General features: G+C 33.3%; 47 protein-coding genes and 1 rRNA gene (1 of these 48 running past the window's edge). 21 read left to right on the forward strand and 27 right to left on the reverse strand.

Features of this window, described 5'->3' with window-relative positions:
* Positions 1 to 980: the 3' portion of an aldehyde dehydrogenase gene (locus E2558_RS08990; RefSeq protein WP_371869281.1), read on the forward strand. Its footprint begins 406 nt before the window's first position; the window shows 980 of its 1,386 coding nt (coding positions 407-1,386); the start codon falls outside the window, past its left edge; it ends in the stop codon at positions 978 to 980.
* A 236-nt stretch (positions 981 to 1,216) separates the two neighbouring features.
* Here E2558_RS08990 and pglS read toward each other — a convergent pair whose 3' ends face one another.
* Together pglS and E2558_RS09000 are read right to left on the reverse strand one after the other, a co-directional pair.
* Positions 1,217 to 2,254, reverse strand: a complete 1,038-nt coding sequence (gene pglS, locus E2558_RS08995; RefSeq protein ID WP_126565887.1) for a 6-phosphogluconolactonase — start codon at positions 2,252 to 2,254, stop codon at positions 1,217 to 1,219.
* A gap of 169 nt (positions 2,255 to 2,423) precedes the next feature.
* Positions 2,424 to 2,597 (reverse strand): hypothetical protein, encoded by a 174-nt coding sequence (locus E2558_RS09000; protein ID WP_126565888.1) that lies wholly within the window; start codon positions 2,595 to 2,597, stop codon positions 2,424 to 2,426.
* A gap of 337 nt (positions 2,598 to 2,934) precedes the next feature.
* Here E2558_RS09000 and E2558_RS09005 point away from each other — a divergent pair, with 337 nt between their 5' ends.
* Entirely contained in the window at positions 2,935 to 3,975 is a 1,041-nt protein-coding gene (locus E2558_RS09005; protein WP_126565889.1) for a C45 family autoproteolytic acyltransferase/hydrolase, read from the forward strand.
* A 50-nt stretch (positions 3,976 to 4,025) separates the two neighbouring features.
* Here E2558_RS09005 and E2558_RS09010 read toward each other — a convergent pair whose 3' ends face one another.
* The 3 genes from E2558_RS09010 to E2558_RS09020 are packed head-to-tail and all read right to left on the reverse strand — an operon-like array spanning position 4,026 to position 5,964.
* On the reverse strand, positions 4,026 to 4,868 hold the full coding sequence (locus E2558_RS09010; protein ID WP_126565890.1) for a DUF4097 family beta strand repeat-containing protein: 843 nt from the start codon (positions 4,866 to 4,868) through the stop codon (positions 4,026 to 4,028).
* Entirely contained in the window at positions 4,865 to 5,422 is a 558-nt protein-coding gene (locus tag E2558_RS09015) for an HAAS signaling domain-containing protein (protein ID WP_126565891.1), read from the reverse strand. The genes E2558_RS09010 and E2558_RS09015 overlap by 4 nt, the downstream gene beginning before the upstream one ends.
* 56 nt (positions 5,423 to 5,478) lie before the next feature.
* A complete protein-coding gene (locus E2558_RS09020) occupies positions 5,479 to 5,964 on the reverse strand; it encodes a hypothetical protein (protein ID WP_126565892.1) in 486 nt (161 codons plus the stop codon).
* Positions 5,965 to 6,157: 193 nt separating this feature from the next.
* Between E2558_RS09020 and E2558_RS09025 the strand changes: the two genes are divergently transcribed.
* Positions 6,158 to 6,718 (forward strand): thioredoxin family protein, encoded by a 561-nt coding sequence (locus E2558_RS09025; RefSeq protein WP_126565893.1) that lies wholly within the window; start codon positions 6,158 to 6,160, stop codon positions 6,716 to 6,718.
* A 44-nt stretch (positions 6,719 to 6,762) separates the two neighbouring features.
* Here E2558_RS09025 and pmtD read toward each other — a convergent pair whose 3' ends face one another.
* The 7 genes from pmtD to E2558_RS09060 form a co-directional block, all read right to left on the reverse strand.
* On the reverse strand, positions 6,763 to 7,491 hold the full coding sequence (gene pmtD, locus E2558_RS09030) for a phenol-soluble modulin export ABC transporter permease subunit PmtD (protein ID WP_126565894.1): 729 nt from the start codon (positions 7,489 to 7,491) through the stop codon (positions 6,763 to 6,765).
* A complete protein-coding gene (gene pmtC / locus E2558_RS09035; protein WP_126565895.1) occupies positions 7,492 to 8,364 on the reverse strand; it encodes a phenol-soluble modulin export ABC transporter ATP-binding protein PmtC in 873 nt (290 codons plus the stop codon). It lies immediately after the preceding gene.
* Positions 8,342 to 9,043 (reverse strand): phenol-soluble modulin export ABC transporter permease subunit PmtB, encoded by a 702-nt coding sequence (pmtB, locus tag E2558_RS09040; protein ID WP_126565896.1) that lies wholly within the window; start codon positions 9,041 to 9,043, stop codon positions 8,342 to 8,344. Before pmtB ends, pmtC begins: the two co-directional genes overlap by 23 nt.
* A complete protein-coding gene (gene pmtA / locus E2558_RS09045) occupies positions 9,040 to 9,939 on the reverse strand; it encodes a phenol-soluble modulin export ABC transporter ATP-binding protein PmtA (RefSeq protein ID WP_126565897.1) in 900 nt (299 codons plus the stop codon). The genes pmtB and pmtA overlap by 4 nt, the downstream gene beginning before the upstream one ends.
* A complete protein-coding gene (pmtR, locus tag E2558_RS09050) occupies positions 9,936 to 10,316 on the reverse strand; it encodes a PSM export ABC transporter transcriptional regulator PmtR (RefSeq protein ID WP_103328231.1) in 381 nt (126 codons plus the stop codon). The genes pmtA and pmtR overlap by 4 nt, the downstream gene beginning before the upstream one ends.
* Before the next feature lie 244 nt (positions 10,317 to 10,560).
* Positions 10,561 to 10,737 carry an SE1626 family protein gene (locus E2558_RS09055; RefSeq protein ID WP_126565898.1) on the reverse strand — a complete coding sequence of 59 codons (177 nt, stop codon included), beginning with the start codon at positions 10,735 to 10,737 and terminating at the stop codon, positions 10,561 to 10,563.
* A gap of 178 nt (positions 10,738 to 10,915) precedes the next feature.
* The gene (locus E2558_RS09060) at positions 10,916 to 11,011 is read right to left on the reverse strand and encodes a Trp-rich small protein (RefSeq protein WP_103299085.1); all 96 of its coding nucleotides are present in this window, start codon (positions 11,009 to 11,011) and stop codon (positions 10,916 to 10,918) included.
* Between the two features lie 195 nt (positions 11,012 to 11,206).
* Here E2558_RS09060 and E2558_RS09065 point away from each other — a divergent pair, with 195 nt between their 5' ends.
* Complete coding sequence (locus E2558_RS09065; protein ID WP_126565899.1) at positions 11,207 to 12,493, forward strand: aminotransferase class I/II-fold pyridoxal phosphate-dependent enzyme; 1,287 nt, start codon at positions 11,207 to 11,209, stop codon at positions 12,491 to 12,493.
* A 604-nt stretch (positions 12,494 to 13,097) separates the two neighbouring features.
* Here E2558_RS09065 and groL read toward each other — a convergent pair.
* Positions 13,098 to 14,714 carry a chaperonin GroEL gene (gene groL, locus E2558_RS09070; RefSeq protein ID WP_126565900.1) on the reverse strand — a complete coding sequence of 539 codons (1,617 nt, stop codon included), beginning with the start codon at positions 14,712 to 14,714 and terminating at the stop codon, positions 13,098 to 13,100.
* Between the two features lie 49 nt (positions 14,715 to 14,763).
* Positions 14,764 to 15,051, reverse strand: a complete 288-nt coding sequence (groES, locus tag E2558_RS09075) for a co-chaperone GroES (RefSeq protein ID WP_126565901.1) — start codon at positions 15,049 to 15,051, stop codon at positions 14,764 to 14,766.
* 176 nt (positions 15,052 to 15,227) lie between these two features.
* Between groES and mroQ the strand changes: the two genes are divergently transcribed.
* Positions 15,228 to 15,968: an intramembrane glutamic endopeptidase MroQ gene (mroQ, locus tag E2558_RS09080; RefSeq protein ID WP_126565902.1), complete on the forward strand. Its 741-nt coding sequence runs from the start codon at positions 15,228 to 15,230 to the stop codon at positions 15,966 to 15,968.
* Between the two features lie 78 nt (positions 15,969 to 16,046).
* On the opposite strand, the gene E2558_RS09085 is transcribed toward mroQ, so the two are convergent.
* Positions 16,047 to 17,900 (reverse strand): SdrH family protein, encoded by a 1,854-nt coding sequence (locus E2558_RS09085; RefSeq protein WP_126565903.1) that lies wholly within the window; start codon positions 17,898 to 17,900, stop codon positions 16,047 to 16,049.
* 186 nt (positions 17,901 to 18,086) lie between these two features.
* Here E2558_RS09085 and E2558_RS09090 point away from each other — a divergent pair, with 186 nt between their 5' ends.
* The 6 genes from E2558_RS09090 to agrA all read left to right on the forward strand — a co-directional run bounded on the left by E2558_RS09090 (position 18,087) and on the right by agrA (position 23,126).
* Positions 18,087 to 18,710, forward strand: coding sequence for a nitroreductase family protein (locus E2558_RS09090; RefSeq protein ID WP_126565904.1), 624 nt, complete (start codon positions 18,087 to 18,089; stop codon positions 18,708 to 18,710).
* A 109-nt stretch (positions 18,711 to 18,819) separates the two neighbouring features.
* The gene (locus E2558_RS09095) at positions 18,820 to 19,605 is read left to right on the forward strand and encodes a carbon-nitrogen family hydrolase (protein WP_126565905.1); all 786 of its coding nucleotides are present in this window, start codon (positions 18,820 to 18,822) and stop codon (positions 19,603 to 19,605) included.
* A gap of 739 nt (positions 19,606 to 20,344) precedes the next feature.
* The gene (locus E2558_RS09100; protein ID WP_126565906.1) at positions 20,345 to 20,917 is read left to right on the forward strand and encodes an accessory gene regulator AgrB; all 573 of its coding nucleotides are present in this window, start codon (positions 20,345 to 20,347) and stop codon (positions 20,915 to 20,917) included.
* On the forward strand, positions 20,914 to 21,054 hold the full coding sequence (gene agrD / locus E2558_RS09105; RefSeq protein ID WP_126565907.1) for a cyclic lactone autoinducer peptide AgrD: 141 nt from the start codon (positions 20,914 to 20,916) through the stop codon (positions 21,052 to 21,054). The genes E2558_RS09100 and agrD overlap by 4 nt, the downstream gene beginning before the upstream one ends.
* 53 nt (positions 21,055 to 21,107) lie before the next feature.
* Positions 21,108 to 22,397 carry a quorum-sensing sensor histidine kinase AgrC gene (gene agrC / locus E2558_RS09110; RefSeq protein WP_126565908.1) on the forward strand — a complete coding sequence of 430 codons (1,290 nt, stop codon included), beginning with the start codon at positions 21,108 to 21,110 and terminating at the stop codon, positions 22,395 to 22,397.
* A 12-nt stretch (positions 22,398 to 22,409) separates the two neighbouring features.
* Entirely contained in the window at positions 22,410 to 23,126 is a 717-nt protein-coding gene (gene agrA / locus E2558_RS09115; protein WP_126565909.1) for a quorum-sensing response regulator AgrA, read from the forward strand.
* A gap of 54 nt (positions 23,127 to 23,180) precedes the next feature.
* On the opposite strand, the gene E2558_RS09120 is transcribed toward agrA, so the two are convergent.
* From E2558_RS09120 to E2558_RS09150, 7 genes are all read right to left on the reverse strand, one after another.
* Complete coding sequence (locus E2558_RS09120; protein ID WP_126565910.1) at positions 23,181 to 24,143, reverse strand: carbohydrate kinase family protein; 963 nt, start codon at positions 24,141 to 24,143, stop codon at positions 23,181 to 23,183.
* Positions 24,144 to 25,631: a sucrose-6-phosphate hydrolase gene (locus E2558_RS09125; RefSeq protein ID WP_126565911.1), complete on the reverse strand. Its 1,488-nt coding sequence runs from the start codon at positions 25,629 to 25,631 to the stop codon at positions 24,144 to 24,146. It abuts the gene before it with no gap.
* 82 nt (positions 25,632 to 25,713) lie between these two features.
* Entirely contained in the window at positions 25,714 to 26,664 is a 951-nt protein-coding gene (locus tag E2558_RS09130) for a LacI family DNA-binding transcriptional regulator (protein WP_126565913.1), read from the reverse strand.
* 107 nt (positions 26,665 to 26,771) lie between these two features.
* On the reverse strand, positions 26,772 to 28,016 hold the full coding sequence (locus E2558_RS09135) for an ammonium transporter (RefSeq protein WP_126565916.1): 1,245 nt from the start codon (positions 28,014 to 28,016) through the stop codon (positions 26,772 to 26,774).
* A 143-nt stretch (positions 28,017 to 28,159) separates the two neighbouring features.
* Positions 28,160 to 28,384 (reverse strand): sulfurtransferase TusA family protein, encoded by a 225-nt coding sequence (locus E2558_RS09140; RefSeq protein WP_103296997.1) that lies wholly within the window; start codon positions 28,382 to 28,384, stop codon positions 28,160 to 28,162.
* A 24-nt stretch (positions 28,385 to 28,408) separates the two neighbouring features.
* Positions 28,409 to 29,503 (reverse strand): YeeE/YedE family protein, encoded by a 1,095-nt coding sequence (locus E2558_RS09145; RefSeq protein WP_168210235.1) that lies wholly within the window; start codon positions 29,501 to 29,503, stop codon positions 28,409 to 28,411.
* A 153-nt stretch (positions 29,504 to 29,656) separates the two neighbouring features.
* On the reverse strand, positions 29,657 to 30,298 hold the full coding sequence (locus E2558_RS09150) for a redox-sensing transcriptional repressor Rex (RefSeq protein WP_126565919.1): 642 nt from the start codon (positions 30,296 to 30,298) through the stop codon (positions 29,657 to 29,659).
* Positions 30,299 to 30,543: 245 nt separating this feature from the next.
* Here E2558_RS09150 and E2558_RS09155 point away from each other — a divergent pair, with 245 nt between their 5' ends.
* On the forward strand, positions 30,544 to 32,481 hold the full coding sequence (locus tag E2558_RS09155; RefSeq protein WP_126565921.1) for an ABC-F family ATP-binding cassette domain-containing protein: 1,938 nt from the start codon (positions 30,544 to 30,546) through the stop codon (positions 32,479 to 32,481).
* A gap of 357 nt (positions 32,482 to 32,838) precedes the next feature.
* On the opposite strand, the gene tsaD is transcribed toward E2558_RS09155, so the two are convergent.
* Genes tsaD through tsaE form a run of 4 tightly spaced genes read right to left on the reverse strand, consistent with a single transcriptional unit; the run spans position 32,839 to position 35,407 of the window.
* On the reverse strand, positions 32,839 to 33,864 hold the full coding sequence (gene tsaD, locus E2558_RS09160) for a tRNA (adenosine(37)-N6)-threonylcarbamoyltransferase complex transferase subunit TsaD (protein ID WP_126565924.1): 1,026 nt from the start codon (positions 33,862 to 33,864) through the stop codon (positions 32,839 to 32,841).
* Positions 33,857 to 34,321, reverse strand: a complete 465-nt coding sequence (gene rimI / locus E2558_RS09165) for a ribosomal protein S18-alanine N-acetyltransferase (protein WP_126565926.1) — start codon at positions 34,319 to 34,321, stop codon at positions 33,857 to 33,859. The genes tsaD and rimI overlap by 8 nt, the downstream gene beginning before the upstream one ends.
* Positions 34,294 to 34,965: a tRNA (adenosine(37)-N6)-threonylcarbamoyltransferase complex dimerization subunit type 1 TsaB gene (tsaB, locus tag E2558_RS09170; protein WP_126565929.1), complete on the reverse strand. Its 672-nt coding sequence runs from the start codon at positions 34,963 to 34,965 to the stop codon at positions 34,294 to 34,296. Before tsaB ends, rimI begins: the two co-directional genes overlap by 28 nt.
* Positions 34,946 to 35,407 (reverse strand): tRNA (adenosine(37)-N6)-threonylcarbamoyltransferase complex ATPase subunit type 1 TsaE, encoded by a 462-nt coding sequence (gene tsaE, locus E2558_RS09175; protein ID WP_126565931.1) that lies wholly within the window; start codon positions 35,405 to 35,407, stop codon positions 34,946 to 34,948. The genes tsaB and tsaE overlap by 20 nt, the downstream gene beginning before the upstream one ends.
* Before the next feature lie 488 nt (positions 35,408 to 35,895).
* Here tsaE and ilvD point away from each other — a divergent pair, with 488 nt between their 5' ends.
* The 9 genes from ilvD (at position 35,896) to ilvA (ending at position 46,548) form a co-directional block, all read left to right on the forward strand.
* A complete protein-coding gene (gene ilvD, locus E2558_RS09180; RefSeq protein WP_126565934.1) occupies positions 35,896 to 37,584 on the forward strand; it encodes a dihydroxy-acid dehydratase in 1,689 nt (562 codons plus the stop codon).
* Positions 37,585 to 37,602: 18 nt separating this feature from the next.
* Positions 37,603 to 39,324 carry a biosynthetic-type acetolactate synthase large subunit gene (ilvB, locus tag E2558_RS09185; protein ID WP_126565937.1) on the forward strand — a complete coding sequence of 574 codons (1,722 nt, stop codon included), beginning with the start codon at positions 37,603 to 37,605 and terminating at the stop codon, positions 39,322 to 39,324.
* On the forward strand, positions 39,321 to 39,560 hold the full coding sequence (locus tag E2558_RS09190; RefSeq protein WP_126565939.1) for an ACT domain-containing protein: 240 nt from the start codon (positions 39,321 to 39,323) through the stop codon (positions 39,558 to 39,560). The genes ilvB and E2558_RS09190 overlap by 4 nt, the downstream gene beginning before the upstream one ends.
* Before the next feature lie 145 nt (positions 39,561 to 39,705).
* Positions 39,706 to 40,710 carry a ketol-acid reductoisomerase gene (gene ilvC / locus E2558_RS09195; protein WP_126565941.1) on the forward strand — a complete coding sequence of 335 codons (1,005 nt, stop codon included), beginning with the start codon at positions 39,706 to 39,708 and terminating at the stop codon, positions 40,708 to 40,710.
* 20 nt (positions 40,711 to 40,730) lie between these two features.
* Entirely contained in the window at positions 40,731 to 42,266 is a 1,536-nt protein-coding gene (locus E2558_RS09200) for a 2-isopropylmalate synthase (protein ID WP_126565943.1), read from the forward strand.
* The gene (gene leuB, locus E2558_RS09205) at positions 42,263 to 43,306 is read left to right on the forward strand and encodes a 3-isopropylmalate dehydrogenase (protein WP_126565946.1); all 1,044 of its coding nucleotides are present in this window, start codon (positions 42,263 to 42,265) and stop codon (positions 43,304 to 43,306) included. Before E2558_RS09200 ends, leuB begins: the two co-directional genes overlap by 4 nt.
* A gap of 18 nt (positions 43,307 to 43,324) precedes the next feature.
* Positions 43,325 to 44,695 (forward strand): 3-isopropylmalate dehydratase large subunit, encoded by a 1,371-nt coding sequence (leuC, locus tag E2558_RS09210; RefSeq protein WP_126565948.1) that lies wholly within the window; start codon positions 43,325 to 43,327, stop codon positions 44,693 to 44,695.
* A gap of 2 nt (positions 44,696 to 44,697) precedes the next feature.
* Positions 44,698 to 45,273, forward strand: coding sequence for a 3-isopropylmalate dehydratase small subunit (leuD, locus tag E2558_RS09215; protein WP_371869280.1), 576 nt, complete (start codon positions 44,698 to 44,700; stop codon positions 45,271 to 45,273).
* A 6-nt stretch (positions 45,274 to 45,279) separates the two neighbouring features.
* Positions 45,280 to 46,548, forward strand: a complete 1,269-nt coding sequence (gene ilvA / locus E2558_RS09220) for a threonine ammonia-lyase IlvA (protein ID WP_126565960.1) — start codon at positions 45,280 to 45,282, stop codon at positions 46,546 to 46,548.
* 439 nt (positions 46,549 to 46,987) lie between these two features.
* Here ilvA and rrf read toward each other — a convergent pair.
* Positions 46,988 to 47,102, reverse strand: a 5S ribosomal RNA gene (gene rrf, locus E2558_RS09225).
* Between the last annotated feature and the right edge of the window lie 17 nt (positions 47,103 to 47,119).

Here is a 47,119-nt window from a genome sequence, read left to right on the forward strand (position 1 = left end):
CTGCAATCGTTAAACCGTCTGAATTAACACCTCACGTTGCAAGTGTGATCAGTAAAATCATTGAATCAACTTTTGCACCAGAATATATCTCTACTGTTGAGGGCGGTATCGAAGAAACACAAGCCTTAATCAATCTACCATTCGACTATATGTTCTTTACAGGTAGTGAAAAAGTTGGCCAAGTTGTCTATGAAGCTGCTAGCAAGAATTTAGTACCCGTTACACTTGAACTAGGTGGTAAATCTCCTGTCATTGTAGATGAAACTGCGAATATAAAAGTAGCAAGTGATCGTATTAGTTTTGGTAAATTTACGAATGCTGGTCAAACTTGCGTCGCACCTGACTATATTCTTGTTAACCGAAAAGTAAAAAACGAACTTATTCAAGCTTTAAAACAAAGCATACGCGAATTTTATGGTAAAGACATTCAACAAAGTCCTGATTTCGGAAGAATTGTTAATGACAAACATTTCAATAGATTAAGCGAACTATTAGCCGTTCATCAAAACGAAATAACATTCGGCGGGAACACAGATGCAGCTGAACGTTATATTGAACCTACCATCTTAGAAGGTATTAATCCAATTTCAAAAATTATGCAGGAAGAGATTTTTGGCCCACTCTTGCCAATTATTACTTACGATGATTTCGACGAAGCATTGGATATTATCCAAAGTAAATCAAAACCTTTAAGTTTATATTTATTTAGTGAAGATGAAAATACGACACATCGTGTATTAAATGAATTATCATTTGGTGGCGGTGCGATTAATGACACACTTATGCATTTAGCAAATCCTAACTTACCATTTGGCGGTGTAGGTGCTTCAGGTATTGGCCAATATCATGGTAAATATTCATTCGACACATTTAGTCATAAAAAATCATATATCTTTAAATCTACACGCTTAGATTCTAGTATCATTTATCCTCCATATAAAGGTAAATTTAAATATATTAAAGCCTTTTTCAAAAATTAAAAAAGCACTTAAAAAAGGAGTGGGACAGAAATTAAATCAATTTCGTCGTCCAACTCCAGCTTGCTTTATTAGTGGAATTTCTTAATGAAATTCTCTGTGCTGGGGCCCCGCTCCCCGGCAAGGATGACTTGGCTTGAAAAAAGCTTAAAATAAGCACATTTTTAAGCCAGTCAGCTACTGCCAATATATTAGCAAAGGCTGAGACATTTTAATTTGTCTCAGCCTCTTTAATATTATTATTCTAAAAATCCTACATATACGCCTTCAGGAGCTGTATGTTGATTATCTTTAGGTGTAAGCTTACCAGTATTAGTGTCGCGACTAAATACAGTAACGGCATAGTTACCTTCTTGATGAGCACACACAAGATATTCATCTGATTCTGTAATATTGAAATCTCTTGGGAACTCTCCTCCAGTTTTTACAATTTCTACCGGATTTAGCGCTGCGCCATCTTCAGTAATAGTAAATACTGCAATGCTATCATGACCTCTATTGCTTACATATAAACTTTGTTGGTCGTGAGATAATCTGACTGCTGCTAATTTAGTATCTTCTTCAAGGTCCTCAGGAACAGTTAAATGACGTTCTATTTCTTCAAATTTCCCTTCATTATAACGCACCACACTTACATAATTGGATAATTCATGTACAACATAAGCGTATTCTCCATTTTTATGAAAAGCAATATGTCTCGGACCATCTTGATCTTTAAATTGAGAAACAGCATGCTCTTTAAAACCATTTTCACCAAATTCATAAGTAACTAATCTATCTGTGCCTAAATCTGCCGTTACTACAAATTTATTGTCAGGCGTTTCGTTTATAAAATGAACATGTGGCTGTTCTTGACGTTCATGGCTACCTGTTGGATAGTCATGAGCTAATTCTTCAATTAATTTAACTACTTCGCCAGTTTCTTTATTTAATTGATAAATGCGTGCTAGTCCAGCGCCATAAACCGCTTCAAATAAGTAATTGCCATTAGTTGAAACCGAAATATAACATCCTGTACCTTGAGTAGACTCTAAACATTTATTAATTAATGTTAAATTACCTTCGTCATCTTTTTTAAAAGCTGCTACGCCACATTGTTCGCCTTCTTTTGTAATTGCATATAAGAAGTTTTCAGTTTGTGCTAAATATGTGGACGCTTTAATTTCGTATCCAGTTTCGACTGAATCAATTTGGCCATTATCTTCATTTAATTCGAAGCGATAAATACCCTTACCTTCTTTTTTAGTATAAGATCCAATATAACCTCTCGTTGCCATAAACAAACCTCCAATCATTTATTAATTTCATTTTATTAAAAGTAAGATATACATGCCAATTATTCCTACTCTAAGTTGTTATTTATACATCATATTTCAAAAAATCGGTTATTTAAATAAAAAATCCAGCAACTTCATAAGAAATTACTGGATTAGTTAAATCGATTAATTAAGCATTACTGCTTTCGATATCTGAAACGATTTCTTTTGTTTTTCTTTCGATATCTTCAAAGTCTTTTTTGAAGATGTAAGCAAATGCAGCTACACCTACACCAATTACTAATGTAGTGATGACTACAAAGCTTAATAAGAATTTGAATAAACCTTTAATTAAATCCCACATTAAGTTTCACCTCTGAAATAAAAATAAGTGCGTTTACAATATTATATTTTATCACACTTACTGTGATGGTTAAATAGATACCTTTTTTCGTCTTATAATAATCACTAAAAAATGAATTTCAAAAATTTGAAAACTTCATAATATTTAACTTTCATTTTAATCTAAGATAACCACCAAGATTTTACTGAATCAGCCACTCGTCTATATGCTTCTGAAAACATACTACCCCTCCTTGTATTTTTAATTTTTCTTGCTATCATGTTCAGTATAGTAATAATTATATTAGTTTTCAATTAATGCTATTTTACAATATTTTTAATTTTCAGGAGGCCTTCTCATGCAACAAGTGAAATCAGATATCATGACGTTTCGAGGGTCACATTTTGATTTAGGCGTTAAAACAGCTCAATGGCTTAAACAAACGCCTTTACTAGAAAATCGTGAACGCGAATGGAAAAAACGTATGCCTCGTTTTGATATAGATGTAAATGAAACTTACTCAGTTTTTCAAACGTATGCACCGCAAATTTGGGAAGAATTAATGGGGATGCAAGAAGTACTTAATCTGCCAACGAAACAAATGATTTTAAACTTTGCTCATTACCGTTTCACTGATTTAAAAGAAAGTGGCTGTACTGTATTCCAAGGTCCAGATTACATGGTCCGCAATTATGATTACCATCCTGCTACCTACGATGGCAGATATTTATTATATCAACCTAATGATGGAGGATTAGCGCAAATTGGACCTACGTCTCGTGTTACAGGTCGTATGGATGGCATGAATGAAGCTGGTCTTTGTATGGGGTATAACTTTATGCATCGTAAAAAACCTGCTAATGGATTTGTCTGTTATATGATTGGTCGCTTAGTCTTAGAACATTGTAAAGATGTTGAAGAAGCGATTCAGTTTTTAAAAGAGTTGCCTCATAGAAGTTCTTTCAGCTACATTTTAATGGATAAATCTTTAAATCACGCTATTGTAGAAGTCACACCTCGTTCATTCGATGTTAGATACAATAAAGTGTGTACCAACCATTTTGAATTGTTAACACATGAGAATCGTAATTATACGACAGAATCACGCGAACGTTTAGAACGCACTGTTAATCAAGTATCACAGGACTTGGATAAATTTACTACTTTTAAACTTTTCAATGATCCTCAATATGAAATTTATAGTAAATTATTTAGAAGTTGGTCAGGTACGATACATACTTCTATGTACGAACCGCAAAGTTTAACGGCTTGGATGACGTTAGGTGAAAATCAAGCACCAGCCTCAATTGATTTTCAATCATGGCTTGATGGTAATGAATTAGAGATTCAACAATTTACTGGCCAAATTGATACAGACTTAACATTCGCTAATTATTAAAAAATGTCGACGAACTTTTGAATAGTTCGTCGACACTTTTATGTACACTATTATTTTATAATAATATCTTTTTTTACAGTATAAATTTCAACAATGTTCTTACTTTTTCCAACTTTTCCATCTTGGAAAGCTTTATTTTTCACTTTAATTTCTCCTGTTCCAGGATGTAATTTTAAAAGTGTATTTTTAGGTTTATCTTTATAACTCATAGTGATAGATCTATGTCTACTTGATGCTTTCAAATCTGATTCACTATCCATATCTGTAAATTTAGGCGCCCCACGATCACAGATAAATACAGAATCTTTAACTTTCGAATTACTTACTATAACGTTACCAAGATGCGTTTTTGATTTGATATTACTAGTCAGACTATTTTCAATAAATATATCACTAGAGTCGCCCTCTATATTAAAGTTTTTTAGTTCTGACTGATTAATATAAACATTTTCACCACCTTTATGTATGGAACCCTCATTTATTTTTAGGTCATCAAGTCTTACGTTACCCATTTCGGCATCAATCTCGAGTTTATTCAACCCTTTTTCAGGAATAGTAATATAAATGATAGATTTACTTGAATTAAAAGGATTAACATTAAAACTATAGCCTCTATTTTTTGCACGACGTTCTTTAATGTTGATTCCATTTTTTTCAGGGAAAACTTTAATATCATTATCGCCATAATATTTCACTCTAAATTGTTTACCTTTTTTGATAACTATGTCAGAAGAATTGCTATCAATATTAAGCGAATTTAGATTCTTACTAGTCAATTCTTTATTATATTTTAACTTCTTATACACGCCCTTATCATGGACGAACCATACTAGTGTTCCAGCTATGAAAAAACCTATAAAAATAACTAGACCTGTAATTATCGTCTTCTTCATTGTTTAACTCTTCCTTTAATCGTTTGAATATACCATGATAAATACTTTAATACGAGTTTATATAGATTTCGTGTGATAATCATTGTTATCGCGAAAAGTAAGATTCCTATGCCACAATAAGAAACACTAAAAAGGAAGTTACTAAAAGAATCTTGAATACCTTTTAAAATACTTGAAATAATTAATATTAATGGAAGAAATATTAGAAAGATTGAAAATAGGAATACTAAAAATAAAATTCCTAGAAAGATAATGATTGGGATTACAACAAAAACAAATGAAATGACGCCCAAACTTAAGGACGCCATGATTGCTCTAATAATGTTACGTAAATTTGGCGTAACTTTCGCATGTGTGATTGCTTCTTTAGCTTTTAATTCTTTGCCAATTGCATGTGGTTCTCTTAAATGAGATATGATTTCCTTTTCTGATTTACCTTGCGTTTCTTGCTTAAAAAAATGGTTTTCATAGTCATCCATCAATTTATCTTTTTCTTTTGTTGGTAATTCTTTCAGTTCCATTTCTAATTCAGTTAAAAAAGTAATTTTATCCATTTCTCTTTCACATACTTTCTTAATTTGTTTATCTTTTTATTAATATTATGCAAAAGTTAGCGACTAAAGAATTCAATACGTTTCACAATATCATCTTTATAAAGTATAGATAATTTCATATGATTTTCCTTATCTACATAAATAATCGCGTCATACCCTTTACCAACTTTATCTTTACGATAATTATCGCCTAAATAGTTAATGGCCTCGTCTACATGATCGCCTATATGAACACCAAAGTTTGTATCAACTTTTGTATCATTCACTACGACAATACCTTTAACTTTATTATGTTTCTTTTTAACTTTAACTGTCACATTTTTATGATTTTTATCATTATAAAATTCATATCTGTCTAATTTAATATGATGATTCACAGTATAATTAGATTTATCGAATTGTTGATTGAGTTGTATATTATTTATCTTCACATCTGTTAAATCCACTGTCTTCTCATTTTTATAAATGGTAAGACCAACGACTACCGCAAACGCTAAAATAGCAAAGATAACTGATACAACCCATCTATTCTGAATGCGCAAAATAATCACCACTCTAATAGTATTAAATTAAATATATCATAATAATTCATTTTCCTACAAAGATATCCCAAGAATTATAAGGATAAATTTTTTTAATTTTAAAATTATTATATTTTTATCAAAAGTATTAAAAATATCAATTTTTCAAAAAACTTGATATAATAATGTAAATTTATTTTAGGAGGTTTTACTTATGTCTAATTTAGAAACGTATTACAAAAAAAGCCAACCACTTGAAGATTATATTGCAGACATGACAACAAATAAAAATAATGTCTTAGCAATATACGATGCATTTAGTATTCCTTCCAATGACAGTAAAATCGAGAGCTTAAAAAATGCTTCATTCTCAAAGGTCTTAGTGATTACAGAAGACTGGTGCGGTGATGCAATGATGAATCTTCCTATATTAACGCGTATTAGTGAATATTTAAATCTTGAAGTGCGCGTATTTCACAGAGATGAAGACACTGATTTGATTGATCGTTATTTAACTAATGGTACAGCTCGTTCAATTCCTATCTTTATCTTCTTAAATGATAACTTTGAACAAGTTAACGTTTGGGGACCAAGAGCGCGTGAAGCTCAAGAGTTCGTCACTAATTTAAGAGCAGAGAAATTACCTGCGAAAGACGATCCAACTTACGAAGAGAAAGAAAAAGAAGTACATCAAGAGATTGTGTCAAAATATATCAATGACACTGAATTGTGGAATCAAGTGTATGATTCAATTGTTACTAAGCTGTCATTATAGATATTAAAAAAAGTCTGGGTGATTGCCCAGACTTTTTCACTAGCTTAAATATCTCGCTTTGCAGCGTAAACCACATTAGCAATGAATAAAACAACAATTGATGCAATTGAAATGAACCATTGCCAATTTGAAAACTTAATTTTATCAGAATTTGATTTCTCTGTTAAATAGCTGAATGGGATATATTTAAGTGATTTCTGGATGTTATCGCCCCACTCTGGAATTAAACCAATGAATGGTTGAACGAAAGGTACAATAAATACCAAGAAGATACCTAAAGTAAAGATGACTGCTGGTTTTTGTACGATTAATGTTACTAAGAATAGTAATAAACCAAAGAATAGTAAGAAGATAAGATAGAACCAAATATTTGTTAAGAATTTATCTCCATCTAAATTTTTACCATCTGTAGCTGCTTCGATAATTAACATTGTTAAATACGTAATTAAAGTGAAAATGAATGAAATAATAATGATAGAAATTGTTTTCGCAACGACATAACCAATTCTATTTTTTACTTTATTCATGTAAAGCTGTATTGTGCCTTGAGAATAGTCACGTGTAATTGTTTTGATGACTACTAATAAACCAAAGAATAAGAACATCCAATTGGCCATTGGTAAAATCATTGTGTAATCTACTTTATCGTTATTACGAGCCATTAATATTGTAATTAACCCTAATACTACCCAAATAAGTAATAAAGCAATATATGTTAAATAGCTTTTAAAGATACTAATAATATCATATTTTACTAATTGTAAACTTCTCATTTATTTGTCACCTCTCTGATTAATATTAAAGTACGTATCTCGAAGCGAACTTTTGCGTGTTTCAATAAACTTAGGATAAATATTCTTCTCAGCAAGTGCTTTAATTAATGCTTGATAATCTTGTTGCGCTTTAATATTAATTTCGCCACTCTCTTTATGAGATTGTAAAACATTGAAGTGCGTAGTTAAGTATTCAAGCGCCGTATTGAAATCATCGGGACTCACTTTAACTGATGTATGATCTTGTGGACCGCCATCTTTCATATTTACGTCTTGTACGAAATGGCCATCTCTTAAGAAGACTGCTCTATCACAAATCAATTCAATATCTTCCAATTTGTGACTTGAAATTAAAATCTTCATACCTAAATCATTCACTAATGCTTGAATAGTTTCTAAAACATCGATTGAACCATCAGGGTCCATACCATTTGTAGGTTCATCAAGAATTAAGTATTTAGGTTTATTCATTAGTGATACTGCAATGGCTAGCTTTTGTTTCATACCCATTGAATATTTTTTAACTTTTTTCTTAATGTAAGGTCTCATACCGAACGCATCGATAATCTTATCTGAATACTCCTTATCGAAACCTTTACCTAAAACTTGTGCGAATAACTTTAGATTATATAATCCACTTTTATTATCATAAAGTTTAGGATGTTCGATTAAGTAGCCAACGTTTTCGTCGTCTTTTAGACCTACTTTTCCTTTAAAATTAATTATATTACCGTTCATTACTTTCATTAATGTTGTTTTACCAACACCATTTTTACCTATTAAACCAACAATTTGGCTATCTCCAAAATCAAAGTCAATATTATCTAAAACGTTGTTAGAACCATACGTTTTAGTGATATTCTCTAGCTTCATAAAAGCCCTCCTTTTTAATACGACGATTAATATGTCTCCATTGGATAATGTAATTAATTATCATCCATATCACACTTAATAGTAGTAAGCCATAATTAATAAATTTCGCATATAGCTGTATATTTAATGCATTATTTAATAAAAATGTATTTGATGCTGTAAACACCAATGCAATCGTAAACGGTATCACTAACATCATTGAAATAATGTAAACTGCATATGATATATGTTCACGTTTTCGTTCAGTATTTTTCTGAAAAGCAATTGGAATACTGAAGAAATTGACATATATAAATGAAATAGCGGTTGAATAGCGTAAATCATTAATATCAATATTCGTAGCTTGAAAATTATATAATCCTATAATAAGTGCCCCAAATAATGTTAAGACAATACATGTAATATAGTTTGCATTTAACATATCTTTTTTAGAAACTGGTAAGCTTTCATAAAATAGATAAGATGATTTCCCACCTAATCTTCTATGAATTCTAAATAAATGTCCTGAATCTAAGATACTGACTAACATTAGGACTATAGCAACAGGAATGTATATCATAAAGCTCCATGTTGTATTAGCCATTATGATGGCATAAATAGGATTAATCACAAGCAATAGAATGTATAAAGCAATTGTCCAACTACGTAATTTGAGATTTCTAATTAATAGCTGTTTCATTGTATCAACTCACTTTGATGTTGTTCTTGATGTAAATGCATGCGATCAGATTTTTCTAAGTAAATCATCAACTCTTCTATGGAAGGCTGTTTAATATCTACTTTGTTACCAAACAATTCTTTAAATACATGTGCTTGTTGGGTAAACCCTAGATAACCCGTAGACTTTTCTTCCTTATATAGAAATAATTGATTCAATTCCTCATCTAAATCTTCAGTATCGCCTCTTACAATGAAATAATGCTCTTGCAACTCATTACGATAGCCTTGAATTTTTACTTGACCATCTTTTAAATAAACAAGATAATCTGCAATTTTTTCTAAATCTGAAATGATGTGCGTTGAGATAAACACCGTTTTATTCTCATCAATTAATTCTTGCTGTAAAATTTCAAGCACTTCATTGCGAACGATAGGATCTAAACCCGCTGTTGGCTCATCGAATATGAATAACTCGGCGTGATGACTTAATGCGATAGCAAGTGAGAGTTTCATCTTCATCCCAGTTGAAAAGTGTTTAATCTTACCTTTATATGGCAAGTTAAATCTTGCTAAATAATCGTGAAACACTTCTGTATCCCAGTCTGTATAAAATGGAGAAATAAAACTTTCTAACTTTTTGACTGACCACTGTTGATTAAAATAAATTTCAGAATAAACAAAACCTATTTTATTTTTAATCCATTGTGGTTCATGCATCATCTTTTTATCGAGAACTTTGATCTCACCACTATTTGCTTCTAATAAATCCATAATTAATCGAATGACTGTTGTTTTCCCTGCGCCGTTACCGCCAATGAAACCTGTAACAAAGCCTTGAGGAACATCGAATGAAATATCTCTAAGCGCAAAAGACTTATTACTATAATTTACATTTCTAAGTTCGATTGCATTCATTCTTCTTCCTCCTCATAAATTAAAGTTAATATTTCCTTTAACTCTTTTAGAGGCATTCCAATGGTTTTGGCTTCTTTAATCATTGAACGGGCTAGATTCTCAATCACAAAGAATTGTTTCTCCTTTAAGATTGAACTATCTTGTTCTTTTACAAATGTTCCTTTACCTCTAATCGTCGTGACAAAGCCTTCTTTTTCTAAATCTTCGTAAGCACGTTTAGTAGTAATTAAACTCACTTGTAAATCTTTAGCTAATTCTCTCATAGAAGGTAAATGACTACCCGCTTCAACATAACCTTTTAAAATATTCTCTTTAATTTGTTGCTTAATTTGTTCATAAATGGGTTGTTCACTGGTGTTTTTTAAAATTATCTTCATCGCTGTCCCCCCTTTAATAACTGTATATACATAATATATACAGTATATACAGATTTGTAAAGTGTTTTTACTGATTTCCTTGAAAACTAAGGAATATTTAAGGTTTAAGTGTATATATTGTATAGATACACTTAATACATTAAAAAAGAAGCAAGACAGAAATCCTTTTCGATTGAACGGATCTCATCATCTTACTTCTACTTAGAATTAACTAGATTGATTATTATAAATTTGAAAAATCAATTCATTTACGATCTTTACGTCTATCATTACTTCGATTAATAAAAGCACATATCATAAACATAATAGCTGCTAATAATAGTTTAACACCTTGACTTTCATGTCCTGTAGCTTGTAAATAATAGCCAACAACAAATAAGACGATGGCTAAACCAACAAATATTTTGGTTAAGTGTTTCATCATTTTGTGTCACCTCATTAACATAATTATAACAAATTCAATGTTTTATATGTAAACCTTCATAGAGATTGTAAATTGAAATTTATTTATCATATGTTAAAATTATATTGTATCCACGTATTACATTACACAACCCCTAACTTGTACCGGCAAGTTAGGGGTTTCTGTGTAAGGTCATCTATTTATTCTTCCACTTTGATTCCAACCAAACTCGAAAAATAACTAGTATGCCTCCTGTAATTAGAGTCATCATACCTTCTAATAACCACGACATTACACTACACCTCCACAATGAAAAGTGTCATATCTTATGATGACCTGTCATCATTTTAACATAAAAAGCGAACAAATGTTCCCTTTCGAAGAAATAACTAAAAATTCCAGTCCTCTTCCTATAACTAGGCTTTATCTTTATTTAAAATCAAGTTAATATAAGAATGAATGATAAAATTAAAGCGAGGTTATAACTATGAACCCTTTAGCACAAAATTTAAATGATCAACTCGTAGATGAACGTCCTGAAATTTTAAGTATGCTTTCAAATTTAGGCCAAGCAATGTACTATCCTAAAGGTATTCTGTCTCAATCAGCAGAAGCGAAATCAACAAAGTATAATGCAACTATTGGTATGGCTACAAATAAAGATGGCAAAATGTATGCCCAAGCTTTATATGACGTCTATAACCATTTATCTCCAGACGAAGTCTTTCCATATGCTCCACCACAAGGTATCGAAAGCTTAAGAGACTTATGGCAACAAAAAATGTTAAAAGAAAATCCTGATTTAACTGAAGAATCTATTAGTCGTCCTATCGTAACTAATGCGTTAACTCATGGATTGTCATTAGTAGCTGATCTATTTGTAGATAGTGGTGACACTTTATTATTACCGACACACAACTGGGGTAACTATAAATTAATTTTTGATACAAAACATGGCGCTAATATTGAGACTTATTCAATCTTTGATCAAGACGGTCACTATACAACAAACTCATTAGTTTCTACATTAGAAAATTGTAATCAAGATAAAGTGTTATTAATTTTAAACTATCCGAACAACCCTACTGGTTATACGCCTACTAAAGAAGAAGTAAAAACTATTGTTTCAGCTATTGAACAATTAGCTAATAAAGGTACAAAAGTCATTGCCGTTGTTGATGATGCTTACTATGGATTATTCTATGAAGATGTTTATACACAATCTGTTTTCACAGCAATTACGCAATTAGATTCTAAAAACATTTTACCTATCCGTTTAGATGGTGCTACTAAAGAATTCTTTGCATGGGGCTTACGTGTAGGATTTATTACATTCGGTTTAAATAATGACACTGCTAAAGAAGTGATTGAGGCTAAAGTGAAAGGTTTAATTAGAAGTAATATTTCAAGTGGGCCAATGCCTTCTCAAAGCGCGATTCAATATGTACTTGAACATCATGAGCAATTTGATAAAGAGATTCAAGAAAATATTGATACTTTACAAGCACGTTATGAAGTGACTAAAGAAGTCGTTTATGATGATAAATATAAAGATCACTGGACACCATATGACTTCAATTCTGGATATTTCATGGCAGTTAAAGTGAAAGACGTCAACCCAGAAGAATTACGTAAACATTTAATCGATAAATATTCAATCGGTATTATTGCACTAAATGATACAGATATTCGTATTGCTTTTAGTTGCGTTGAAAAAGAAGATATTCCACATGTCTTCGATTCAATTGCACAAGCAATTGACGATTTAAAATAATATATTAAGAGGAACTAAGCTAGTTTAGTTCCTCTTTTTTACTGTTCTACTCATACAAATATATAGGAGTGATAGTATGATTTTTATTTTCTCACTTTTACTAGTAATATCATTTATATCTGCAATTTATCATCTATATTTATATGCGTTTACTACCCCAGGCCATGTGACTAAAAATTTGTACTGGTTTATTGGTTCTCTGGTGGTATTCATTTTAATGGGGGTCTGGTTGATAGAATTGCTTTAAAATGTAGTATTAGTAAATACATAAAAACGCTTTTCTAAAGAATTATCTCTAGAAAAGCGTTTTTTAATTATTTTACAATTTGTTATTTTTACTTTTACTATTTTTTATATCTCTGAATAAATCACTACTACCTAACCAATTAGAAATTGTTTCCATAATGAAACTTATCATTTTCCCTATTAACTCCATAATAAAGACCTCCATTGGCTTTACTTTATATTTACCCCTAATTGAATCTCATTAACTTATTATTGCTTCAACTTTTAATATGAAAATAAAAAAGGTCTGTTTCCTATTTTTAAATAGAAAACAAACCTTCGATTTAATCAATAAATATACAAGTTGATAATGATGATTTTACATCATGCCTGGCATGCCGCCCATACCTGGATCATTTTTCTCAGGTTCTGGGATTGTCGCAACAACCGCTTCAGTTGTTAAGAACATAGCAGCTACACTTGCCGCATGTTGTAATGCTGAACGTGTTACTTTAGTAGGGTCTACGATACCTTCTTCAAGCATATTTACCCATTCGTTTGTAGCAGCGTTGAAACCAACACCAGCATCAGCATTTTTAAGTCTTTCCACAATTACTGAACCTTCAAGTCCAGCATTTTCAGCGATTTGACGAACTGGCGCTGATAAAGCTTTAAGCACAATGTTGACACCTGTAGCAACATCGCCTTCAGCTTCAATTTCTTCTACTTTATTATAAATGTTTACTAAAGCAGTACCACCACCTGCTACGATACCTTCTTCTACAGCGGCACGTGTAGAGTTTAATGCATCTTCAATGCGTAATTTACGCTCTTTTAATTCAGTTTCAGAAGCTGCGCCTACTTTAATGACAGCAACACCACCAGCTAATTTAGCTAAGCGTTCTTGTAATTTCTCTCTATCAAAGTCTGAATCAGTTTCTTCAATTTGTGCTTTAATTTGGCTGACACGTGCATCGATGCTGTTATCATCACCGTCACCATCAACAACAGTTGTGTTATCTTTAGTCACTTCAACTTTATTTGCACTACCTAACATATCGATAGAAGCATCTTTTAATTCTAAACCTAAGTCGTCAGTAATAACTGTAGCACCAGTTAAAATGGCTAAGTCTTCTAACATTGCTTTACGACGATCACCGAAACCAGGTGCTTTAACTGCCACTGCAGTAAATGTACCACGCATACGGTTTAATACGATATTAGTTAACGCATCGCCTTCTACTTCATCAGCAACGATTAAAATTGGGCGACTTGATTGAACTACTTGTTCTAATAAAGGTAAAATGTCTTGGAATGATGAGATCTTTTTATCAGTCACTAAGATATATGGTCTTTCTAATTCAGCAATCATTTTATCTGAATCAGTTACCATGTATGGAGATTGATAACCTCTATCAAATTGCATACCTTCTACTACTTCTAATTCAGTGTCTAAACCATTTGATTCTTCAATAGTGATAACACCATCGTTACCTACTTTATCCATTGCTTCAGAAATGTATTTACCAATTTCTTCATCAGCTGCTGAAATAGCACCTACTTGCGCAATTTCATTTTTATTTTCAACTTTTTGAGAAATATCATGTAACGCTTCAACAGCTACTCTAACTGCTTTATCAATACCTTCACGTAAACCTACAGGGTTAGCGCCGCTTGTCACGTTTTTAAGTCCTTCTTGAATCATCGCTTGTGCTAGAACAGTTGCTGTAGTCGTACCGTCACCAGCAATTTCATTTGTTTTATTCGCTACTTCTTGTACTAATTTAGCACCCATATTTTCATAAGGATCTTCTAATTCAATTTCTTTAGCGATTGTCACACCATCATTTGTAATTAAAGGTGCTACATATTCTTTATCTAATACAACGTTACGGCCTTTTGGACCAATAGTTACTTTAACTGCGTTTGCTAATTTATCTACACCACGTAACATTGCTTGACGTGCGTCTTCTGAGAATTTAAGATCTTTAGCCATTATTTGACCTCCGTAAAATTTTAATTTTTATCATTAATATTATTGATTTTTATTTTTCAATGATTGCTAGTAAATCTTCTTCATTTAAAATTAAATATGTTTCGTCTCCACGTTTAACTTCTGTGCCAGTGTATTCTTGGAATACAACTGTGTCGCCTTCTTTAACCTCTGGAGCAATCTTTTCACCATTGTCAAGGACACGGCCTGAGCCTACAGCGATTACTACGCCTTCATTTGACTTTTCTTTTGCGCTATCTGTTAACACAATTCCACTTTTAGTTGTTTGTTCTTGTTCTTTTCTTTCGATAATCACACGACTTCCTAATGGTTTAAGCATGATTGTTCCTCCCTTAATAGGTCTCTTTTTAGCACTTAAATAAGCTGAGTGCTAATCTAATTTTTATAATAATCAAAGTTGGTCAATTTTTCAAGTAATATGATTTTTCTAATTTTTGTACATCCCTTATATTTACGATAGAATAGTAATTACTGATAATTATATGGAGGTTTAACATGGCAAGAATTTGGGTGGCATTTTTAACACTACTGATTTATGCATTGGCACAGTTTTTACCATTTTTCTTGGAAAAGACGCCAATGTTTAGTCATCTATCTGGAATGGCTTTAGCCAGAGCAGGCGTATATACACAAGTCATTCTATTTATCATAGCAGCCGTGCTAATTATATGGTTAAATTCAATCATTAAAAATCCTAACACGATAGAACAAGGTCATAAAGAATATAAACGCTATATTATTCCTTGGGCGCTATTAGGATTCTGTATCGTAATGATTTATCAAGTTATTGCTGGCATCATCAATATGTGGATCTTCGGCAAACCACAACAAAGCCCTAACACAGAGAGAATAATGGCGATTGCTAAACAACTTCCTGTGTTTATCGTATTGATTTCTATTGTCGGACCTATCCTCGAAGAATACGTATTCCGTAAAGTTATATTTGGAGAACTATATAGTAAAATTAAAGGTAACCGTATCGTTGCCTTTCTAATAGCATCTATTATAAGTTCATTATTATTTGCAATTGCACATAATGACATTAAATTTTTATTAATATACTTTGGTATGGGTATGATTTTTTCATTAGCTTATGTATTCACTAAGCGTATTGCTGTACCAATCATTATTCATATGATGCAAAATGGCTTTGTTGTATTCATGCAATTCTTCTTTAGTGATGCAGTTAAAGACATACAACATCAAACTAATTTTATTTTACAGTTTTTATTTTAATCTAATTTAAAACGCATCTAATACTCAAATCTTTATTTAATTAAAAGACGAGTGATTAGATGCGTTAATTTGTATTATTTAATTTTTTAGAAGCTTAAATAAATAGCGACCTATTACGCCTAAAAAAATAACAATGATACTACTAATTAAAGTAATATTTATTTTATCAAAATTATATTTCTCTTTTGTTTCACTTTTTTCATCGTCATTAGATTCAATTATCTTTTTATGACTATGAATATCCGCTTCATCTTCATTTGAATGTTTATCACTTGGTTTTTTCAAATCAGGCATTGAACCAATTTCACCTGTAATTAATGCTAATACTTGTTCATCTAGATTTTTATAATAATCTTTGGCATTAAGAGGATTAAAATATTCAAATCTAAAATAATTTGATTTTCGTTGCAAGTTATTTAAATATTCATTGTTAAATGTTTGTTTTCGAAAGAGCCTATAAAAATCTTGATCCGTGACGGTCCCCTCATTTTCACCTAAGCGATTAACACGATTAATAATAAATGGATTATATTTATATGAACCTGTCGCAAGGGTATCGAATCTGTGTAACAATGATGTCCACTTATTATTTCGACTAGTATAATTATTATCATCGTTTACATATTGCTCATCGAAATGATGCTCATTATAGTGGCGGTCATTAATCGTAGACTCGCCGTAATGCCATTGACGATGCATATTCGACTGACTAGATGAAGTATAGTGATCATCTGTTTGAGAACTATGCTTAGTATTCTTATTAGGATATATCTGGTGAATCATCGCATCAGAGACATTTTGATGATTAGGTTCTCCTTTGCGCTTATCATTGTCTTGATAGTTATAGCCCTCATTTCTATTAGACGATTGATGCGGTTTTGATTGTGAATCATTACTATTACTAGACGATTGATGAGACGCATTTTGAGTAGACTGTCCCGAATATGCCTGATTATTATTCCAGTTTGAATCATGTTTATGACTATTGCCATAGTCCCCTTTATGTTGACCATTCGTTTCGCGAGATGAGTCTGAAGAATCCGATTGACCTTTATCATTATTATTAGAAGGTTTCGATTGATGTTGGTTTTCTTGCGAATCGTCATCTTGATTTGACGGTGTTACATGTGAATTCTCGTTGTGATTTGATGGTGAGTCCTGTGAGTCTTCATCTTGATGTGAGGGCGCTTCGCTTTGATCTTCATTATTAGAATCCTCATTAGAATCGTCCGTTTGATCATGTTCTGATGAAGAGTGAGAGGAATCATCTTTATCCTCATTATCATCTTTACTAGAATTATCTTCAGAACTTTCGCTATCATTATCTTCATCGTGAGGTTTTTCAGTGCTTCCATTATCACCGTCATCATCATGAGGTTTCTCATCGCTACCATCCTCATCGGTATCTGGAATATCCTCTTTTGAATCCTCACTTTGATTATCTTGATTATTCCCATTGTTTACATCATTATTACCATCATCGGCCTCTGAATGTTCATTAGTATTCGCCGTTTCATCTTCATTAGATTGATCATCATTTTCTTCTGATGATGACTGATTTGAATCATCTTCAGATTTAGGGGGCTCCTCAGACGATTCCGAATGAGATGATGACTCTTCTTTTGAATCCACTTCATCCGACTTCTCTTCGACTGGAACTTCTTCACTTTCTGTATGATTTAATTCATCATGATTTTTAGCTTCATCAGTTTCTTTTTCTTGAAAAGGCGGTTCCGAATGACTACCACTATTATCATTATTTGAAGCATTTCCATTTTTAGAATCTGCATCTGATTGTGAAGTGTTTACATCTTCTTGTGTATTCTCGGTTTCTACTGTTTCATTAGATGTTTCCTCTGCATGAACGTGCGGGCCAACTAACGACGTCCCTAAAGTTAGAAGTATAGTTACATGGGCTAATTTCTTTTTCACCAATCGTCACCTCCTTCTTTCTCTTATCACTTCTAGTATAAGGAATATGATTGTCTTATGCATGGAAATAAGTAGAATGATAAAGAATATTAATACTTTTGAAATTTTTTTGTTATATTTATTTTACTTATTGAAGTATAATATTTATACTAAACTTGTATTACTTAAAACAAAGGAGACATGGATATGGGTTTATTTGATAAAGAAAATACAAAGCCATTTTTAAAAGAAATCGAAAACCGACGTACAATTTATAAAACAGAAACGTCAATTTCTATTAGCGACGAAGAATTAGAAGAATTAATTGAACATATTATCAAATATATGCCCTCAGCATTTAACTCTCAATCAACTCGTATTGTATTATTATTAAACGATAATCACAGAAAATTCTGGGATAATACAAAAACTGTATTAAAAGATACTATGGGTCCAGACCGTGACTTTGAACCTACAAATCAAAGAATTGAAGGTTTCAAACATTCTTACGGCACAATTCTTTATTTCGAAGATGAAGATGTAGTTAAAGCATTACAAGAAAAAATGCCAAGTTACGCTGATAACTTTGCAAACTGGTCAGTACAAACTAATGCCATGCATCAATTCGCAATTTGGACTGCATTAAGTTCAAAAGGTATCGGCGCATCATTACAACACTATAATCCATTAGTTGATCAAATTACTACACAAGAATTTGATATCCCAGCTTCATGGAAATTAGTTGCTCAAATGCCATTTGGCGATATTCGTGAAGAAGCAGCTGATAAAGAAATACAACCAACTGATCAACGTTTTATCGTTAAAAAATAATTACCATTTTGGGAGCAAGTTAGACAATATTATTCTAACTTGCTCTTTTTTGATTTTCCTTAATTATTTTAGTACATTAAAAATTATCACAGGGATGAGGAGCGATATAATGAAAATTCAATTATTTCAATTTTATGTTGAATACGGAAATGCTGAGAAAAATGAACAGAAAATAAAACAATGGTTCGAGAAAGAATTAAACGAAGATACCGAAGTCGTTGTCTTACCTGAAATGTGGAATAATGGATATGCTTTAGATGAATTATCAAATAAAGCGGATAAAGAATTAGCTAGAAGTTTCCCTTTTATTCAAACACTTGCTAAAACCTATAATGTAGATATTGTAGCTGGGTCAGTATCAAATAGTCGAAATGGCAAAGTATATAACACAGCTTTCACAGTTTCAAAAGAAGGTCAAAGAATTAATAAATACGACAAAGTTCATCTAGTACCTATGTTAAATGAACCAGAATTCTTAGAAAGCGGAAAAACAGTTCCTGAACCATTCACACTTTCTTCAGGTGTTATCGCAACTCAAATCATTTGTTATGATTTACGCTTTCCTGAACTGCTTAGATACCCAGCACGTGAAGGCGCACAAATTGGCTTTTATGTAGCACAATGGCCTACTCCACGTTTAAATCATTGGAGAGCTTTATTACAAGCACGCGCTATTGAAAATGATATGTTTATTATTGCCTGCAATGGTACGGGTAATGATGGAAACACAGACTATGCCGGTCACTCAATAGTAATTAATCCTAATGGAGAAATACTAGCAGAACTTGGTCAAGAAGAAGAAAGTATTGAAATAGATATTGATTTAGATGAAGTAGAACAACAACGTAAGAATATTCCAGTCTTTGAAAATTTAAGATTAGAACTATATAAATAATTTTGTGTTATAACAACATAAAAAGCCGTGAGCTTGGGAGAGACTCACGGCTTATGTTTTATTAAGGGAATGTTTTTTACAGTTATTTTTCAATCTTTTTGGGGATGTTATTAATTATGAAAAATTATCATTTTATACAAATGATGTTACGATAGCTTTTATCGTTGAGAATCATTACCTTCTATTACATTTAATAGCTAAGTTAATCATTCTCGACTGAGTCTAACACTTCAGTCACTTTTTAATAAATATTCATTAATAAGTTGGGATGGCTTACTAATGAATAAATTAACTACACGAAGAAAACAAAGTTAAATTACTTCTACTAAGAGAATTTACTAAATTGACAATGTAGATTCTGCCATTATCAATTATGAAGCTTCACTACAGCTACACAAACACTCCTTCCAACTTGGGGCAAGATAAATGATTTCGCAACTACAAACAAAATCATCATCCTTTACTGCCAATAAAACAATAACTATTAAATTTAAAGACTAAGATTATTAAGTTGTTATCACATCTATGTGATATGACTATATTAAAACACATACTCCACACATTTTTTCGAAAACTTCTTAACTTGCAATTTTTTATACTAAACTGTATCTTTTTATATGTTAAAATATTACATGTATTTTAAATACAACAGTTAAGTATTAATTTTGAACAGTTAAGCAATGAATTACAGACTGGTTGCACAAAATTGTATAATTGATTTAAGGAGAGTGGCACAATATTGAAAGCAATTGACAAACAAATTGAGCGCTTTGCTTCATACTTACAACGAAAGAATAACCTTGATCATATACAGTTTTTAAAAGTACGATTAGGGTTACAAGTTGTAGTAAGTAATCTAGCAAAGACAATTGTGACATATGGTGCTGCAATCATATTCCATACATTTCTATACACTTTAATTACACACGTTAGTTATTTTTTAATTAGACATTATGCACATGGTGCACATGCTAAATCATCATTGCTGTGTCATGTTCAAAATTTAATTTTATTTGTTGGTTTACCTTGGCTCGTTGTCTATTTTTCAATAAATTTGGGTATAATGTATACGTGTGCCTTAATTGCACTTTTACTGATTATTTATTATGCTCCAGCTGCAACTAAGAAACAACCTATACCATCTCATCTAATAAAACGAAAAAAATTATTATCAATCTTTCTTACAATACTATTGATAATTATTTCGTTAATAGTTTCTGAGCCATATAAGCAACTTATTTTATTAGGTGTAACACTTGAAAGTCTTACCCTATTACCATTCTTTTTTCCTAAGGAGGACAAAAAATTATGACATTGATTACTAGTTTAGTTATTAAACTCTTCACAATCATTTTAGAAACAATCGGTACTATTGCAACATATACACCATGTGCTTCATATTTTGATGAACCTGAAGTTCCTGAAGAATTAACTAAAATAAATGACTAAATTTATCTTTTGAAGTGTGTTAGTTTATTTCTTTTTAGAAAGTGTGAAATGAAATGGATATATTAACTAATGTACCCTTAGCATTTTTTCAGGGATTTCTTTTATTTTTGACAGCTAAAATAATTTTAAATATTAAATTTACTTTAAGGGATTATTCCATTATTTTATTGGTTATGATCCCTTCGAGTTTTTTATTTTACTTTTTTGGAAGTATATCAATATTATATTTACTAATCGGTTGCGGAATTTTTTTATATACTAAAGTAAAACTTTATTCACTTATAACTGTTTTAAGTAGTGCTATTTTAATGTTTTTAAGTAATTTTATAGGCTTTTTCCTAGTTGTTGTAGTTGAGAATTTGACTAATAATTCTTTAATTATTTCTTTTTCATATTTATTGATATTTCTTCTTATCACATTAATATTAGCTTATTCAGTTAGGTTTTTAATTAATAAGTTGATGCAATCATACTTATCAATAAATAAGACTTATTTAACAGTAATTTCAATAGTACTCATACTTTCATGTATAATCTTATATATTTATTCGCACACTTCTAATCTAAGCGATGCTTCTTTAAAAATGTATGGTTTGATATTTATCGGTATTATATTCTTTTTCTCATTATTAATAGTGTTAATATCAAATTACACTATCAAAGAACTTCGCTACAAGCGTAATATGGAGGAAATTGAAACGTATTATGAATACACGTTACAAATTGAATCGATTAACAATGAGATGCGTAAGTTTCGACATGATTACGTTAATATTTTAACGACGATGTCTGAGTATATTCGTGAAGATGATATGACTGGTTTACGACAATACTTTAATGAAAATATTGTGCCAATGAAGGATAATCTTCAAATGAAATCGATTAAAATTAATGGCACAGAGAACTTAAAGGTTCGTGCTATTAAAGGTTTAGTAACTACTAAAATTCTTCAAGCTCAAGAGAAGAATATTCCTATTAGTATTGAAGTGCCTGAATTAGTAGAACATATTGAATTGAATACGATTGATTTAAGCCGAATTATTGGAATTATTATTGATAATGCCATTGAAGCTTCTGAGGATTTAGAGGATGCTTTAATTCGAATTGCTTTCATAAACACTGAAAGTTCGGTTATGTTTATTGTGATGAATAAATGTAAAGAAGATATGCCTCGTATTCATGAATTGTTCCAAGAACGCTTTTCAACTAAGGGAGAGAATCGAGGTTTAGGTTTATCAACATTAAAAGAAATTACGGATTCTACTGAAAATGTGTTACTTGATACAACCATTGAAAATGGCTACTTCATTCAAAAAGTAGAAATTATAAATAATATGTCATAAGGATGTGTAATGATGAAAATATTCATTTGTGAAGATGATGAAAAACAACGTGAAAATATGGTTTCAATTATTAACAATTATATAATGATTGAGGAAAAACCAATGGAAATTGCGTTAGCTACAGATGATCCTTATGAGGTTATAGAGCAATCGAAAGAAATGAATGATGTAGGTTGCTATTTCTTAGATATTCAATTAGAAGCCGATATGAACGGTATTAAATTAGGTAGTGAAATCCGTAAATATGACCCGATTGGCAATATCATTTTTGTGACAAGTCATAGCGAATTAACTTATTTAACATTTGTTTATAAAGTATCTGCGATGGATTTTATTTTTAAAGATGACCCTAGTCAGTTAAAAACAAGAATTATCGATTGTTTAGAAACTGCGCATACACGCTTAAAGTTACTTTCAAAAGAAAGTAATGTTGAAACCATCGAATTAAAACGTGGTAGCAATTCTATTTATGTACAATATGATGATGTGATGTTCTTTGAATCATCAACGAAGTCACATCGCTTAATTGCACATCTAGATAACCGTCAAATTGAATTTTATGGCAATCTTAAAGAACTTGCTCAGTTAGATGACCGCTTCTTTAGATGTCATAACAGTTTTGTCGTCAATCGCCACAACATCGAATCAATCGATTCAAAAGAACGTATCGTTAACTTTAAAAATGGTGAACATTGTTACGCTTCCGTTCGTAATGTAAAAAAAATATAGACATACAAAAGCACCAACTGATGACATTTGTCATAGTTGGTGCTTATATATTATCTACTTAAGATCTTTCGTCACTTCTTCTAGTGTAGGGATACTTTCAATCGCACCATATTGAGTCGTCACTTTAGCTGCTACTAAGTTACTGAATTTAAGTATGTCGTGACCTTCCTGTTCAAATAGTGCCGTAATATCAGTTGTTGAACTATTTAACATTCTACTAATTACCGCTCCTATAAAGGCATCTCCTGCACCAGTTGTATCAATTGCTTTCACTTTATAACCGTCGTGATGAATAGTTTCCCCATTTTTCAAGAAAATGGTAGCTCCTTTAGGACCTTGTGTATAAATGACTGCTTCAACATTACCTGTAAATAATGATTGAATCGCTTCTGATTCATCTGCTTTACCAGTAATGAACTCGATTTCTTCATCAGAGACTTTAATAACGTGTGCTTTAGGAATAAATTCTTGAATCGCCGCTTTACATGCCTCTGCACTATCCCATAATGGTAATCTTACGTTTGGATCAAAAACAACGATACCATTGGCAGCTTCGAATTTATCAATCATTACTTTGTGAGACGCTTTCATCTCACTTTCTACTAAATCGACTGAACAAAAATGTAAAATATCATGTTCTGAAATTGTAATTTCGTCTAAGTAAGATGGTTGATATAACATATCTGCTGAGGGCTTACGATAAAATGAAAAATCACGTTGCCCGTCTTCTTTTAGACTTACAAATGCTAGTGCCGTATTCGCCTCGTTAGTTCTTCTAATATACTGTGTACCTACACCAAGTTGGTCTAACGTTTCTACAATAATATCGCCAAATGCATCGTGACCAAGTTGTGTTACCATTTCAGCATTAGCGCCTAGTTTTTGAGTCACACTCGCAACATTCGCGGGTGCGCCCGCTACTTGACGACTAAATTGAGTGACGTCTTTCAATTCAGAGTTAGTGACATTAGGAATAAAATCTATTAATGCTTCGCCTAGTGCATATAATTTTCTCATTTATCTCTCACCTTTAAGTTCATATTTCGTAAATTGTAAATATACTTGTCCTGACATAGTAGATGTTTTAATTCCTGTTGTTGCTTCATCTGGAAAAATTCGCGATGTAAGTACACGTTCGCCATCGTTACAGAATATTTCTACACTCGATGTGTCTACAAAAATTTGTAAATTTGTAAGTGGCGTATCTAAAATAGTGCTACGCGTCATATCTGTTACATTATCCGGTAATAAACCACTTTCTGAACGATCTAATGTGATTTTTTGTTCTCTCGTATTGTATGTAATCAGAGTTGAACATTTTTTGGAAGTACGTAATTCAAAATAGATTTCTGATGCTTCATTTTCCAAAATTTCAATATTTAATTCATAATGCGTGCCTTCATAAGGATGTAACATACGGGAAAATTTATCAGCATAACCTAATGCAGTTTCTTTGTTCGTACGTAACTTCTTAAGCGCTTGATGAGGACGTTGTCTCAACTTACCCTCTTCAACAGATAATTCACGAGGAATCGTTAAACAATGTGCCCATCCTTCTGAATCAGTTGGATAATTAATTTCTGGCAAACCCATCCATCCAATTAATATGCGTTTGCCATGTTCATCAACAAATGTTTGTGGCGCATAAAAATCAAATCCATTATCTAATTCAATAAATTCATTATGTTCAAAACTTAGAGAATCGAAATCTAATTCGCCAATCATATAACCGGACTGATAAATATTTCTAAATTTATCTCCTTTGGCATCTAGACCTTGAGGACTAAATAAAATGACATCTTCCCCATCTAATTTGAAGTAATCAGGGCATTCCCACATGTAGCCGAAATCTTCCAAACTAGTGTGAAGCTCACCTACAAATTCCCAATGCTCCAGTTGACGTTCTACTGTTCTATATAGTAAAAACCGACCTAATTCATTGTTATTTTGGACGCCAATGATAGCATAGAACTCACCATCATGTTCAAATACTTTAGGGTCTCTAAAATGACTTGTATAGCCCTCAGGTTGGTGTGCAATGACAGGCTTTTCAAATTTGTGAACTGTACCATCCTTATCTACTTTGGCTATCATTTGACTAGCATAGCGCTCCCAATGCTCATCGCGATGATTACCAGTATACATATAATATAACTGCCCCTCATGTTCAAAGGCACTCCCACTATAAACACCATGACTATCATATACCGTATCAGGCTTAAGTACTGGGCCTTGAGGCTCGAAAGTTACTAGGTCATTACTAGTATAATTAAACCAGTATTTCAAACCATGAACAGCACCTAAAGGAAACCACTGATGAGAAATATAATACTTGCCATCCAAATAGATTAAACCGTTTGGATCGTTAAGCAGTCCTGTCTCAGGTTGAATATGAAATGTTTGACGGTATTTAGATGATGCGACTTGATGTTTTAAGTCTTCTAATTGTGTTGATTCAACGTCCTCTAAACGACGATAACGTTCTTCTCTTGACCATTCAGCCATGTTATCCCTCCAATGATAGAGATTATTGTTTATTTCATTTTATCATTTCTATTGGTATCGGTCCCACATTTAAATATTTATTTTATAATTCGACAGAAATGAGCGTTTTTGATGCTTCCTTTTCCGAAAAAATTAAATCATGTAACTGTCTCATAGCCTGTGTTCCCGCTTCAAAATAATTAAATTTAACTGTGATAATCTCTGGGGATACCAATTGCGTCATCGGATCACCACCAAATCCATAGATAGATGGCATTTGTTTAGCATAATCGGTTTGGACACAATAATTATGTATCGCTAAAGCAATCGAATCAGTCGCACCAATAAGTGCATCCATCCTAGGCATAGTTTGAAGCATTTCTGCAACATCACGTTTCGCTTCTTCATACTTAAATGAAGTCTCAAATATTTGAGGATGAATATGATATTGCTTAAGCGCCTCAATTAAGCCCTGTTTACGTTCTATCCCCACAGCAATATCATCTTCCGTAACACCAAAGAAACAAAGATTTTGAAGTTGCTGTTGACCAATCATTTCACCCACTAAGTATCCTGCTTGATAATCATCGTGAACGATACTATGCATGTGCTTATGCGATTGTCCCACAAGAATAATAGGCACATCGATTTTTTGTATTACTTCAAGATGTTGAGCAGTTAACGTTGTAGCCATGAGTATAATGCCATCCACCTTGCTTCTTGAAAAGGTTTCAAGTGCTGCAATCTCAGCATTAATATCTAATCCTGTATAATTTAACAGTAATTGATACTGGTGCTGCTGACACACACTTACAATGCCTTTAACGGTTTCATCTACTGCATGAGAGTTCATGCGTGGAATGATTGCTCCAATAATATTTGTATGTTTCGCACGTAAACTTTGAGCGAATTGATTAGGTTGATAATCATGTTCTGCAATAATACGACTCAATTTATCTTTTGTTTTTGCACTTACAGACCCATTATTTAAAAAGCGGGAGACTGTGCTTTTAGAGACTCCCGCTAATTTTGCGATATCTGATATATTTTTCATTAATTTAATCACCTAAATTTGTAGCCATTTAAGATATATTTTATCACAATTGTAATCGCTTAAAATACTAATTTTCAACTTAGGGATAGGCTGTTTCAAAATATATATTAATATCTTTTATTTAATTTATTAAGCTTACCGTAAAAGTATGCTTTCTCACCGTGAACAATTTCATCTAATCCTGTTTCGTCTTCTTCTTCAGTAGTTGCTAATGGCATCAGGTGTTGTAACACTTTTCCAATAACCCAAGTTACAAAAATGGTATAAATAACAACCACTACTACTGCAATAAATTGCACGAACACTGCATGGATATTACCAGTGTATACAAGACCATTGTCTATATCTCCATTAACAGCGTGAGATTGGAATACGCCGGTAAGCACTGCTCCAACTACACCGCCTACACCGTGAATACCAAACGCATCTAATGTGTCATTATATTTGAACTTCTCTTTAATAATGTTAATAACAAAGTAGCATGCGATACCACCGCAAATTGAAATGATATATGCATTTAAATAGCTTACATATCCTGCCGCAGGAGTAATAGCTACTAATCCTGCAAGGACCCCTGATAATAATCCAAGGAGGCTAAGTTTTTTCGTTACTATGTATTCTAGAACTAACCAACTGAAAGCACCGCCGCTAGCTGCAATTACAGTGTTTACAAATGAAGCTAATGCAACATCATTAAATGCATAGGCACTACCAGTATTGAATCCATACCATCCCATCCAAACGAGAATACCACCAATTAATGTGATTAATAAATTATGGGGCTGAATTTTTTCGATTTTTTTACCATTACCAATCATAATGGCTAAGATAAGTCCTGATACCCCTGAAGTAATATGTACAACAGTTCCTCCGGCGTAATCTAATGCGCCTAACTTACCTATCCAACCGCCACCCCAAACCCAGTGTGCCACTGGACTATAAATAACGATAACCCATATAATGATGAAAATTGTAAACGGAATAAATCTCATACGTTCCGCAATGGAACCAGATAAAATTGAGACCGCAATAGTACAAAACATCATTTGAAATAACATAAATAAGGCAAACGGAACATGCGGACTTAAATCTTGATTAATCGCAAAACCTACATGTTGTAAACCTATAAAATCAAAGTTTCCTATTAAGTCATTTCCAGATCCAAAACTTAATGTAAAACCGAATGTTATCCATGTGAAAGTTACGATAATCATCGCTGCCATACTTTGCATTACTGTGTTCAGTACGTTTTTAGATTGTACGAGACCACCGTAGAATAAACTTAATCCCGGTGTCATTACCCACACGAGTAAAGTACAAAGAAATAAAAAAATTGTGTCATCCATCTTCATAATTACCACTTCCTTTGAAAACATCATAATGTTAGTTTTTCAATATGGCAAAAATTCGTAAGATAAAATGACACAATATGTTACATAATATAACAAAAGAGGTTGATCTGTATGAGTTAAAAGCCTATTCTATTTGAATTTACTTATGCTTTTTGTACTGTAATTGTCCATGAAGCATCATCCAATTGTTCATAGTTTGTTACTGGATAACCTTGTTCTGCTGCCCAGTTTGGAATGGCTTCAGTCGCTTGGGTACAATCGAAATCTATTTTTAATTCATCACCATTTTCAAGTGTTTGCATTTTCTTTTGAGCTTCAATTAATGGGAATGGACATACCATGCCCACTGTACCTAATTCGTATAACATTATTATTCCTCCAATCCATTCTTTTTACGTTGTTTGAGGCTGTTTAGAAGTAGAAGCAGATTTAGTTTGCTTCGGTGTAGTTTGTTGTTGTAATTTCTTCATCGGTCTTACAAAAATGAAATAACTCATGAACCATACACCAAAGATCATAGATGCTAATGCTATCCAGCCTTTCCAAGACATAACTGCAGTTTCTACTAAGCCGTTACCAATTGAGCAACCGCCTGCAACTGAGGCACCGAATCCCATGCAAATACCACCAATTGCACTATTTCTGATAGTACGTTTATCTGGTAAACGCCATTTAAATTCATGGGAACCTCTTGCAGCAATATATGATCCTAAGAAGATACCTAATATTAATAGAACGCCCCAATCTACTAATTTTGTATCACCTGTAATTAAGAATGTAATTAAATTAGCAGAAGGTGTTGTAATGCCTAATCCATGATCACGTCCCGTTGACATACTCATTGGCCAAGCGATAAATGCTATAAGACCAACCGCGATACCCGCTACAAACGGATGGTAACGTTTCTCAAATAAATAGTGTCTAATACCTGTACATTTTTGTTTAAGTTTCGGTACAGCCATTTTAGGTTTAGGCTTACGTAACGTTTTCACTACGACAAATAATGTAATACCAGTTAAAACAATCGTTAACACCCACATTGGAATACCTGTAGTTTGAGCCATACTTGTATTCACTTTCGTAGGTTTGTTAATCCAATTCATCACTGGAAGTAAGACACCTGTTTTAGTGACTGCAGCAGTAACTGCGTACATAACGAGAGCAATCCAGCTTCCAATTAATCCTTCTCCAGCTCGGTACCAAGTTCCAGTTGCACATCCGCCTGCTAGAACGATACCTATTCCAAAAATGAAGGAACCAATAATAGTCCCTAAAATAGGAAATGTATCATAAGGAATTGCGATTAATCCTAAACTTGTTAATATTACAAGTCCAATACTTTGGACAGTGATTGCTACTAATAAAGCATAAAACATTTTATTATTTTTTTGCACATACATATCTCTAAAACCACCTGTTAAGCAGAAACGTGTACGTTGCATGACAAAGCCTAATAAAATCCCAACGATTAGGCCACTAATAATCATCCAAACCAAATTCAATTACATCCTTTCCCGATTGATTTACTAAGGTATTATAATAGATTAACAATTAATTATCAATAACATTTTTTTGAAATTAATTTTATTGAAATTAAAAAAATCATTCTTCTGCACAAAAGAATGATTTCTGAATAATATTTATTGATTTGAATAGTTTTTCATGAAGAATAAAAGTGATTGTAATTCAATACCTAAATCAATGTGATGGACTTGAACGGTATTTGGCACATCTACTCTAGCAGGCGTGAAATTTAATATTCCTTTGACGTTAGCCTCAACTAGTTGATCTACGACGCTTTGGGCTACCTTTTCAGGTGTAGTAAGAATAACAACATTGATATCTTGTGTTTCAAGTACTTGTTGTAATTCATTTATATGATGCACTTTAACTTCACCGACTTGTTGACCCACAATTTCTTTATCAATATCGAACGCTTCAGTAATAGTCATTTCATCATGAATCGAAAAGTTATATGTTAAAAGTGCTCTTCCTAAGTTCCCTACTCCGACTATAGCAATATGGATGTCTTCACTATTGCTAAGTTCAGATTTAAAAAATTCTAATAAACTATCAATATTGTAGCCATAACCTTTTTTCCCTAACTCACCAAAGTATGAAAAATCCCTTCTAATAGTGGCTGATTCAATATTTAGCGCCTCACTGATAGTTTTTGAATTAACGCGATCAATTCCTTTTGTCTTCAAGGTGTTAACGAATCTATAATATAATGGTAATCGTTTCAATGTTGCACGAGGAATTTTAGCTTGATTTTGAGCCATTAAAGTTGTCCCCCTCTTGTTTGAACTTTTTAATCTATGTATCCAAACTAATTAGCGTGCAATTAGTCATTCCTTTAAAATCACATTATGTCCCATAATGAATACTGACATATTATACCCTAACACTTTTTAAAAATAAATATCTTAGTTTCATGTAACTTTATTATACGGTAAAATAAAGAGTAATGTATAAGGCTATTTTGTGATAAATACTTTTGTTAAAACAATAGAAAGGTGAAACCTGAATGATACTGTTGCAATTAAATGACATTTCGAAGTCATTCGATGGTGAAGATATATTTACTCACGTCAATTTCGAAGTTAAAACTGGCGAACGTATTGGCATCGTTGGTCGAAATGGTGCTGGCAAATCCACTTTAATGAAGATTATTGCTGGTGCTGAAGATTATGATAGTGGCCATATTTCTAAAATCAAAAATTTACGAGTGGGTTATTTAACTCAACAAATGACACTTAATTCTTCATCTACTGTGTTCGAAGAAATGTCTAAACCTTTTGAACACATTAAAAATATGGAAGGTTTAATTAAAGAAGAAACAGATTGGTTAGCAATGCATGCCAATGATTATGATACTGAAGATTATCAACGTCATATGGAACGCTATGAATCGCTATCTAATCAATTTGAACAACTTGAGGGCTATCAATACGAAAGTAAGATTAAAACTGTATTGCATGGTCTTAATTTTAAAGAAGAAGATTTCAGCAAACCTATTAACGACTTTAGTGGAGGCCAAAAAACACGTTTATCTCTAGCACAAATGTTGTTAAGTGAGCCTGATTTATTATTACTAGATGAACCGACGAACCATCTTGATTTAGAAACGACTAAATGGTTAGAAGATTATTTAAAATACTTTAAAGGCGCCATCGTCATTATCAGTCACGACCGTTACTTCTTAGATAAAATAGTGACACAAATTTATGATGTAGCACTTGGAGATATTAAACGTTACGTAGGTAATTATGAACAATTCATTGAACAACGAGATAAATATTATGAACAGCGCATGCAAGAATATGAAAAACAACAAGACGAAATTAAGCGTCTTGAAACGTTTGTAGAGAAAAATATTACTCGTGCGTCTACAAGTGGAATGGCTAAAAGTCGTCGTAAAACGTTAGAAAAAATGGAGCGCATTGATAAACCTATGTTGGATGCAAGAAGCGCCAATATTCAATTTGGTTTTGATCGCAACACTGGTAATGATGTGATGCATATTCGCAATTTAGAAATTGGTTATGAAACACCTATTACCAAACCTATAAATATCGAAGTCACTAAAGGCGATCATATCGCTATTATCGGCCCAAATGGTGTAGGGAAAACAACACTCATTAAAACAATTGCTAACCGCCAAGCTAAATTAGGTGGCGAGGTCATCTTCGGTGCTAATCTTCAAATTGGGTACTATGATCAAAAACAAGCTGAATTTAAATCTAATAAGACCATTTTAGATTATGTTTGGGATCAATATCCTAATATGAATGAAAAAGATGTCCGAGCAGTATTAGGACGATTTTTATTTGTACAAGATGACGTCAAGAAAATCATCAACGATTTATCTGGGGGCGAAAAAGCACGCCTTCAATTAGCACTATTAATGTTACAAAGAGATAATGTTTTAATCCTTGATGAACCTACCAACCATTTGGACATTGATTCTAAAGAAATATTAGAACAGGCTTTACAACACTTTGAAGGTACGATTCTATTTGTTTCTCACGATCGTTACTTTATCAATCAATTAGCGAATAAAGTATTTGATTTAAATAAAGATGGTGGCCAAATGTATCTAGGTGATTATCAATACTATATTGAAAAAACTGAAGAAGCTGCTGCCTTAGAAGCATTTGAAGCGGAACGTACTGATGTTAGTACAGGTGCAGATGAAACTTCTAACAATAAACAAATCAGTAGTTATGATAATCAAAAACAACAACGTAGAGAGCAACGTAAATTAGAACGTCAAATCGAGCAATGTGAAGAGAAAATAGAACAATATGAGAACGATATAACCCATATTGACGAACAACTTACACAACCTGAAATATTTAATGATCCCATCAAAGCAGCAGAACTTGCTAATGAAAAAACTGAGACCGAACAGAAATTAGAACAAGTTATGATAGAATGGGAAGAATTACAAGAAATGTTATAAAGTATCCCTAAGATTAAATAACTAGAAAATAACCTAAAATTTTCTAGTTATTTTTTGTATTTTTTTAATCACAATATTATAAACATTTAAAACTCTGATATATCAAGTATCCACAGACTTATCCTAGTTATCCACAATTCAAATTTTCTGTATTTACATTTCTTTTACACAAAATTAATACCATATCCACATTGTTAAGCACTACTTACCCACAGTTTATTCACATTTTGTTGATAAGTACGCATGTTCCCTATTGACTTACTCATTTTCAAATCATTTCTATTTAGTATTTGATAATAAAAAAAGTGCTAAGTACACATGAATCTATCATTCATCATACTTAACACTAAGCTATAATTATTCTACTGTCGCTTCTTCTATATCCATATTATTTTGACCATTTAGATCTAAATCTGCTGTAATACCAGCTTTATAGAAATAGTATGCTGCAGCACCAATCATTGCCGCATTATCTGTACATAATTTACGGCTTGGTATAGATAGTTTGATATCATGGTCTTCACATAATTCTTGTAAACGTTGACGTAAACCTTTATTACTCGCAACGCCTCCTGCTACGATTAAACGATTGACATGATATTCCTCACAAGCATGAATTGCTTTCGTACTTAGTACTTCGACCACACTATTTTGGAAACTAGTAGCCACATTTGCTTTATTGATTTCTTCATTCTTTTGTTTTAAATTATGCAATTTATTTATCACAGCACTTTTCAAACCACTAAAACTAAAATCATAGCTATCTTTCTCTAACCATACTCTTGGAAAATCGTACGTATCTTCTCCTAAAGCCGCTAATCTATCTACTTCTGGACCACCTGGATATGGTAAACCAATCGTTCTAGCAACTTTATCATAGGCTTCACCCACTGCATCATCACGTGTTTCACCAATCACTTCGAAATTCATATGATCTTTCATATAAACTAATTCAGTATGACCACCAGAAACGATAAGTGCCATTAAAGGAAACGTTAAAGGTTCTTCTAAGTGATTCGCATAAATATGACCAGCAATATGATGAACCGGAATAAGTGGTTTGTCATAAGCAAATGCTAAAGCTTTCGCAGCATTAATGCCAATTAACAATGCTCCAATTAAACCAGGACCCTGTGTTACTGCAATAGCATCAATATCTTCCATTGTGACATCAGCAGTTACGAGCGCCTCTTCAATCGTAGCAGTGATGCCTTCTACATGATGTCTACTTGCCACTTCAGGTACGACGCCACCGAAACGTTTATGACTTTCGATTTGGCTTAACACTGTATTTGATAATATGGTATCACCATTTTTGATAACACTGACACTTGTTTCATCACAACTTGTTTCCACTGCTAATATTAAAGTTTCATTATTCATTTAAATTCACCCACATAACTAACGCATCCTCGCCTTCTCCATAATAATTTTTACGTTTACCTCCAAATTGGAACCCTAAGTTTGTGTAGACATGTTGCGCTACAACGTTCGTTACTCTGACTTCTAGACTCATTATGTCACACGTTGTACTCGCGAAATCCATCACATATTTAAGTAATAATTGTCCTAATCCATAACCTCTGTAATCTTTTCGAATGGCTACGGTAGTAATCTGTGCTTGATCAATCACTATCCAAAGACCTAAATAACCAATAATCTCACCCTCGAAAATGATAACAAAATACTTTGCGAAGTTATTTTCATTCAGTTCATGATAAAATGCATCAATTGTCCAAGAACTGTCATTAAAACTTTCACGTTCAATATCAAATACACTTGGGACATCATCAACTTGCATTGCTCGTATCGTTAATTCTGATTCTGTTGGTTTAACCAATTGCGTTCCGCCTCTGACATTTTAATATAATTGGGTACAAATGTATGGATATTTTCAGGTTCCGCTATCAATGAATACATTATAGCTGCACGCGGTAAATTAGCCTGGATATCATCATTTAATTGTTCTGCTAACTTTTCAGCATCTGTTCCAATAAATAAATACGATTGCTGATGTTTGTTTAACCAGTCTAATAATTCTTTAATTGAAATATATTGATCTTCTAAAATGGTTCTTAATTGTCCATCAACGTATTGATAAACACCCGTATAGACCGCTTCACGACGAGCATCAAACACTGGTACTAATAAACGTTCTTGAGCTTTAGTTTCTTCTACTGTCGCTGCTAAAGCCTGTAATGAAGATACGCCATATAAGTCAGTATTTAAAGCATACGCTAATGTTTTAGCAGTAGTCACACCGATTCTAACACCTGTATAAGAACCAGGACCTTTAGCTACTACAATCGCATCTAATTCTTCTTTATTTAAATTCGCTTGTTCAAATAACGCTTTAATACCTGGCATCAATTGACTGGAGTGATCTTTATTACTTTCAACAGTCTGCTCTGCCAAAACTTGGTCATTAGCCATTAAAGCAATTGACATCGGACGATTAGACGTATCAATAAGTAGTGAATTCACGTTCTACTTCCTCCTTAACTTTAGAATAGTGATCGCCTTTTGCAATCAATTCAATCTCACGTTCTGTTTCACTCACAGTTTTAATATTAACAATTAACTGCGTAGCGGGTAATAAATCTTCGATAAATTGACTCCATTCAATCACGGTAATTGCTTCATCTTCAAAATATTCATTAAATCCTAAATCTTCATCAGAATCTTCAAGACGATAACAATCCATATGATGTAACTTTAGCGATTGACCTTTATACGATTTGATAATATTAAAGGTAGGAGAATTAATATTTCGTTTTACGCCGAGATGTTTACCTATAAATTGTGTTAATGTTGTTTTACCTGCGCCTAAATCTCCATTTAATAAAATTAAATCTCCTGATTCAAGATGTTTAACTAATATGCCAGCAAAACGATTCATGTCATCTAAATGTTTTATACTTATCATTTGCTTTGCTCTCTCCTATTTTGAAAATTCCTTCTACAAACATATTCATTATTTCTTACAATTAAAAAATTTAGCTATGTTGGTCTCAATTTTAACTTACTAATTGTAACAAATTTTAGCGGAAATTTCTCTCTATTCAGTTGAAATACATATCTGTGAATTGTTAGAAAATTCAAAAAAGAGTATTGACTTAAAAAACGCATTGTAGTAAATTTAATTTATCGAATTTTAAAACAATTCTAACAATTTAAATAACCGACCATTCACTAGAAAGGAGTATATTAAAATGACTCAATTTAATACGCAACCACACGCTGTAATACATAATTTAATTATTTTATTATACTCCGAAGGCTGGAACTTTAGTATTTAATAATATGCTAAAAGTTTAAGTCCTATTTCTCATTGAATGGGACTTATTAACGTCCCAATCACATTGGGGCGTTTTTTTATTTTTATAATTTACAACTTGACGGGGGGAATTTTTAATGAGAAGCGACATGATAAAAAAAGGTGATCATCAAGCACCTGCTAGAAGTCTTTTACATGCTACGGGCGCACTCAAAAATCCAACAGATATGGACAAACCATTTGTAGCAATTTGTAATTCTTATATCGATATTGTGCCAGGACATGTCCACTTGCGAGAATTAGCTGATATTGCCAAGGAAGCCATACGCGAGGCAGGAGCTATTCCATTTGAATTTAATACAATCGGCGTTGATGATGGCATAGCTATGGGCCATATTGGTATGCGCTATTCACTTCCTTCACGAGAAATTATTGCGGATGCTGCTGAAACAGTTATTAATGCACACTGGTTTGATGGCGTATTCTATATTCCAAATTGCGATAAAATCACACCGGGTATGATATTAGCTGCTGTTAGAACCAATGTACCAGCTATTTTTTGTTCAGGAGGACCGATGAAAGCTGGTCTTTCCGCTCAAGGTAAAGCACTTACTTTATCTTCAATGTTTGAAGCAGTCGGTGCTTTTAAAGAAGGTAGCATTACTAAAGAAGAATTTCTAGATATGGAACAGAACGCCTGCCCTACTTGTGGTTCATGCGCAGGTATGTTTACCGCTAATTCAATGAACTGTTTAATGGAAGTTCTTGGTTTAGCTCTACCTTATAATGGCACAGCTTTGGCTGTTAGTGATCAACGACGTGAAATGATTCGCGAAGCTGCTTTTAAATTAGTAGAGAATATTAAAAAGGATATCAAACCTCGAGATATTGTCACTAGAGAAGCAATTGATGATGCTTTCGCTTTAGACATGGCAATGGGTGGTTCAACAAATACTGTCTTACATACATTAGCAATTGCTAATGAAGCTGGAATTGATTATGACCTAGAACGTATCAATGAAATTGCGAAACGTACCCCTTACTTATCCAAAATAGCACCAAGCTCTGCTTATTCAATGCATGATGTGCATGAAGCTGGAGGTTGCCCGGCTATTATTAATGAATTAATGAAAAAAGAAGGCACGTTACACCCTGATCGTATTACAGTCACAGGCAAGACATTGAGAGAAAATAACGAAGGTAAAGAAATTAAAAACTTCGAAGTGATTCACCCACTTGATGCACCTTACGATAAAGAAGGCGGTCTATCCGTACTATTTGGTAATTTAGCGCCAAAAGGTGCAGTTATTAAGGTAGGTGGTGTAGATCCATCTATTAAAGTATTCACTGGCAAAGCCATTTGTTTTGATTCACATGATGCAGCTGTTGAAGCAATTGACAATAAAACAGTACGCGAAGGCCATGTCGTCGTTATTCGTTATGAAGGCCCTAAAGGTGGTCCAGGTATGCCAGAAATGTTAGCCCCTACTTCTTCAATCGTAGGTAGAGGTTTAGGTAAAGATGTAGCATTGATTACTGACGGACGTTTTTCAGGAGCTACAAGAGGTATCGCTGTTGGACATATTTCTCCTGAAGCCGCTTCAGGTGGGCCAATAGGATTAATTAACGATGGCGATGAAATTACCATTGATTTAATACATCGCACACTTAACGTTAATCAACCTGATGAAGTACTTGAGCAACGTAGACAAGTTTTACCCCCTTTTAAAGCGAAAGTTAAAACAGGTTATTTAGCGCGATACACTGCTTTGGTTACTAGCGCAAATACAGGTGGCATAATGCAAGTGCCTGAGAATCTTATTTAATATTAAGGAGTGTTAGCAATGACGAATAAAAAGGAAAGTAACGTAATCGAATCTCATCCGAATGAACCCCTTTCTGGTTCAGAATTACTAGTTGAATCATTATTACATGAAAGCGTAGATTTCATCTTTGGCTATCCAGGAGGTGCCGTATTACCCCTATACGACACATTTTATGATGGCAAGATTAAACATATTTTAGCGCGTCACGAACAAGGTGCTACACATGCTGCTGAAGGATACGCTCGTGTTTCCGGTAAAACAGGCGTCGTGGTCGTTACTAGTGGTCCAGGTGCAACAAACGCTATCACTGGTATTACTGATGCTTATAGTGATTCACTACCCCTTGTAGTATTTACTGGTCAAGTAGCAACATCAGGTATTGGTAAAGATGCTTTCCAAGAAGCAGATTTACTTTCAATGACTACACCAATTACTAAAGCTAATTACCAAGTAAAACATGTGGATGATATTCCAAGAATTGTCCACGAAGCATTTTATGTTGCTAACTCGGGACGTAAAGGACCTGTAGTCATTGATTTTCCTAAAGACATGGGTGTGTTAACATCTTCTGCTCCCCTTGAAAATGAAGTTCATTTACCTGCATATAAAGTTGTAGAAGAACCTAATAGAGCCGATATTCAGCAATTAAGCGAGTATTTATCTAAAGCTAAAAAACCACTTATTTTAGCTGGAGCAGGTATCAATCATTCAAAATCGAATAGCTTGTTAACAGCGTTTGCCACTCAACATCAAATACCCGTAGCCACTACATTATTAGGCTTAGGTGCTATACCTTATGAGAATCCTCTCTTCTTAGGTATGGGCGGTATGCATGGATCATATGCGAGTAATATGGCATTGACTGAATGTGATTTACTCATTAACTTAGGTAGTCGTTTTGATGACCGTTTAGCAAGTAATCCTAATGAATTTGCCCCAAATGCGACAGTTGTACATGTAGACATTGATGAATCAGAAATCAATAAAGTTATTTCAACTGATTTAGGCATCGTTGCTGATTGTAAGAAAGTGCTCGAAGCGTTAGCGCAGACCTTTTCAAATACAGTAGAACACTCTGAGTGGGTTAAACATTGTTTAGCGAATAAAGATAAACATCCATTTAAATATCAACCAGCCGACGAAACGTTCTGTAGACCTCAAGAAGCCATTGAATATATCGGCAAGATTACTCATGGCGATGCAATTGTAACGACTGATGTAGGTCAACATCAAATGTGGGCAGCTCAATTCTATCCATTCAAAAACTATGGCCAATGGGTTACGAGTGGTGGTTTAGGTACGATGGGCTTTGGTATCCCTTCTGCAGTCGGAGCACAATTAGCTGCGCCAGATAAGACAGTCATTTGTTTCGTCGGTGACGGTGGTTTCCAAATGACTAACCAAGAAATTGCTTTATTACCTGAATACAACCTTAATGTAAAAATCGTCCTTATTAATAATGGAACGTTAGGCATGGTTAAACAATGGCAAGATAAATTCTTTAATAAACGTTTTTCTCATTCCGTATTTAATGACCAACCTGATTTTATGAAAATGGCTGAAGCATACGGTATCAAAGGTTTCTTAATTGATAATCCTAAACATTTACACGCAACATTGGACGAAGCTTTTACATACGAAGGACCTGCATTAATTGAAGTTAGAGTATCCCCTGTTGAACCAGTTAATCCTATGATTCCTAGTGGTAAAGCGAATCATGAAATGGAGGGTCTAGAATGAAAAGAACGTTACATTTAAAAGTTACAGATCAAGTGAGTACGTTAAATCGAATTACAAGTGCTTTTGTAAGGTTACAATATAATATTAGTGAATTAATCGTTAAACCTTCTTCAGAGGAAGGCATTTCAGATATGTTAATCACCGCAAATATTGAAGATGAAGCTATACTTAAAATTTTAATTGCAAAGTTAAATAAACAAATTAGCGTCATCGATATTGAAGAAGTTAAAGCTTAATATTTATATTTAATGAAATGATGCGCTAGCATTTACAAATAATTTAATAACATAATGCCTATCATCAATAATTGTAGATAATTTGTATCTATAATTTTAAGAATATTCAAAATTTTATGTAAGTTACAAATTGGAGGAACATATTATGACAAAAGTTTATTATGATCAATCAGTAGAAAAAGATGCTTTACAAGGTAAAAAAATTGCAGTAATTGGTTACGGTTCACAAGGACATGCGCATGCACAAAACTTAAAAGACAATGGTTATGATGTAGTCGTTGGTATCCGCCCTGGACATTCTTTCGATAAAGCTAAAGAAGATGGCTTTGACGTATATCCTGTTAATGAAGCAGTCAAACAAGCAGATGTCGTTATGGTGTTATTACCAGATGAAATCCAAGGTAACGTATACAAAAATGAAATTGAACCTAATTTAGAAGCGGGCAATGCATTAGCTTTCGCACACGGATTTAACATTCACTTTGGTGTTATTCAACCCCCTGCTGACGTAGATGTATTCTTAGTTGCACCTAAAGGTCCTGGTCATTTAGTAAGACGTACGTTTGTAGAAGGTACTGCTGTACCAGCATTATTCGGTGTACAACAAGATGCTTCAGGTCATGCACGTGATATCGCATTAAGTTATGCCAAAGGTATTGGTGCAACACGTGCTGGTGTTATTGAAACTACATTCAAAGAAGAAACTGAAACTGATTTATTCGGTGAACAAGCTGTACTTTGTGGTGGTATCCATAAATTAATTCAAAGTGGTTTTGAAACTTTAGTTGAAGCTGGATATCAAAAAGAATTAGCATACTTTGAAGTATTACATGAAATGAAATTAATCGTTGATTTAATGTACGAAGGCGGAATGGAAAACGTTCGCTATTCTATTTCAAATACAGCTGAATTTGGTGACTATGTATCTGGACCACGTGTTATCACTCCAGAAGTTAAAAATAACATGAAAACTGTATTAGAAGATATTCAAAACGGTAACTTTGCTAATCGTTTTGTTAAAGATAATGAAAATGGCTTTAAAGAATTCTATCAATTACGTGAACAACAACATGGTCATGAAATCGAAGCGGTTGGTCGTGAATTAAGAAAAATGATGCCATTTATTAAATCTAAAAGTATCCAAAAATAAATAACAAGGAGATGTTAAAAATGGAAAGCCATATTCAAATTTTTGATACTACATTAAGAGATGGAGAACAAACACCTGGTGTTAACTTTTCTTTTGATGAACGTTTAAAGATAGCTAAACAGCTTGAAAAATGGGGTGTAGATGTACTTGAAGCAGGATTTCCCGCTTCGAGTACAGGAAGCTTCAAGTCTGTTCAAGCCATTTCAAAAGCTTTGACTACTACTGCCGTATGTGGATTGGCACGTTGTAAAAAATCTGATATTGACGCAGTATACGAAGCAACTAAAGATGCAGTCAAACCAGTAGTGCACGTATTTATAGCAACCTCCCCTATTCACTTAAAACACAAACTGAAAATGACACAAGAAGAAGTGCTTGCATCTATCAAAGAACACGTAACTTATGCTAAGCAATTCTTTGATGTGGTTCAATTCTCACCTGAAGATGCATCTAGAACAGACATGGCATTTCTCATTCAATCTGTGCAAACTGCAGTTGATGCTGGAGCAAGTATAATCAACATTCCAGATACTGTTGGATATAGCTATCCTACTGAATATGGTCAAATTTTTAAATCTTTAATTGAAAATGTTAAATCAGAACATAACGTAGTTTATAGTGCACATTGTCATGATGATTTAGGTATGGCAGTTGCGAATAGTTTAGCTGCTATTGAAAATGGCGCTAAACGTATTGAAGGTACTGTGAATGGTATTGGTGAACGTGCAGGTAATACAGCACTTGAGGAATTGGCATTAGCATTATATGTTCGTCGCGATCATTACGGCATTGAATCAAACTTAGTCCTTTCTGAAACTAAAAACACTTCTGACCTTATTTCTAGATATGCAGGAATTCGTGTTCCTAGAAATAAAGCTATCGTTGGACAAAATGCATTTAGTCATGAGTCAGGTATTCATCAAGATGGCGTGCTTAAAAATCCTGAAACGTATGAAATTATGACGCCTCAATTAGTCGGTATTCGTCAAAACGAATTACCATTAGGCAAACTTTCAGGGAAACATGCCTTTGCGGAAAAACTTAAAACACTAGGCTATGATATTAGTCCTGATGAACAAGTAGAGTTATTTAAACAATTTAAAGCAGTAGCCGATAAGAAAAAATCAGTTTCAGATAAAGATATTCATGCAATTATTCAAGGTTCTGAACATGAGCAGAATGCTATTTATCAACTTGAAACATTACAACTTCAATTTGTATCTAATGGCCTACAAAGTGCTGTCGTTGTTATTAAAGATAAACATGGTCATTTACATCAAGATTCAAGTATTGGCACAGGTTCAATCGTTGCTATTTACAATGCTGTTGACCGCATTTTCCAAAAAGAAAGTAAACTGATCGATTATCGTATTGAATCTGTTACAGAAGGTACGGATGCTCAAGCGGAAGTTCGCGTTGAACTTGTTATTGAAGGTCAACCAGTAAATGGTATTGGTATCGATCATGACGTTTTACAAGCCTCATGTAAAGCTTATGTGGAAGCTCACGCTAAATATGTAGCTGAAACTACTGAGAAGGAAGGTAATAAGTCATGACGTATTCTATTGTTGCTTTACCAGGTGATGGTATTGGGCCAGAAATTTTAAGCGGAAGTTTAGAACTATTGAAATTAATTAGTAAGAAATATCATTTCACTTATACTTTAGAAAATTATGATTTTGGAGGAGCTGCCATTGATTCACATGGCACTCCCCTTCCTCATGATACGCTAGTTGCTTGTGAAAAAGCTGATGCAATTTTGTTAGGTGCTGTAGGCGGACCTAAATGGACTGACCCTAACAATCGTCCTGAACAAGGTTTATTAAAGTTACGTAAGTCTCTAGGATTATTTGCGAATATCCGCCCTACTAAAGTTACAGAAGGTACGACACCATTTTCTCCTTTAAAAGAAGAACGCGTTAAAGGTACTGATTTAGTCATCGTACGCGAATTAACAAGCGGTATTTATTTCGGTGAACCAAGACATATTAACGAACATGAAGCACTTGATTCCTTAACCTATACGAAACAAGAAGTAGAACGCATTGCTAGAGTTGCATTTGAATTAGCTTCTCATCGCAAAAAGAAAGTAACTTCAGTAGATAAAGAAAATGTACTGGCTTCAAGTAAGCTTTGGCGTCAAACAGTAATTGAAGTTAGCAAGGATTATCCTGAAGTTGAACTTAATCATTTACTTGTCGATGCGTGTAGTATGCACTTAATCACAAACCCATCTCAATTTGATGTAATTGTGACTGAAAATTTATTTGGAGATATTTTAAGCGATGAAGCTTCAGTTATACCAGGGTCTTTAGGTCTGTCTCCTTCAGCTAGTTTTAGTTTAGAAGGTCCAAGATTATACGAACCTATTCATGGTTCAGCCCCAGATATTGCAAATCAAAATATTGCTAATCCTGTTGGTATGATACTCTCTTTAGCAATGTGTCTTAGAGAAAGTTTAAATCAAGAAAAAGCCGCTACCGAATTAGAAGACTATGTGTATACATTAATTAAAGAAGGTAGAACGACACCTGATTTAGGTGGTCATTATAAAACATCTGATATTTTTAATTTTTTAAAAGAAAAATATAACTAAAAGGAGGAGTACTTAAATATGGGACAAACACTATTTGACAAAGTTTGGGATAAGCACGTCTTAACTGGTAAAGAAGGCGAACCTCAACTCTTATATATCGATTTGCATCTTATACATGAAGTAACTTCTCCTCAAGCATTTGAAGGTTTAAGATTACAAAATCGTCAATTAAGACGCCCTGATTTAACGTTTGCAACGCTTGATCACAATGTACCCACTATTGATATTTTTAATATTAAAGATGAAATTGCTAATAAACAAATTACTACTCTTCAAAAAAATGCTAAAGATTTTGGTGTTCACATCTTTGACATGGGCTCTGATGAACAAGGTATCGTTCATATGGTGGGACCAGAAACTGGTTTAACACAACCTGGAAAGACGATTGTATGTGGTGATTCTCATACTGCCACACATGGTGCATTTGGAGCTATTGCCTTTGGTATTGGGACAAGTGAAGTTGAACATGTCTTTGCTACTCAAACGCTATGGCAAACGAAACCTAAGAATTTGAAGATAGACATTAATGGCACACTACCCTCTGGTGTTTATGCAAAGGATATTATTTTATATCTAATTAGCAAGTATGGTGTCGACTTTGGAACTGGATATGCATTGGAATTTACTGGTGAAACGATTAAGTCACTATCTATGGAAGCAAGAATGACGATTTGTAATATGGCTATCGAGGGTGGCGCAAAATATGGACTTATGCAACCTGATGATATTACTTTCGAATATGTTAAAGGACGTCCATATGCTCAAAACTTTGAGAATAGTATAGATGAATGGCGTACACTTTATACTGATGACGATGCGCATTTTGATAAAGTGATTGAATTAGACGTCAGCAATTTAGAACCACAAGTCACTTGGGGAACTAATCCAGAAATGGGTGTAGGTTTCGATACTCCTTTTCCAGAAATAAAAAATATTAATGATGAACGTGCATATCAATATATGGGTCTATCCCCTGGTCAAAAGGCAGAAGATATAGATTTAGGATATGTCTTCTTAGGATCTTGTACGAATGCCAGATTATCTGATTTGATTGAAGCTAGTAAGATTGTTAAAGGTAAGCAAGTACATCCTAAAATTACAGCTATCGTTGTCCCTGGATCTCGCACTGTCAAAAAAGAAGCAGAGGCTATGGGCTTAGATACAATCTTTAAAGAAGCTGGATTTGAATGGAGAGAACCAGGTTGCTCAATGTGTCTAGGCATGAATCCAGACCAAGTTCCTGAAGGTGTACATTGTGCGTCTACAAGCAATCGTAACTTTGAAGGTAGACAAGGTAAAGGCGCAAGAACACATCTTGTATCTCCAGCAATGGCTGCAGCTGCTGCGATTAATGGGAAATTTGTAGATGTTCGAAAGGTGGTTGTTTAATTATGGAAATGCAACCTATTACGACTTATACAGGTAAAATAGTTCCTTTATTTAATGATAATATCGATACCGATCAAATCATACCTAAAGTACATCTAAAGAGAATTACTAAAACTGGATTTGGACCTTTCGCCTTTGACGAGTGGCGTTACTTACCTGATGGTTCTGATAATCCAGATTTTAATCCTAATAAACCTGAATATAAAGGTGCTTCTATATTAATTACAGGTGACAACTTTGGTTGTGGTTCTAGTCGTGAGCATGCTGCATGGGCATTAAAAGATTATGGCTTTAATATCATTATTGCCGGAGGATTTAGCGATATCTTTTATATGAATTGTACTAAAAATGGTATGTTACCGATTGTCCTTGATAAAGATGTTAGAGATTATTTAGCAACTCATACTGAAATTACAATAGACCTCCCTAATCAAACAGTTTCAACGCAAGAAAAGTCATTTCACTTTGATATTGATGAAACTTGGAAGAATAAATTGGTCAATGGTTTAGATGATATTGCTATTACGCTTCAATATGAAGATTTAATAGAAAAATATGAAAAACAAAGTAAGGGTTGATAGAATATGACATTAAAGACGACAGTGACATCAAAAGATATAGATGAAGCTTATTTACGTATTAAAAATATTGTTAAAGAAACGCCTTTACAATATGACCACTATCTTTCTCAAAAATATGATTGTAACGTCTATTTAAAAAGAGAAGATTTACAGTGGGTTCGTTCTTTTAAATTACGAGGTGCGTATAATGCCATTTCTATACTAGATCATAAAGCTCAAGCAAAAGGTATCACTTGTGCTAGTGCAGGCAATCATGCACAAGGGGTAGCTTATACTGCCAAAGCATTAGGATTAAATGCAGTTATCTTCATGCCAGTCACTACTCCACTCCAAAAGGTAAATCAAGTAAAGTTTTTTGGAGCTGAAAATGTCGAGATAGTACTTACTGGAGATACTTTTGATGATTGTCTTAAAGAAGCATTACAATATACTGAATTACATCAAATGACTTTTATAGATCCATTCAATAACATCCATACTATTGCAGGCCAAGGCACATTAGCTAAAGAAATTTTAGAACAATCTAAAGAAGATGATATTGTATTTGATTATTTATTTGCTGCTATTGGCGGGGGCGGATTAATTTCAGGAATAAGTACTTATATGGATGATTTCAGCCCTCATACTCAAATCATTGGGGTAGAACCTACAGGAGCAAGTAGTATGTATGAATCTGTAGTTGTTAACAATAAAATTGTCACTTTGGAGCATATTGATAAGTTTGTCGATGGTGCTTCAGTGGCTCGCGTTGGTGACATCACATTTGAAATTGCTAAACAGCATGTCGATGATTATGTCCAAATCGATGAAGGCGCTGTGTGTTCAACTATTCTTGATATGTATTCGAAACAAGCGATTGTAGCTGAACCAGCTGGTGCTTTAAGCGTTTCTGCTTTAGAAGCTTATAAGGATAAGATTAAAAGAAAAAACGTGGTATGTATTGTAAGTGGAGGCAACAATGATATTAATCGTATGAAAGAAATTGAAGAACGTTCATTGTTATATGAAGAAATGAAACATTACTTTATCCTAAACTTTCCACAACGTCCTGGCGCGCTTAAAGAGTTTGTGAATGAGGTGCTAGGGCCACAAGATGATATTACTAAGTTTGAATATCTGAAAAAATCATCTCAAAATACTGGTACAGTTATTATTGGCATTCAACTTAAGAATCATGATGATCTTAATCAATTAAAAACAAATGTGCATGATTTCGATCCTTCGAATATTTATATCAATGAAAATAAAATGTTATATTCATTGTTGATTTAAGAGCAAAGTTAAATAGAAGTGTGCTAAGGTAGATATTCACTCGTTTAAGTTGTTGCGCTTTCCAGGGGTGCTGTCTCTAAAGTAGTTCTTAAATGGATTACCATATCCATTTTAGAACTACTTACCTAAGTGCTATAGCACTTAGATTCAATTAAAATACTGCTCCCCTAGGAGTCTTCACAACTACACTTCGTAATCTATCTTAGAACTACTTACACAAGTGTTAAAGAAGCTGTGTTCATTTTTCTTTATAGAACACTTTTTATAATCATAACAACTCTTTTATTTTATTAGACAGTGTGGTAGTTTCGCTACTTCACTGTCTTTTTCTATTTTAAGATTACTATTTTCTCTTACTATGATATTTATTTAATTTTAGATATTAAAAAAGAGACCTTACGGTCTCGATATCGGCTCATCGCATCCATACGATTTAATTGCCTAGCAACGTCCTACTCTAGCGGAACGTAAATCCAACTACCATCGGCGCTAAGGAGCTTAACTTCTGTGTTCGGCATGGGAACAGGTGTGACCTCCTTGCCATTGTCACCAGACAAGTGAATGATTATAC

This window comes from Staphylococcus pragensis (genome assembly GCF_004785665.1).
GTDB lineage: Bacteria > Bacillota > Bacilli > Staphylococcales > Staphylococcaceae > Staphylococcus > Staphylococcus pragensis.

Coding starts and splice junctions, on each gene's coding strand:
- pglS (WP_126565887.1), bottom strand. CDS start 2,254: ATGGCAACGAGAGGTTATATTGGATCTTATACTAAAAAAGAAGGTAAG.
- E2558_RS09000 (WP_126565888.1), bottom strand. CDS start 2,597: ATGTGGGATTTAATTAAAGGTTTATTCAAATTCTTATTAAGCTTTGTA.
- E2558_RS09005 (WP_126565889.1), top strand. CDS start 2,935: ATGCAACAAGTGAAATCAGATATCATGACGTTTCGAGGGTCACATTTT.
- E2558_RS09010 (WP_126565890.1), bottom strand. CDS start 4,868: ATGAAGAAGACGATAATTACAGGTCTAGTTATTTTTATAGGTTTTTTC.
- E2558_RS09015 (WP_126565891.1), bottom strand. CDS start 5,422: ATGGATAAAATTACTTTTTTAACTGAATTAGAAATGGAACTGAAAGAA.
- E2558_RS09025 (WP_126565893.1), top strand. CDS start 6,158: ATGTCTAATTTAGAAACGTATTACAAAAAAAGCCAACCACTTGAAGAT.
- pmtD (WP_126565894.1), bottom strand. CDS start 7,491: ATGAGAAGTTTACAATTAGTAAAATATGATATTATTAGTATCTTTAAA.
- pmtC (WP_126565895.1), bottom strand. CDS start 8,364: ATGAAGCTAGAGAATATCACTAAAACGTATGGTTCTAACAACGTTTTA.
- pmtB (WP_126565896.1), bottom strand. CDS start 9,043: ATGAAACAGCTATTAATTAGAAATCTCAAATTACGTAGTTGGACAATT.
- pmtA (WP_126565897.1), bottom strand. CDS start 9,939: ATGAATGCAATCGAACTTAGAAATGTAAATTATAGTAATAAGTCTTTT.
- pmtR (WP_103328231.1), bottom strand. CDS start 10,316: ATGAAGATAATTTTAAAAAACACCAGTGAACAACCCATTTATGAACAA.
- E2558_RS09055 (WP_126565898.1), bottom strand. CDS start 10,737: ATGAAACACTTAACCAAAATATTTGTTGGTTTAGCCATCGTCTTATTT.
- E2558_RS09060 (WP_103299085.1), bottom strand. CDS start 11,011: ATGTCGTGGTTATTAGAAGGTATGATGACTCTAATTACAGGAGGCATA.
- E2558_RS09065 (WP_126565899.1), top strand. CDS start 11,207: ATGAACCCTTTAGCACAAAATTTAAATGATCAACTCGTAGATGAACGT.
- groL (WP_126565900.1), bottom strand. CDS start 14,714: ATGGCTAAAGATCTTAAATTCTCAGAAGACGCACGTCAAGCAATGTTA.
- groES (WP_126565901.1), bottom strand. CDS start 15,051: ATGCTTAAACCATTAGGAAGTCGTGTGATTATCGAAAGAAAAGAACAA.
- mroQ (WP_126565902.1), top strand. CDS start 15,228: ATGGCAAGAATTTGGGTGGCATTTTTAACACTACTGATTTATGCATTG.
- E2558_RS09090 (WP_126565904.1), top strand. CDS start 18,087: ATGGGTTTATTTGATAAAGAAAATACAAAGCCATTTTTAAAAGAAATC.
- E2558_RS09095 (WP_126565905.1), top strand. CDS start 18,820: ATGAAAATTCAATTATTTCAATTTTATGTTGAATACGGAAATGCTGAG.
- agrD (WP_126565907.1), top strand. CDS start 20,914: ATGACATTGATTACTAGTTTAGTTATTAAACTCTTCACAATCATTTTA.
- agrC (WP_126565908.1), top strand. CDS start 21,108: ATGGATATATTAACTAATGTACCCTTAGCATTTTTTCAGGGATTTCTT.
- agrA (WP_126565909.1), top strand. CDS start 22,410: ATGAAAATATTCATTTGTGAAGATGATGAAAAACAACGTGAAAATATG.
- E2558_RS09120 (WP_126565910.1), bottom strand. CDS start 24,143: ATGAGAAAATTATATGCACTAGGCGAAGCATTAATAGATTTTATTCCT.
- E2558_RS09125 (WP_126565911.1), bottom strand. CDS start 25,631: ATGGCTGAATGGTCAAGAGAAGAACGTTATCGTCGTTTAGAGGACGTT.
- E2558_RS09130 (WP_126565913.1), bottom strand. CDS start 26,664: ATGAAAAATATATCAGATATCGCAAAATTAGCGGGAGTCTCTAAAAGC.
- E2558_RS09135 (WP_126565916.1), bottom strand. CDS start 28,016: ATGAAGATGGATGACACAATTTTTTTATTTCTTTGTACTTTACTCGTG.
- E2558_RS09140 (WP_103296997.1), bottom strand. CDS start 28,384: ATGTTATACGAATTAGGTACAGTGGGCATGGTATGTCCATTCCCATTA.
- E2558_RS09145 (WP_168210235.1), bottom strand. CDS start 29,503: ATGATTATTAGTGGCCTAATCGTTGGGATTTTATTAGGCTTTGTCATG.
- E2558_RS09150 (WP_126565919.1), bottom strand. CDS start 30,298: ATGGCTCAAAATCAAGCTAAAATTCCTCGTGCAACATTGAAACGATTA.
- E2558_RS09155 (WP_126565921.1), top strand. CDS start 30,544: ATGATACTGTTGCAATTAAATGACATTTCGAAGTCATTCGATGGTGAA.
- tsaD (WP_126565924.1), bottom strand. CDS start 33,864: ATGAATAATGAAACTTTAATATTAGCAGTGGAAACAAGTTGTGATGAA.
- tsaE (WP_126565931.1), bottom strand. CDS start 35,407: ATGATAAGTATAAAACATTTAGATGACATGAATCGTTTTGCTGGCATA.
- ilvD (WP_126565934.1), top strand. CDS start 35,896: ATGAGAAGCGACATGATAAAAAAAGGTGATCATCAAGCACCTGCTAGA.
- ilvB (WP_126565937.1), top strand. CDS start 37,603: ATGACGAATAAAAAGGAAAGTAACGTAATCGAATCTCATCCGAATGAA.
- E2558_RS09190 (WP_126565939.1), top strand. CDS start 39,321: ATGAAAAGAACGTTACATTTAAAAGTTACAGATCAAGTGAGTACGTTA.
- ilvC (WP_126565941.1), top strand. CDS start 39,706: ATGACAAAAGTTTATTATGATCAATCAGTAGAAAAAGATGCTTTACAA.
- E2558_RS09200 (WP_126565943.1), top strand. CDS start 40,731: ATGGAAAGCCATATTCAAATTTTTGATACTACATTAAGAGATGGAGAA.
- leuB (WP_126565946.1), top strand. CDS start 42,263: ATGACGTATTCTATTGTTGCTTTACCAGGTGATGGTATTGGGCCAGAA.
- leuC (WP_126565948.1), top strand. CDS start 43,325: ATGGGACAAACACTATTTGACAAAGTTTGGGATAAGCACGTCTTAACT.
- leuD (WP_371869280.1), top strand. CDS start 44,698: ATGGAAATGCAACCTATTACGACTTATACAGGTAAAATAGTTCCTTTA.
- ilvA (WP_126565960.1), top strand. CDS start 45,280: ATGACATTAAAGACGACAGTGACATCAAAAGATATAGATGAAGCTTAT.